Source organism: Sphingobium sp. KKT206, from assembly GCF_055640555.1.
Window position 1 is genome coordinate 1,757,687 of the sequence record NZ_CM145764.1, and the last position, 55,452, is coordinate 1,813,138.

55 protein-coding genes, 2 tRNA genes and 1 pseudogene (2 of these 58 only partly in view) are annotated in these 55,452 nt (G+C 65.2%); 36 read left to right on the forward strand and 22 right to left on the reverse strand.

Annotated elements, in window-relative coordinates; translation table 11 throughout:
• The 3 genes in view from ACZ2HM_RS08275 to ACZ2HM_RS08285 are tightly spaced (at most 13 nt apart) and all read right to left on the reverse strand, a layout consistent with a single transcriptional unit that may run on beyond the window.
• On the reverse strand, positions 1–151 hold the start of the coding sequence (locus tag ACZ2HM_RS08275) for an agmatinase family protein (protein WP_470426735.1). 1,322 nt of this gene lie to the left of the window's left edge; 151 of the gene's 1,473 nt are visible here — the first part of the coding sequence; its start codon is at positions 149–151; its stop codon lies beyond the left edge, outside the window.
• Positions 152–164: 13 nt separating this feature from the next.
• A complete protein-coding gene (locus tag ACZ2HM_RS08280) occupies positions 165–1,514 on the reverse strand; it encodes an agmatinase family protein (protein ID WP_470426736.1) in 1,350 nt (449 codons plus the stop codon).
• Positions 1,514–2,992, reverse strand: a complete 1,479-nt coding sequence (locus ACZ2HM_RS08285; protein ID WP_470426737.1) for an agmatinase family protein — start codon at positions 2,990–2,992, stop codon at positions 1,514–1,516. Before ACZ2HM_RS08285 ends, ACZ2HM_RS08280 begins: the two co-directional genes overlap by 1 nt.
• 344 nt (positions 2,993–3,336) lie before the next feature.
• Here ACZ2HM_RS08285 and ACZ2HM_RS08290 point away from each other — a divergent pair, with 344 nt between their 5' ends.
• Positions 3,337–5,778 (forward strand): TonB-dependent receptor, encoded by a 2,442-nt coding sequence (locus tag ACZ2HM_RS08290; protein ID WP_470426738.1) that lies wholly within the window; start codon positions 3,337–3,339, stop codon positions 5,776–5,778.
• Positions 5,779–5,863: 85 nt separating this feature from the next.
• Here ACZ2HM_RS08290 and ACZ2HM_RS08295 read toward each other — a convergent pair whose 3' ends face one another.
• Positions 5,864–6,823, reverse strand: coding sequence for a bile acid:sodium symporter family protein (locus tag ACZ2HM_RS08295; RefSeq protein ID WP_037478860.1), 960 nt, complete (start codon positions 6,821–6,823; stop codon positions 5,864–5,866).
• Between the two features lie 242 nt (positions 6,824–7,065).
• Here ACZ2HM_RS08295 and ACZ2HM_RS08300 point away from each other — a divergent pair, with 242 nt between their 5' ends.
• Entirely contained in the window at positions 7,066–7,827 is a 762-nt protein-coding gene (locus ACZ2HM_RS08300; protein WP_037476734.1) for an enoyl-CoA hydratase-related protein, read from the forward strand.
• Here ACZ2HM_RS08300 and ACZ2HM_RS08305 read toward each other — a convergent pair.
• From ACZ2HM_RS08305 to ACZ2HM_RS08315, 3 genes are all read right to left on the reverse strand, one after another.
• Positions 7,824–8,729: a DMT family transporter gene (locus ACZ2HM_RS08305; protein ID WP_470426819.1), complete on the reverse strand. Its 906-nt coding sequence runs from the start codon at positions 8,727–8,729 to the stop codon at positions 7,824–7,826. The two genes, ACZ2HM_RS08300 and ACZ2HM_RS08305, sit on opposite strands and share 4 nt — an antisense overlap.
• A gap of 85 nt (positions 8,730–8,814) precedes the next feature.
• Positions 8,815–9,129: a hypothetical protein gene (locus ACZ2HM_RS08310; RefSeq protein WP_470426739.1), complete on the reverse strand. Its 315-nt coding sequence runs from the start codon at positions 9,127–9,129 to the stop codon at positions 8,815–8,817.
• Positions 9,130–9,198: 69 nt separating this feature from the next.
• Positions 9,199–9,711: a MarR family winged helix-turn-helix transcriptional regulator gene (locus ACZ2HM_RS08315; RefSeq protein WP_470426740.1), complete on the reverse strand. Its 513-nt coding sequence runs from the start codon at positions 9,709–9,711 to the stop codon at positions 9,199–9,201.
• 124 nt (positions 9,712–9,835) lie between these two features.
• Here ACZ2HM_RS08315 and ACZ2HM_RS08320 point away from each other — a divergent pair.
• The 11 genes from ACZ2HM_RS08320 to ACZ2HM_RS08370 all read left to right on the forward strand — a co-directional run bounded on the left by ACZ2HM_RS08320 (position 9,836) and on the right by ACZ2HM_RS08370 (position 19,906).
• Positions 9,836–9,910: transfer RNA gene (locus tag ACZ2HM_RS08320), tRNA-Gln, on the forward strand.
• 72 nt (positions 9,911–9,982) lie between these two features.
• Positions 9,983–10,978 carry an aspartate carbamoyltransferase catalytic subunit gene (locus ACZ2HM_RS08325; protein WP_470426741.1) on the forward strand — a complete coding sequence of 332 codons (996 nt, stop codon included), beginning with the start codon at positions 9,983–9,985 and terminating at the stop codon, positions 10,976–10,978.
• A gap of 133 nt (positions 10,979–11,111) precedes the next feature.
• A complete protein-coding gene (locus ACZ2HM_RS08330) occupies positions 11,112–12,335 on the forward strand; it encodes a dihydroorotase (RefSeq protein WP_470426742.1) in 1,224 nt (407 codons plus the stop codon).
• Between the two features lie 327 nt (positions 12,336–12,662).
• The gene (locus tag ACZ2HM_RS08335; RefSeq protein ID WP_470426743.1) at positions 12,663–13,580 is read left to right on the forward strand and encodes a YihY/virulence factor BrkB family protein; all 918 of its coding nucleotides are present in this window, start codon (positions 12,663–12,665) and stop codon (positions 13,578–13,580) included.
• 53 nt (positions 13,581–13,633) lie between these two features.
• Positions 13,634–13,709 (forward strand) — tRNA-Trp (locus tag ACZ2HM_RS08340).
• Between the two features lie 170 nt (positions 13,710–13,879).
• Positions 13,880–14,086, forward strand: coding sequence for a preprotein translocase subunit SecE (gene secE, locus ACZ2HM_RS08345; RefSeq protein WP_037472331.1), 207 nt, complete (start codon positions 13,880–13,882; stop codon positions 14,084–14,086).
• Positions 14,087–14,125: 39 nt separating this feature from the next.
• A complete protein-coding gene (nusG, locus tag ACZ2HM_RS08350; RefSeq protein ID WP_037472329.1) occupies positions 14,126–14,662 on the forward strand; it encodes a transcription termination/antitermination protein NusG in 537 nt (178 codons plus the stop codon).
• 265 nt (positions 14,663–14,927) lie between these two features.
• Positions 14,928–15,359 (forward strand): 50S ribosomal protein L11, encoded by a 432-nt coding sequence (rplK, locus tag ACZ2HM_RS08355; RefSeq protein ID WP_037472327.1) that lies wholly within the window; start codon positions 14,928–14,930, stop codon positions 15,357–15,359.
• A 5-nt stretch (positions 15,360–15,364) separates the two neighbouring features.
• A complete protein-coding gene (gene rplA / locus ACZ2HM_RS08360) occupies positions 15,365–16,063 on the forward strand; it encodes a 50S ribosomal protein L1 (protein ID WP_037472325.1) in 699 nt (232 codons plus the stop codon).
• A gap of 313 nt (positions 16,064–16,376) precedes the next feature.
• Positions 16,377–18,167, forward strand: a complete 1,791-nt coding sequence (locus tag ACZ2HM_RS08365) for a DEAD/DEAH box helicase (protein WP_470426744.1) — start codon at positions 16,377–16,379, stop codon at positions 18,165–18,167.
• Between the two features lie 200 nt (positions 18,168–18,367).
• Positions 18,368–19,906, forward strand: a complete 1,539-nt coding sequence (locus tag ACZ2HM_RS08370) for a cryptochrome/photolyase family protein (RefSeq protein WP_470426745.1) — start codon at positions 18,368–18,370, stop codon at positions 19,904–19,906.
• Here ACZ2HM_RS08370 and ybaL read toward each other — a convergent pair.
• From ybaL to ACZ2HM_RS08385, 3 genes are read right to left on the reverse strand one after another with little or no spacing between them, the layout of a single operon-like run.
• A complete protein-coding gene (ybaL, locus tag ACZ2HM_RS08375) occupies positions 19,903–21,546 on the reverse strand; it encodes a YbaL family putative K(+) efflux transporter (protein WP_037472322.1) in 1,644 nt (547 codons plus the stop codon). The two genes, ACZ2HM_RS08370 and ybaL, sit on opposite strands and share 4 nt — an antisense overlap.
• Before the next feature lie 29 nt (positions 21,547–21,575).
• A complete protein-coding gene (locus ACZ2HM_RS08380; RefSeq protein ID WP_255245714.1) occupies positions 21,576–21,704 on the reverse strand; it encodes a hypothetical protein in 129 nt (42 codons plus the stop codon).
• A gap of 51 nt (positions 21,705–21,755) precedes the next feature.
• The gene (locus tag ACZ2HM_RS08385) at positions 21,756–22,151 is read right to left on the reverse strand and encodes a hypothetical protein (protein WP_037472319.1); all 396 of its coding nucleotides are present in this window, start codon (positions 22,149–22,151) and stop codon (positions 21,756–21,758) included.
• Between the two features lie 187 nt (positions 22,152–22,338).
• On the opposite strand from ACZ2HM_RS08385, the gene rplU reads away from it, so the two are divergent.
• From rplU to ACZ2HM_RS08400, 3 genes are all read left to right on the forward strand, one after another.
• Positions 22,339–22,704, forward strand: a complete 366-nt coding sequence (gene rplU, locus ACZ2HM_RS08390) for a 50S ribosomal protein L21 (protein WP_037472318.1) — start codon at positions 22,339–22,341, stop codon at positions 22,702–22,704.
• A 34-nt stretch (positions 22,705–22,738) separates the two neighbouring features.
• Positions 22,739–23,008, forward strand: a complete 270-nt coding sequence (gene rpmA, locus ACZ2HM_RS08395) for a 50S ribosomal protein L27 (RefSeq protein ID WP_037472317.1) — start codon at positions 22,739–22,741, stop codon at positions 23,006–23,008.
• A gap of 274 nt (positions 23,009–23,282) precedes the next feature.
• Positions 23,283–23,858 (forward strand): GNAT family N-acetyltransferase, encoded by a 576-nt coding sequence (locus tag ACZ2HM_RS08400; protein WP_037472316.1) that lies wholly within the window; start codon positions 23,283–23,285, stop codon positions 23,856–23,858.
• Between the two features lie 32 nt (positions 23,859–23,890).
• Here ACZ2HM_RS08400 and ACZ2HM_RS08405 read toward each other — a convergent pair whose 3' ends face one another.
• Together ACZ2HM_RS08405 and ACZ2HM_RS08410 are read right to left on the reverse strand one after the other, a co-directional pair.
• Entirely contained in the window at positions 23,891–24,418 is a 528-nt protein-coding gene (locus ACZ2HM_RS08405) for a GNAT family N-acetyltransferase (protein WP_470426746.1), read from the reverse strand.
• Positions 24,419–24,475: 57 nt separating this feature from the next.
• Positions 24,476–25,308, reverse strand: a pseudogene (locus tag ACZ2HM_RS08410) (metal-dependent hydrolase).
• 47 nt (positions 25,309–25,355) lie between these two features.
• Here ACZ2HM_RS08410 and ACZ2HM_RS08415 point away from each other — a divergent pair.
• The 4 genes from ACZ2HM_RS08415 (at position 25,356) to ACZ2HM_RS08430 (ending at position 29,246) form a co-directional block, all read left to right on the forward strand.
• Complete coding sequence (locus ACZ2HM_RS08415; RefSeq protein ID WP_052027499.1) at positions 25,356–25,973, forward strand: TetR/AcrR family transcriptional regulator; 618 nt, start codon at positions 25,356–25,358, stop codon at positions 25,971–25,973.
• Positions 25,974–26,003: 30 nt separating this feature from the next.
• On the forward strand, positions 26,004–27,101 hold the full coding sequence (gene obgE, locus ACZ2HM_RS08420) for a GTPase ObgE (protein ID WP_037472313.1): 1,098 nt from the start codon (positions 26,004–26,006) through the stop codon (positions 27,099–27,101).
• A 94-nt stretch (positions 27,102–27,195) separates the two neighbouring features.
• Positions 27,196–28,326, forward strand: a complete 1,131-nt coding sequence (proB, locus tag ACZ2HM_RS08425) for a glutamate 5-kinase (protein WP_470426747.1) — start codon at positions 27,196–27,198, stop codon at positions 28,324–28,326.
• A 5-nt stretch (positions 28,327–28,331) separates the two neighbouring features.
• Entirely contained in the window at positions 28,332–29,246 is a 915-nt protein-coding gene (locus tag ACZ2HM_RS08430; protein WP_470426748.1) for an SDR family oxidoreductase, read from the forward strand.
• An 81-nt stretch (positions 29,247–29,327) separates the two neighbouring features.
• Here the strand turns inward: ACZ2HM_RS08430 and ACZ2HM_RS08435 are convergent, their stop codons facing one another.
• Together ACZ2HM_RS08435 and radA are read right to left on the reverse strand one after the other, a co-directional pair.
• Positions 29,328–29,843: a CvpA family protein gene (locus tag ACZ2HM_RS08435; RefSeq protein WP_470426749.1), complete on the reverse strand. Its 516-nt coding sequence runs from the start codon at positions 29,841–29,843 to the stop codon at positions 29,328–29,330.
• Positions 29,844–29,854: 11 nt separating this feature from the next.
• On the reverse strand, positions 29,855–31,222 hold the full coding sequence (gene radA / locus ACZ2HM_RS08440) for a DNA repair protein RadA (RefSeq protein WP_037472307.1): 1,368 nt from the start codon (positions 31,220–31,222) through the stop codon (positions 29,855–29,857).
• A gap of 87 nt (positions 31,223–31,309) precedes the next feature.
• Here radA and ACZ2HM_RS08445 point away from each other — a divergent pair, with 87 nt between their 5' ends.
• Genes ACZ2HM_RS08445 through ACZ2HM_RS08455 form a run of 3 tightly spaced genes read left to right on the forward strand, consistent with a single transcriptional unit; the run spans position 31,310 to position 34,924 of the window.
• Positions 31,310–32,005: an endonuclease/exonuclease/phosphatase family protein gene (locus tag ACZ2HM_RS08445; RefSeq protein ID WP_052027498.1), complete on the forward strand. Its 696-nt coding sequence runs from the start codon at positions 31,310–31,312 to the stop codon at positions 32,003–32,005.
• Between the two features lie 43 nt (positions 32,006–32,048).
• Positions 32,049–34,394, forward strand: a complete 2,346-nt coding sequence (locus ACZ2HM_RS08450) for a patatin-like protein (protein ID WP_470426750.1) — start codon at positions 32,049–32,051, stop codon at positions 34,392–34,394.
• Between the two features lie 29 nt (positions 34,395–34,423).
• On the forward strand, positions 34,424–34,924 hold the full coding sequence (locus ACZ2HM_RS08455) for a hypothetical protein (protein WP_037472564.1): 501 nt from the start codon (positions 34,424–34,426) through the stop codon (positions 34,922–34,924).
• Here the strand turns inward: ACZ2HM_RS08455 and ACZ2HM_RS08460 are convergent.
• Positions 34,916–35,206, reverse strand: coding sequence for a 4a-hydroxytetrahydrobiopterin dehydratase (locus ACZ2HM_RS08460; RefSeq protein WP_037472453.1), 291 nt, complete (start codon positions 35,204–35,206; stop codon positions 34,916–34,918). The two genes, ACZ2HM_RS08455 and ACZ2HM_RS08460, sit on opposite strands and share 9 nt — an antisense overlap.
• A 40-nt stretch (positions 35,207–35,246) precedes the next feature.
• On the opposite strand from ACZ2HM_RS08460, the gene ACZ2HM_RS08465 reads away from it, so the two are divergent.
• From ACZ2HM_RS08465 to ACZ2HM_RS08490, 6 genes are all read left to right on the forward strand, one after another.
• A complete protein-coding gene (locus tag ACZ2HM_RS08465; RefSeq protein ID WP_037472566.1) occupies positions 35,247–35,654 on the forward strand; it encodes a metallopeptidase family protein in 408 nt (135 codons plus the stop codon).
• Entirely contained in the window at positions 35,651–36,262 is a 612-nt protein-coding gene (ccmA, locus tag ACZ2HM_RS08470; RefSeq protein ID WP_470426751.1) for a heme ABC exporter ATP-binding protein CcmA, read from the forward strand. Before ACZ2HM_RS08465 ends, ccmA begins: the two co-directional genes overlap by 4 nt.
• Positions 36,259–36,906 (forward strand): heme exporter protein CcmB, encoded by a 648-nt coding sequence (locus ACZ2HM_RS08475; protein WP_037476293.1) that lies wholly within the window; start codon positions 36,259–36,261, stop codon positions 36,904–36,906. Before ccmA ends, ACZ2HM_RS08475 begins: the two co-directional genes overlap by 4 nt.
• Before the next feature lie 90 nt (positions 36,907–36,996).
• A complete protein-coding gene (locus ACZ2HM_RS08480) occupies positions 36,997–38,397 on the forward strand; it encodes a BNR repeat-containing protein (RefSeq protein ID WP_470426752.1) in 1,401 nt (466 codons plus the stop codon).
• Positions 38,398–38,503: 106 nt separating this feature from the next.
• On the forward strand, positions 38,504–39,406 hold the full coding sequence (locus ACZ2HM_RS08485) for a DMT family transporter (RefSeq protein ID WP_470426753.1): 903 nt from the start codon (positions 38,504–38,506) through the stop codon (positions 39,404–39,406).
• Positions 39,407–39,455: 49 nt separating this feature from the next.
• The gene (locus ACZ2HM_RS08490) at positions 39,456–40,394 is read left to right on the forward strand and encodes a cupin-like domain-containing protein (protein WP_470426754.1); all 939 of its coding nucleotides are present in this window, start codon (positions 39,456–39,458) and stop codon (positions 40,392–40,394) included.
• 15 nt (positions 40,395–40,409) lie between these two features.
• Here ACZ2HM_RS08490 and ACZ2HM_RS08495 read toward each other — a convergent pair whose 3' ends face one another.
• Positions 40,410–40,679 (reverse strand): chorismate mutase, encoded by a 270-nt coding sequence (locus ACZ2HM_RS08495; protein ID WP_443019533.1) that lies wholly within the window; start codon positions 40,677–40,679, stop codon positions 40,410–40,412.
• A 115-nt stretch (positions 40,680–40,794) separates the two neighbouring features.
• Here ACZ2HM_RS08495 and ACZ2HM_RS08500 point away from each other — a divergent pair, with 115 nt between their 5' ends.
• The 7 genes from ACZ2HM_RS08500 (at position 40,795) to ACZ2HM_RS08530 (ending at position 49,352) form a co-directional block, all read left to right on the forward strand.
• Entirely contained in the window at positions 40,795–41,823 is a 1,029-nt protein-coding gene (locus tag ACZ2HM_RS08500) for a polyprenyl synthetase family protein (protein ID WP_037478643.1), read from the forward strand.
• A gap of 134 nt (positions 41,824–41,957) precedes the next feature.
• A complete protein-coding gene (locus tag ACZ2HM_RS08505) occupies positions 41,958–42,737 on the forward strand; it encodes a TSUP family transporter (RefSeq protein ID WP_470426755.1) in 780 nt (259 codons plus the stop codon).
• Between the two features lie 73 nt (positions 42,738–42,810).
• On the forward strand, positions 42,811–45,276 hold the full coding sequence (gene hrpB, locus ACZ2HM_RS08510) for an ATP-dependent helicase HrpB (protein ID WP_470426756.1): 2,466 nt from the start codon (positions 42,811–42,813) through the stop codon (positions 45,274–45,276).
• 55 nt (positions 45,277–45,331) lie between these two features.
• Positions 45,332–45,610, forward strand: coding sequence for an ETC complex I subunit (locus ACZ2HM_RS08515; protein ID WP_470426757.1), 279 nt, complete (start codon positions 45,332–45,334; stop codon positions 45,608–45,610).
• A 117-nt stretch (positions 45,611–45,727) separates the two neighbouring features.
• Entirely contained in the window at positions 45,728–45,970 is a 243-nt protein-coding gene (locus tag ACZ2HM_RS08520; protein WP_037479671.1) for an acyl carrier protein, read from the forward strand.
• A gap of 104 nt (positions 45,971–46,074) precedes the next feature.
• On the forward strand, positions 46,075–47,307 hold the full coding sequence (gene spt, locus ACZ2HM_RS08525) for a serine palmitoyltransferase (RefSeq protein WP_037479669.1): 1,233 nt from the start codon (positions 46,075–46,077) through the stop codon (positions 47,305–47,307).
• Between the two features lie 53 nt (positions 47,308–47,360).
• Positions 47,361–49,352 carry an ATP-binding protein gene (locus ACZ2HM_RS08530; protein ID WP_037479667.1) on the forward strand — a complete coding sequence of 664 codons (1,992 nt, stop codon included), beginning with the start codon at positions 47,361–47,363 and terminating at the stop codon, positions 49,350–49,352.
• On the opposite strand, the gene ACZ2HM_RS08535 is transcribed toward ACZ2HM_RS08530, so the two are convergent.
• The 6 genes from ACZ2HM_RS08535 to gcvH all read right to left on the reverse strand — a co-directional run.
• The gene (locus ACZ2HM_RS08535; protein ID WP_470426758.1) at positions 49,309–50,187 is read right to left on the reverse strand and encodes a hypothetical protein; all 879 of its coding nucleotides are present in this window, start codon (positions 50,185–50,187) and stop codon (positions 49,309–49,311) included. The genes ACZ2HM_RS08530 and ACZ2HM_RS08535 overlap by 44 nt on opposite strands.
• A gap of 45 nt (positions 50,188–50,232) precedes the next feature.
• A complete protein-coding gene (locus tag ACZ2HM_RS08540; protein ID WP_470426759.1) occupies positions 50,233–51,441 on the reverse strand; it encodes a cytochrome P450 in 1,209 nt (402 codons plus the stop codon).
• A gap of 82 nt (positions 51,442–51,523) precedes the next feature.
• Positions 51,524–52,153 (reverse strand): DUF938 domain-containing protein, encoded by a 630-nt coding sequence (locus tag ACZ2HM_RS08545; RefSeq protein ID WP_037472801.1) that lies wholly within the window; start codon positions 52,151–52,153, stop codon positions 51,524–51,526.
• Positions 52,150–53,718, reverse strand: coding sequence for an aminomethyl-transferring glycine dehydrogenase subunit GcvPB (gene gcvPB, locus ACZ2HM_RS08550; RefSeq protein WP_470426760.1), 1,569 nt, complete (start codon positions 53,716–53,718; stop codon positions 52,150–52,152). Before gcvPB ends, ACZ2HM_RS08545 begins: the two co-directional genes overlap by 4 nt.
• A 118-nt stretch (positions 53,719–53,836) precedes the next feature.
• Positions 53,837–55,195, reverse strand: coding sequence for an aminomethyl-transferring glycine dehydrogenase subunit GcvPA (gene gcvPA, locus ACZ2HM_RS08555; protein WP_470426761.1), 1,359 nt, complete (start codon positions 55,193–55,195; stop codon positions 53,837–53,839).
• A gap of 114 nt (positions 55,196–55,309) precedes the next feature.
• Positions 55,310–55,452 carry the 3' portion of a glycine cleavage system protein GcvH gene (gene gcvH / locus ACZ2HM_RS08560; protein WP_037480119.1) on the reverse strand. Its footprint extends 229 nt past the window's final position, so 143 of the gene's 372 nt are visible here — the last part of the coding sequence; its start codon lies beyond the right edge, outside the window — the gene reads right to left on this strand; the stop codon is at positions 55,310–55,312.

The following is a 55,452-nucleotide window of genomic DNA, read 5'->3' on the forward strand; positions in this document are numbered from 1 at the left end:
GAAGCTCCACGGGCTTGGGTTCGCCCATGATATCTTCCTGCGGGATGGGCGGCGGCGGGTTGGGCGTGTCGAACGCATCCCCCGCCAGCACGGAGGTCGCGGCGGCGGCTGCTGCCATGCTCCATCCGGTTATGGCGTTGATCGACGGCATCGCTTCTTCTCCCTCAACGCTTGGCGGTCTTGACCGGCATGCCCGTCTTGCGCATCGCGATGCCCGACAGGCAGGCATGCAAGATGTAATTGGCGCTCATCCGGCTGACATAGGTCGGGTCCAGAATGGGTGCGGCGTCGAGCAGGTCGAAGCCGACCACCTTTGTCTGGGCGCACAGTTGCCGGACCATGGGAATCGCTTCGCGCATGGAGATGCCGCCCGGCACCGGTCGCCCGGAAGCGGGCGCATCGCCTGGATCAAGCACGCTCATGTCGAACGAGATGAAGATATTGTCCGGCCCGCCTTTGAGGCCGGAGAGAATATCGTTGGTCACCGCCTGCCAGCCGCGCTCCGTCACAGCCGCGGTGGACAGGATGCGCACGCCGCTGTCGGTCAGCCGCTTTTGCGTGGCGACGTCCGCGCCGCGCCCGCGCAAGCCCACCAGCGTCACGTCGCTGCCGCGCAACAGATTCTGTTCCATCAGCCGGGTCAGCGTCTGCGTGTCGGAAATCATATGCGCGTCGTTCAGGTCGGCATCGGCATGGGCATCGAACTGCACCAGCGCCACCTTGCCCGCGCCATAGGTATCGACCATCGCCGCGACGTCGGGGAACATGACCGTATGGTCGCCGCCGACGATGAAGGGGATCGTGCCTACGCTTGCCATCTCAGCGATCATCGCGCGGATATGATCCAGCCCCCGATCAGGCGCCATATAGTCGGGCGTCAGGTCGCCATAGTCCGCGATCGACAGGATGAGGCCCGGATCGATCCCGCCATCGGCATCCGCCCCGACCAATCCGTCCATGCCACGCAGCGCCATCGGCGCATGTTTGGCGTCGCGCCAGCCCGACGAGAAATCGAGCGGCACGCCAACGAAGGCGACCTCGACCTTGCCCGCGATCAGATCCTCCTTGCGGATCGCGACCGGCGCGTCGGCAAAGGTCGGGATGCCGCCCTTCTGGAACTGATAGCGTTTCAGGCTGAACGGCCCGTCGTCGCGCTTCAACTTGTCGAACAATTTGGGGCGCAGCGTCGTGCCCGCATTCCACCCGCGCGCCTGCGGGTTGAGGGCGATTTCCGACGGGTCGCGCCCGGCCTTGAACTTGCTGTCCTCGACCACCGCCATCAGCGCGGTGGCATAGGCATCGACATCGGCGGCGCTGCGCCCGGCGAGCGCGACCTGGAGCTTCTCCGCCGTCAGGCCAAAGCGCGTCAACATCACGGGGTCGGACAGAAAGGCCTTCTTTTCCGGCGACAGGGTGGCGAGCGGGTCGCTGACCTGCGCATGGGCGGGGCCGCTCAGGGTTGCGATCGCCAGGGCAGCGGCGGCGCACCGCGCCAGCAAGGGGGTGCGTGCCATCAATTCTTCTTCCCATAATAGCTGTCGAGGCCGTGATCGACCGAGACGGGGTTAAGATAGCCGGGCTTCAAGCCCTTCTTGCGCATGGCGATCCCCGCCAGGCAGGCGTTCAGCAGGAAATTGCTGTTGAGCGCGGTCTTGTAGCTGGTGTCGAGATAGGGCGCGACTTCGACGATATCGATGCCGGCAATGTCATTTTCCGCGCACAGGTTGCGCATGATCGGCTGCGCTTCCCGCATGGTGAGGCCGCCGGGAACCGGTGTGCCGGTGCCGGGCATGAAGGCGGGGTCCAGCACGTCCACATCGAAGCTGATCCACAATTTCTTGGTGCTGCCGCGTGCTTCCTTGAGCGCACGGGCCATCACCTTGTCCCAGCCCCATTTCTCGACTTCGACCATCGTGTGGTATTTCATGCCCTTGTTGCGCATCCAGCCGAACGTCTCCAGATCCGGCCCGCGCGCGCGCAAGCCCACCTGGATATAGTCGCTGGCGCGGACATGGCCTTCGTTGATGACGCGATAGACCGGCTGGCCATGGTCGAGCAGATGGACGCGGCCGCGACCGATGTCATAATGGCTGTCGAAATGGATGACGCCGACATTGCCCTTGCCATGCACGTCGGCGGCAGCGGCGACATTGGGATATTCGAGGCTATGGTCGCCGCCGATCACGATCGGGATCGCGCCGGTGCGGGCGATCTCCGCCACCATTTCCCGCACATGATCGACGCTGCGCTCGGTGCTGTTCTGGTCGATGGCGATATCGCCATAATCGACGATCTTGAGCGCGGCATTGGGGTTGATCATCGAATACATGTCGTTGCCGGCCGCGCCGCCGGTCATCCGCATCGCGCGCGGCCCGTCGATCGCATTGCGCCAGCCTGACCCCATGTCGAGCGGCGCGCCGACGATCGCGACATCGACCTTGCCCGCCTTCAAATCCTCCGGCGTCATCGCCACCGGCGCGCCCGCAAAGGTCGCAAAGCCGCCACCCCAGCCGCCGACATAGCGGGTTAGTTCGATCGGCCCAACATCCCGCTTGGGGTCCATACTGTTCGGCCGCCGGGCCTTCCAGGCGTTGAACCAGGGGGAGCGGGTGTCGAGCGGGATCGCCGCGACATCGCGCCCGGCCTTGAACTCGACTTGAGCGTGGAGCGCCTGCATCGCGTCGATATAGGCGCTGATTTCTTCGGGCTTGCCGGTGCGGATGCGGGCGAAGAGCGCGTCCTTTTCGACATAGCGCCCGGTCACGCCGCTCTTGAGGAAATCGACCTTCGCCTTGTCGACGCCTGCCAGTTTGGCCTCGACATCCTTGGGCAGTTCGAGCGGCTTGGGCCGTCCCATATCATCCTCGGCCGGCATTTGCGGCGCGGGTGTTCCTGCATTGGGCATTTGCAGCGGCAGGTCGCCCGCGACCGCAGCCCCGATGGCCGCGATCCCGGCCATGCTCCATCCTGTGACGGCGCTCAAAGACGGCATGTCATTCTCCGGCCCGGTCCACCGCAATCGCGCGATGCGGGCATAGGCAACAGATATGGAGCAGGTTTTCCCGCCCCTCGCCCAAGGGGTAGGCGGGGACGGTGCCCAAGCCCAATGGGGCATTTGACGTAGGATAGGCCCATGGTGAGCTGGACGAACAGGCTACGTCAAATGCCCCATGTCTGACTGCCTGCGCACTCCATAGCCTCTACCCCAGATCAGAAGAAAAGGAGGCGGCAGTCCGTGCCGTCCGATGCCAGCCGCTGCCGCCGCACAAAGCGCGGAGCGGCCGATCCGGGAGGGGATCGAAAGCAGGGAAGACAATGGACAAAAAGGGGAAGACCATGTCGTATCGCGCAAAACTCAAAATGGGGCTGCTGTCCGCCACCATCATATCGGGCGCCGCCTTCGCCACGCCGGTCCTGGCACAGGAGCCGCAGGCTGCCGCCGACGCAGAAAGCGACGTCATCGTCGTCACTGGCACCCGCCGCTCCACCACGCTGATGGAAACGCCGATCAATATTTCGGCGATCGGCGGCGCTGAACTGGCGGCCGAACGGCTGGACGATGTGCGTGACCTGGGCGCGTTCACGCCCGGCATCACCGTCACCGACACCGGCCCGCGCGGCGCGGCCACCATCATCATGCGCGGCCTGTCGGCCGATGACAGCGGCGCGACCGGCGCGAATTACGACAATGCGATCGGCACCTATCTCGGTGAAATTCCGCTCTATCTGGACTTCAAGTTCATCGATATCGAACGGATCGAAACGCTGCTGGGGCCGCAGGGTACGCTTTATGGCCTGGGCACGCTGGCGGGCGCGATCCGTTATATTCCCAACCGGCCCGATCCGACGCAGTTCAGCGGCGAAGTCCATGGCCGCGTCTATGATGTCGCGCACAGCAAGGGCGTGGGCTATGTCGGCGATGCCACGATCAACATCCCGATCGTCAAGGATGTCTTGGCTTTCCGCTCGGCCACCGGCTATTATTATGACCCCGGCTTCATCGATTATCCCTATCTGGTCGCGACGCCGGGCGTGTCGATCGCCCAGCCGGGTCCGGCCAGCAACCCGCTCGGCACACAGGCGCAGCAGGACGCTAATTTCGCGGGCCGCAAGGATCTGAACTTCGAAAAGACGTTCACGACCCGCAATCAGCTTGGCCTCTCGGTGCCCGACTTCAACGCCTATCTGACCTACGCCTATCAGAAGACCAAGACCGATGGCGCGCAGGCCACGACCGATGGCATCGTCGGCGAAGGCAAATATGAAGCGGCCAAGCGTTTCGCCGAACCTTCCACCCGCCGGTCGACGCTGATCAGCCTGGAAATGGAAGCGCAGTTGGGCGACGTGTTCCAGGCAGTCTGGGCATCGGCCTATACCAAGACGAAGAACAACACCGTCGGGGACGTCACCGATCTGTTGCTCGACCTCGACTATGATTATGAACTCTTCCCGGCATTCGCTGGCTTCACCACCAACGATCAGAGCCGCACGCAGTTCAACCAAGAAATCCGCCTGGTTTCTACCCATGGCGGGCCGTTCAGCTGGGTTGTAGGCGGCTTCTACAACAGTATGAAGTTCCAGTCCGACAGCGTCGAGCGACTGCCCGGTTTCGCCGAGTTCGCCGCATCACCGACCGGCAGCGAAATCTATGGGGGCTATTATGACGGCCTGATCCGCCCGGACGGTGCCGAATATATCTCCTTCACCCGGTCCAAGACCGAGGAACAGGCTGTTTTCGGGGAACTGAGCTTCAAGCCTATCGAGCAGTGGCAGATCACCGGCGGCGCACGCTATTTCAAATATGAAACATCCATCACCGGCGCGACGGAATCGCCGATGACGCCTGGTGGCCGCCGCCGGACGCCCTATCCCAGCCTGACGATCAATCCTTCGCGGGCGCGCAGCGGCCAGGCCAGCGACGATGGCTTCGTCTACAAGTTCAACACCTCGTTCAACTTCACGCCCGACCTCATGGCCTATGCGACCTACAGCACGGGATACCGGATAGGCGGCGTGAACCGTGTCGCGCCCTGCATCCAGCCGCTGCCGCCCGGCCAGAATCTATGCGCCCTGCCCAACGAACTTGCCTTTGGTCCTGATAAGGTGAAGAATCTGGAACTGGGCGTGCGCGCGCAGTTGTTCGATCGCCGCCTCAGCACCAGCGTGTCGGTCTTCCAGGTCAAGTGGGACGGCATTCAATTGGCCAGCCAGACGGTCAATGGGGCCATCGGCATCACGGCCAATGGCGGCAAGGCCAAATCGAAGGGCGTCGATTTCAGCTTCAATGCGCGCATCACGGACCAGTTCACCGTTCGCGGCAACTATTCCTATCTGGATGCCAAGCTGACCGAGGACGTGCCTGACCTGCTGTCGACGGCGAACGGCTTCGCCAGCCTGGAATCGGGCGATCGCCTCCCCGGCTCGGCCAAGCATTCGGGCGCCGCATCGGCGGTCTATACCGTCCCTATGGGTGATAATAATCTGCGCCTGAACTGGACCGCGACCTATACCGGCAGCATCCTGACCCGTCCTGGCGCACGGGGCGGCGGCGAACGCCTGCCTGACTATATGATGCACCGGGCGGCCGCGACCTACAGCACGGACGTGTGGGAAATCAGCCTGTTCGCCAATAACATCTTCGACAAATATGCGATCACCGGCGTTTCCAACGACCTGACCCGCCGTGGCCAGATCAATGACGGGATCATCTATCGCGGCTATGCCCAATCGGTCGCGCAGCCGCGCACGATCGGCATCGAAAGCCGCGTGAAGTTCTAACGGGACGATCCTTCCTACACGTCAGAGCGTAGGGACGGACAGGCAAAGGGGCGGAAGGCGCAATATCGCGCTTTCCGCCCCTTTGTCATTCAGCGACCTGCGCGCCGTATCGCCGTGCCAGGACGGCGCAGACCATCAGCTGGATCTGGTGGAACAGCATCAGCGGCAGCAGGATCGGCCCGACGGCCGCCGCGGGAAACAACACGCCCGCGATCGGAACGCCGGTCGCCAGGCTTTTCTTCGACCCGCAAAATTGCAGCACGATCGCATCTTCGCGGCTTAGTCCGATCAGCCGCCCCAGTCCGAACGTAAGAACCAGTACGGTTGCCAGCATGAGGCAGCAGACACCCGCCAGCAGCGCCAGTTCGCCGCCCGACACGCTCTGCCACAGCCCCTCTACGACGGCCGCCGAGAAAGCGGCATAGACGACCAGCAGGATCGAGCCACGATCCACCCATCCGATCTTCGCCTTGTGCCGCGCCACGAACCCGCCAATCCAAGGTCGCGCCAAATGGCCGACCAGAAAGGGCAGCAGCAGTTGCAGCACGATCCCTTCGATCGACGCCAGCGACACGCTCGCCCCGCCCTGCCGCATCAGCAGCGCGACCAGCAGCGGCGTCGCGACGATGCCGAGCAGATTGGAGAAGGACGCGCTGACCACAGCGGCGGCGACATTGCCCCGTGCGATCGCGGTAAAGGCGATCGACGACTGCACGGTCGAGGGCAGCAGCGTCAGGAACAGCAGGCCCACGCGCATGTCATCGGGGATGATACCGATCTGCTGGGTCGCGAGGCCGATCAGTGGGAACAGGAGGAAGCTCGTCCCCAGCACCGCCAGATGCAACTTCCACGCCCGCGTCCCGTCCCAGATCGCCGCACGCGACAATTTCGCCCCATGCAGAAAAAAAAGCAGCACGATGCCGGCGTCCGCCACCATGTCCGCAATCCGCGCACCCTCGCCGCGTGCGGGCAGGATCGACGCTAGGGCAACGGTTGCCAGCAGCAGCAACAAGAAAGGGTCGAGGGCGTGGCGCAGTCGGTTCATCATGGGGCTAGGCCTTGGGCTGACAGACGGCGGGGGGATAGACGCGGCCCGTCGCTTGCGCCAACAGTTTCGCCAGAGACATGCAGGCGTGGTCAGTGATCTGGATGGTAGCTGTTCCCCGGCGAAGGCCGGGGTCCAGTTCAGAGCGTGGGACTGGACCCCGGCCTTCGCCGGGGAACAATAGTCTCCATCGTCCGATCAATGCCCATCGGTAGTGACAGAGACATAAGGGAGAGCGCATCGTGAGCGAGTCCATCGCGATCATCGAAGATATCGCTGGCGTCATCGAAATCCATATCGACCGCCCCGACAAGAAGAACGCCCTGACCGTCCCCATGTATCATGCGATGACCGCTGCGCTGGCCGATGCATCGGCGCGCGCGGACATTGCGGTGGTGCTGTTCACCGCCAATGGCGACGCCTTCTGCGCGGGCAATGACCTCAAGGATTTCATGGCCGGGCCGGAGGGCGGCGCTGCGGCGTTCGCCTTCATCCGCGCCATCGCCGCCTTCGACAAGCCGATCGTCGCCGCCGTGCAGGGATTGGCCGTGGGCGTCGGCACGACGATGCTGTTCCATTGCGACCTCATCTATGCCGCGCCCGACGCCCGCTTCATCATGCCCTTCGTCAATCTGGGGCTGGTCCCCGAAGCCGGGTCGAGCCTGCTCGCGCCTGCGACGCTGGGCCATGCGAAGGCCGCGGCGATGCTGATGCTGGGCGAACCGATGGATGCCGAGGCAGCCGATCGCGCGGGGCTGGTCACGGCGGTCGTGCCTGCTGACGGGCTGCTGGCGCATGCGCGTGCCAAGGCCAGAATATTGGTGGCCAAGCCGCCCCAGGCGCTCGCCACCACCCGCCGCCTGATGAAAGGCGATCCGGCGGCACTCACCGCCCGGATCGAGGAAGAAGCGGGGCTGTTCCGCGACACGCTGCGATCCGCCGAGGCGCAGGAAGCCTTTGCCGCCTTCTTCGAAAAGCGCGCGCCGGTGTTTCGGCGGGACTAGGTCGGGGCACGGTCGCGGTTGCCGAACCGCATTTCGCTCACGATCATCGCCGCGACGATCAGCAAGCCGCCTGCGAGCGCCATGGGCGGCAAGCGATCACCCGCGATCCGCCCGATGATCCCCGCCCAGACCGGCTCGCCCGCATAGATCAGCGTGGCGCGGGTCGGCGACACGCTGCGCTGCGCCCAGTTCATCACGAACTGGATGAGCGCCGTGATCAGCCCCAACCCGCAGGCCGACAGGATGACCGTCCAAGACAAGGGCGGCACCGCTTCACCGGCCGGGACCATGCAGGCGAAGGCCAGCAGCGCGGTCACGGCCAATTGCACCAGCGTCACCCGCGCGACGTTGACCTGTCCTGCCCACAGGCTGATGAAGATGATCTCCAGCGCGATGGCGAGCGTGCTGATCAGCGTCAGCACCTCTCCCGTGCCCATCGCCATCCCCTCCTGCGGCGCGGCGATCAGCATGAGGCCAGCGAACGCCAGGGCGACCCCGACCCAGCTGGCGATTCGCGGTCGCCTGCGCAGGATGATCCATTGAAGGATCGGCACCAACGGGACATAGGCAGCGGTGATGAAGGCGGACGTGCTGCTCGATATGGTTTGCAGGCCCCAGCTTTGGAGCGAATAGCCCGCAAAAATGCCAAGGCCAATCACTAGGCCAGCACCAAGTTCCTGCCGCGTGAGGCCGCGCAACAGCGGCCAGGCGAGCGGCAAGGTGACGAGCGTCGCCGTCCCGAAACGCAACCCTACGAAGAAGAATGGCCCCGATTCGCGCATCGCATGATGGACGATCAGGAAAGTGCCACCCCACAGGATGGTAATGCCGATCAGCGCCAGTTCGGGGCGACCGATCATCAGGTAGCTGGTGGGAGGTGGGGCGGGCGCAGCGGACGACATATCCCTGCGCTGTCCGCAATACAGCGCGCCGTCAAGCGCGCGCATGGGCCACACATAACGCAATGGTCATGCGTGGCCCATCGGATCATTCGTTCTTGAGGTCGCTGCCCGCTTCCTGCAGCGTATCGCCGACATCGCGCTTGGCTTCATCGGCGGTGCGATCCGCATCTTCGGCCGCTTCGTCGGTCGCAGCACCGATCCGCGCCGCGCCATTGTCGATCGCGCGGCCCGCATCATCCAGCCCGTTGTCGATCGTGTCGCCCGCGCGGTCCATCGCGCTGCTCATGTCGTTGCCGATCGCCGACCCGGCATTTTCGATGCTGTCCTCGGTCTTTTCCGAACAGGCGGACAGGCTGACTGCCGAAACGACCGCCAGTGTGGCGAGAAATTTGTGACGCATGATGGCTCCTCTTGCCAATGAATGGAGTCCGATAAGCGCAGGAAGTCCGATTAGGTTGCGTCCCGTGCGCTATCGCCCGCGCAGGCCGAACACCATCGACCGGTCCGATTCGGGGATCAACCCTTCCAGCACGCGCCAGAATCCGGTGACCGACCCCTGCCCCGCCTGCGCATAGGCCGCCGCCATTTTTTCCCGCAGCGCCCGGAACAACTCGGCCTCCAGCGCCGCCCCTTCCGCGCTCAATCGCAGCAATTTCTGCCGCCGGTCGCTGGCACCTGGCCGCGTCTCGATATAGCCGCGCTCGATCAGGTCGTTCAGCACCCGGCCCAGCGATTGCTTGGTGATGGACAGCAGCCGCAGCAGATCCTTGACGGTGAGGTCCGGCTGGCGCGAGATGAAATAGAGCGCGCGATGATGCGCCCGCCCCAGCCCCTGCGCCGCCAGCCCCTCGTCGATCGAGCGGGTCAGCGCGGAATAGCCGAAATAGAGCATTTCGATGCCGCGCCGGATTTCATCCTCACGCAGGAAGAGCGGCGATGCAGGCGCCATCTGCGCGAATGTGGGGGAAGAGGAAGCGGACATGGTTGTGGTAATCCGGTACGAAGCCAAGAAGCGTCATAGTGCCGTCGCGAAACTGTGATGACTAGGCTTTCCTTTCGCGCCCGACGCGCTATATGGCGACCCGCGCCGACGATGGTCGGCCTGCTGGGGCGTCGCCAAGCGGTAAGGCAGCGGCTTTTGATGCCGCCATGCGCAGGTTCGAATCCTGCCGCCCCAGCCAGTCTTTCTTCTCCACACCATCCCCGCCGCGCGCCAGCTTGCCCTTCGCGTCCTGCTGTCCTAAAGCGCGGCCATGCCCGACATAACCGCCGCGCCGCTTTCGTCTGACCTAACCGGTCGGGCGCTGTTTCCGCATCGGCATTTGCTGTCGATCGCTGACTTGAAGCCCTGGGAAATCCGCTTCCTGCTGGACGAAGCGGAGCAATGGGCGACGGCCAATCGCGGCAAGGCGCGCAAGCATGACGACCGGCTGGCGGGCATGACCCAGATCAACGCTTTCTTCGAAAACAGCACGCGCACTTTGTTGTCGTTCGAGATTGCGGGCAAGCGGCTGGGGGCGGATGTCGTCAACATGCATGCGGGCCAGTCGAGCGTGAAGAAGGGCGAAACGCTGATCGACACGGCGATGACGCTCAACGCCATGGCCGCCGATGTGTTGGTCATCCGCCACGCCAGTTCGGGTGCGGTCGCGCTGATCGCGGACAAGGTGGACTGCGCGGTGCTGAACGCTGGCGATGGCTGGCACCAGCATCCGACGCAAGCGCTGCTCGACGCGCTCACCATCCGGCGGCGCAAGGGCGGGTTCGAGGGGCTGATCGTCGCCATTTGCGGCGATGTGCTGCACAGCCGCGTGGCGCGATCGAACATGCTGTGTTTGGCAGCACTCGGCGCGCAGGTGCGCGCGGTCGCGCCGCCGACGCTGATGCCGCCTGAAGTCGAGATGCTGGGCGCGACCCCCTACACCCGGCTGGACGAAGGGCTGGAGGGCGCGGACGTGGTGATGATGCTGCGGCTCCAGAATGAGCGGATGGACGGCGCGTTCATTCCCTCGGCGCGCGAATATCATATGCTCTACGGGCTGACACCCGAACGGCTGGCGATCGCCAAACCCGACGCGATCGTCATGCATCCAGGGCCGATGAACCGGGGCGTGGAGATCACCAGTAACGTTGCCGACGATCCCGATCGGTCGGCCATCACCGAGCAGGTGGAAATGGGCGTCGCCATCCGCATGGCCTGCCTGGACGTACTGACCCGCCGGGCGCGCGGCGTGGAGGGATGGGCATGATGGTTAGCCTTTTTCTGTCTGTCATCCCCGCGCAGGCGGGGATCCATCTCCCGGCCTTGCGTCAGGGGAAAGCGTGGGAGATGGATTCCCGCCTGCGCGGGAATGACGAACTTTTATGTTGGATGCGCCGCGCATGACCAAGATCGCCATCATCAACGGCCGCCTCGCCGATCCGGCGGGGGATACGCTTACGCCCGGCACGATTCTGATCGAGGGCGACCGCATCGTCGCGTCTGGCGATGTCGCCCTGCCCGACGACGCGCAACGGGTCGACGCGGCGGGGCTGGTCGTCGCGCCGGGCCTCGTCGACCTCGGCGTCTTTGCCACCGACAAGCCTGCCTTCCATTTCGGCGGCATCACTCGCGCGGCGCTGATGCCCGACCAATCCTCACTGCTCGATGATGCCGCGCTGATCCGGCAGGCGACGCGTGCGGGCAAGCCCGATTTCTGGGTCCACCCCATCGCCGCCGCCACGCGTGGCCTCAAAGGCACCGAACTGGCCGAGATCGGCATGATGCAGGCGGCGGGTGCCAAGGCGGTCGGCACGGGTCGCCAGTGGATCGCCGATTCGGGCGTGATGCTGCGCGTCCTGTCCTATGCGTCGGGCCTTGGCCTCACCGTCATATCCCATGCCGAAGATAGCGGGCTGACCGCGCGCGCAGTCGCGACCAGTGGCGAAACCGCCACGCGCCTCGGCCTGCCCCACGCGCCCGCCTGCGCCGAAGCGATGGCGATCGCGCGGGACGTGCTGCTCGCGCGCCACACGGGCGCGGCGATCCATTTCCGGTTGGTGACGACCAAGGCGGGCTTCGACCTGATCCGCGCAGCCAAGGCGGAAGGGCTGCGCGTCACTTGCGGCATCAGCCCCGCCTATCTTTTCCTGGCCGACAATGCCGTCACCGATTTCCGCACCTTCGCCCGCCTCTCCCCCCCGCTCCGCTCGGAGGATGACCGCAAGGCATCGATCGCGGCGGTGGCGGACGGCACGGTGGACGTCATCACCTCCAGCCACGATCCGCGCGGGGCGGAGGACAAACGCCTGCCCTTCGCCGACGCCGCACCAGGCATGGCCGGGGCTGAGACACTGCTCGCGCTCTCGCTCAACCTGGTGCGGGAGGGGCATGTGAGCATCAACCGGCTGATGACCCTGCTCTGCGCCAATCCCGCGCGGATATTGGGCGTCGATGCCGGGCACTTCGCGCCGGGCAGCGCCGCCGATCTGATCTTCATCGACCCCGATGCGCCGTGGATCGTGGATTCGGCCAGGATGGCGGCGGCGGCGGGCAACACCCCGTTCGATCGCATGCCGGTACAGGGCCGCGCGCGCCGGATCATGAAGGGCGGGGTATTTCTGTAGGGGATGGGATTGAAGGGTGGCAGTTTGGGGCCAGAAAGACGGCCCTTCTCCCCGACGGGGAGAAGGATACGCAGCCTTGGTGCCAAAGGCACCTAGGCTAAGTTGGATGAGGGGGCTCAACGCTGATGTCGCGCGATCCCTTGATGCCTCGACACCCTCACCCAGCTCCGACTAAGCAGCAAGCTGCCAAGTCTTCGCAGCCCTCTCCCTCAAGGGAGAGGGGTAAGCAGGCCGTCAAGTGACACCCCGCGCTCGAAACGCCCCATGCTAACGCGGAACCCCCTCCCCCTTCATGCGCTTGCCCCTGTGGAGCAGTAGGGGACGTCCATGACCGAGAAGATCGCGCAGCAGGTGCATGTCGATGCGCCGTGGAAAATTCCGCCACGGGCCTGGTGGGAAATATTGAAGCGCGTCTATGCGTCGCTCGGATCCAATAATGTCGGTCTGCTGGCCGCTGGCGTTGCCTATTATGCCTTTCTCTCGATCGCGCCGATGTTCGCCGCCGTCGTGCTGACCTATGGCCTGTTCGGCGATCCGGCGATGGTCGGGCGGCATATGCAGGCGATAATCGCCGTCGTGCCCACCGACGCCGCCCAGCTCATCAATGACCAGTTGCTGGGGGTGGTCAGCACCGCCAAGCCCGCGATCGGTTTTGGCCTGCTGACCGCGCTCGCCATCGCCGTCTATGGCGCGACGCGCGCGGCGTCGGCGGTAATGCAATCGCTCAACATCGTCTATGGCCAGCTTGAGCGGCGCAATATTTTTGCCTTTTACCGCGTATCGCTCGGAATCACCTGCTCCGCCGTGCTGGTGGTGGTGGCGGGCGTGTTCACGGCAACGGTGATCGGCCTGATCCAGAAATTCCTGACCGATTGGGGACCGGGCGTGCTGTTCGCGATCAAGGCCGCGACCTGGATCTGCGCGGGATTGCTCGCCAGCGTCATCTTCGGCCTCATCTACCGCTTCGGTCCCAATCGCCAGCAAGCGCAGTGGCAATGGCTGACGGTCGGGTCAGTCACGGCGACCCTGTTCTGGCTGCTTGTGACGCTGGGCGTGTCCTTCTATGTCTCGACCTTCGGCAATTATAACGAGACCTATGGATCATTGGGCGCGGTCGTCGTGCTGCAGCTATGGCTGTTCGTTTCCGCTTACGTCGTCCTGCTCGGCGCGCAGATCAATGCGGAAGCGGAGCGGCAGACCAGCGTCGATACCAGCGTTGCCGCGCCCGTAACGGATGCTGCATAATCCTGCTTGCCCTACCACCCATGCCACGCTAAAGCGCCCTCCTTCGCCGGCACAGGAGTGTAGCTCAGTTGGTAGAGCGTCGGTCTCCAAAACCGAATGCCGTGGGTTCGAGTCCCTCCACTCCTGCCAAGCGCCAAGTCCGGGAAACCTTGTAGTATCAGGGTTTCGCGACTAGGTGCGCAGGCGAACATGTGTCGCGAAGCATGCGGCCGCTTCCCCCGGACGTCCCATAGGACGGGAACGGGAGGGCGGACTGTTGCTTCGCGAATTGGCGTTGGTTTTGAAGATAGAGGCAGGCGATGGCGAAGGTATCCCCCGGCGAATTCGTCAATCAGGTGAAGACCGAAGCGTCGAAGATCGTGTGGCCCACCGGCCGCGAAACGATGATGACCGGCGTGATGGTCGTCATCATGACGACGCTGCTCGGCCTGTTCTTCTTTGGCATCGACACCTTCTTCGGCGCGATCGTCCAGTGGCTGCTGGGCCTTGCGGCGGGTCAGGCTTGAGCATGACAGCCTTGGTTTTTGGGAGTTTGACACGGTAACATGGCGCGCTGGTACATCATCCACGCCTATTCGGGCTTCGAGAACAAGGTCAAGGAATCGATCCTGTCCGAAGCCGAGCGCATGGGCCTCACCCAATTGGTCGAACAGGTCGAAGTGCCCGTCGAAACCGTCACCGAAGTCAAGCGCGGCAAGAAGGTCCAGGTCGAACGCAAGTTCATGCCGGGCTATGTCCTCGCCAAGCTGGCGATGAACGACGATATTTATCACCTGGTCAAGAACACGCCCAAGGTCACCGGTTTCCTGGGGTCGATGGGCAAGCCGCAGGCGATCAGCGAGACCGAGGCTGCGCGCTATTTCGGCGCCCGCAAGGAAGCCGAAGCCGCACCCAAGCACAAGGTCAGCGTCGATTACGAAATCGGCGACAGCGTCAAGGTGCTCGACGGTCCCTTCGCCAGCTTCAACGGCGTGGTCGAGGAACTGGATTTCGAAAAGAACCGGGTCAAGGTGTCGGTGTCGATCTTCGGTCGCGCAACGCCCGTGGAACTGGATTTCGAGCAGGTCGAACTGTCGAAGTAAGGATGTTTCCGTCACCCCGGACTTGATCCGGGGTCCATGCGCCTCAGCGCGGCAGGAACAAGCCAGCGTAGAGCAAATGGATCCTGACTTCCGTCAGGATGACGGGGAAGAAGATTTTTCGTTTCGTCAGCTTTTGCTGGCATGACGCTCAAAGAGATTTCCGGGCAACCGGGAATAGATGCGGGAGAAGGCCTGGCCTTCGTTTGGACCGCTAAACTTGAACCGGGCGCGCTTTGCGGCGCGCCCAGCAACAGAGTGAGTGACAATGGCCAAGAAGATTACGGGCTACATCAAGCTCCAGGTGCCCGCTGGAGACGCCAAACCTGCACCGCCGATCGGCCCAGCACTGGGTCAGCGCGGCGTGAACATCATGGAATTCTGCAAGGCGTTCAACGCCCAGACCGCTGGCGTCGAAAAGGGCACCCCCCTGCCGACGATCATCACCGTCTATGCCGATCGCAGCTTCACCTTCACGATGAAGCAGCCGCCTGCAACCTTCCTCATCAAGAAGGCGATGAACCTCAAGTCGGGTTCCAAGGAACCCGGCAAGATCGTCGCTGGCAAGATCACCCGTGCGCAGTTGGCTGAAATCGCCCAGGCCAAGATGGTTGACCTGAACGCGAACGACATCGACGCTGCAACGAAGATCATCGAAGGCTCCGCTCGCGCGATGGGCCTCGACGTGGTGGAGGGCTGATTATCATGGCAAAGCTGACCAAGAAGGCGAAGGCCCTGGCCACCGCGGTTGACCGCGAAAAGCTGCACGGTGTTGACGAGGCGCTGGGCCTGATCAAGACCCATGCGACCGCCAAGTTCGACGAAAGCGTCGAAATCGCGATCAACCTGGGCGTTGACCCCCGTCATGCCGACCAGATGGTCCGTGGCGTCGTCACCCTGCCCGCAGGCACCGGCAAGGACGTTCGCGTCGCCGTGTTCGCCCGCAACGAAAAGGCACAAGCGGCGCTCGACGCCGGTGCCGACATCGTGGGTGCCGAAGACCTGCTGGAATCGATCCAGGCTGGCAACATCGATTTCCAGCGCGTCATCGCGACGCCGGACATGATGGGCCTGGTCGGTCGTCTGGGTAAGATCCTCGGTCCCAAGGGCCTGATGCCGAACCCCAAGCTCGGCACCGTGACCCCGAACGTCGCAGAAGCCGTGAAGGCCGCCAAGGGTGGCCAGATCGAATTCCGCGTCGAAAAGGCAGGCATCATCCATGCGGGCCTGGGCAAGTCGAGCTTCACCGCCGAAGACCTGCGCAAGAATTTCGACGCCTTCGTCGACGCGATCGTCAAGGCCAAGCCGACCGGTTCGAAGGGCAAATATGTCCGCAAGATCGCCCTGTCGTCTTCGATGGGTCCGGGCGTGAAGGTCGACGTGGCAGAAGTCGCCGCCGTCTGATTTTCATGCTATAGACTAAGGACAAGCCTCTTTCCTCGAAATGGGGAAGGAGGCTTTCCTGTTTTCAATTGATCCTCCCCTGACCGGGGAGGCGGCTGGCGGAAAGCCGGACGGAGAGATGCAACGCGAACGAAAGGGGCAAACCCCTTCGCTGCCAGTCATGCTGGCGGCTCCTGCCCTTGCCGGGTGGGAATGTGAAAATCAGGGTGTGTGGCCTATCACTCTGAACGTCTGCTTTGGCAGGCGTAAGGCACAGGTCTTATGAGTATCCGTCGGAAGAGGCGGGTCGCTTAACCGACGAGAAAAACTAGACATGGCATTTGATACCCTCCCCCCCATCCTCGCCCAGGCGCTGACGACCAAGGGTTACGAAACCCTGACCGAAGTGCAGGCATCCGTTATCGAACCCGAAGCGATTGGCCGCGACATGATCGTGTCGGCCAAGACCGGATCGGGCAAGACCGTCGCCTTCGGCCTCGCCATGGCGGGCGAATTGCTGAACGAAGAAGGCCGCTTGCCCCCCGCTGCCTGGCCGCTGGCGCTGGTGATCGCGCCGACGCGCGAACTGGCGCTGCAGGTCAGCCGCGAGCTGGAATGGCTCTATGCCGGTGCCCGTGCGCGCATCGCGACTTGCGTCGGTGGCATGGACGCGGCGCGCGAGCGCAAGGCGCTGGCCCAGGGCGCACATATTGTTGTCGGCACGCCCGGCCGTCTGCGCGACCATCTCGAACGCGGCGCGCTCGACCTCTCGGCGCTCAAGACCGCCGTGCTGGATGAAGCCGATGAAATGCTCGACATGGGCTTTCGCGAAGATCTGGAAGGCATCCTTGATGCCACCCCCGATGGCCGCCGCACCCTGCTGTTTTCGGCGACGATGCCCAAGCCGATCGTGGCGCTGGCCCGTCGCTATCAGAAGGACGCGCTGCAGATCGCGACCACCTCGACCGAGCGTGGCCATGGCGACATCAGCTATCAGGCGATGACCGTTGCCCCGTCGGACATTGAAAATGCCGTGGTCAATCTGCTGCGCTTCCATGAGGCGGAAACCGCGATGCTGTTCTGCGCCACGCGCGACAATGTCCGCCACCTGCACGCCAGCCTGACCGAGCGGGGCTTTGCCGCCGTCGCGCTGTCGGGCGAGCATAGCCAGAATGAACGCAACCATGCGTTGCAAGCGCTGCGTGATCGCCGCGCTCGCGTCTGCGTCGCCACCGACGTCGCCGCACGCGGCATCGATCTGCCCACGCTGACGCTCGTCGTCCATGTCGAAATCCCGCGCGACGCCGAAACCATGCAGCATCGGTCGGGCCGCACCGGCCGCGCCGGCAAGAAGGGCACCGCCGTCCTGATCGTCCCCTATCCGCGCCGTCGCCGGGTGGAAGGGATGCTCAAGGGCGCCAAGATCCCCGTCGAATGGACGTCCGCGCCTAGCAAGGAAGCCATTGCGGCGCAGGATGCCGAACGTCTGCGCGCGCGCCTGCTCGAACCCATGGAACTGGAAGAGTCCGATTGGGCGCTGGGCGGCGAACTGCTCGAAGCCAAGAGCGCCAAGGAAATCGCGGCCATGCTGGTGCGTTCGGCGCGCGCTGCCCTGCCTGCGCCCGAAGAACTGCTCGACGGCAGCGATGCCCCGGCCCGCCGTGAAGGACCGCGTCCCGGTTTCGAGGATACCCAGTGGTTCCGCATGAATATCGGCCGCACGCAAAATGCCGATCCGCGCTGGATCCTGCCGCTGATCTGCCGTCGCGGCCATGTGTCGCGTGGCGACATCGGCGCGATCCGCATCACCGCCACCGACACGATGTTCGAAATTCCCAAGGCGATCTCGGCCAAATTCCTGGCCGCCGTCCGCCGCACGGGTGAAGCGGGTGACGAGGGCGCGGATGTGATGTTCGATCCCATCGACGGCGCACCGCGCGAGGAAGCCCGTGGCAACCGCAAGCAGTTGCGCCCCGCCAATGGCGATCGTCCCAACCGCAGCGGCCCGCCCCGTGGCGGCCCCGGTGCCGGGTCGCGCGGCGGCGCATCGCCGCACAGCCCACGCCCCTTCAAGGGCGCTGGCGCCGGTGGCCCACGCAAGGGCCCGCCGCGCAGCTGGGGCTAAATGTAGGATATTTCAACACCCGTTCGTGCTGAGTAGGGGCTGAGCGAAGTCGAAGTCCCGTATCGAAGCATCGCGCGCAATCCTTCGATACGCCGCTTCGACTGGCTCAGCGGCTACTCAGGACGAACGGTGTGGATGAAGGGCTGACGCCCCTTAAAGACAGGTGGGAGCCATCGGGGCCGTCGGTCATTGCAGCACGCATGACCGACGGCCCTTTTCTTATTCCCGTGCTGGGCGACCAGCTCGACCCCGACATCGCCGCGCTGCGCCACGCTGATAAAGCGCGCAGCGTCGTGCTGATGATGGAGGTGGCCGACGAAACCACTTATGTCCGCCATCATAAGGCGAAGATTGCCTTCATCCTGTCGGCCATGCGCCATCATGCCGATCGGCTGCGCGCACTGGGCTGGACGGTCGATTATGTGACGCTGGATGACCCGGCCAATAGCGGCAGCTTCACCGGTGAAGTCGCCCGTGCCATCGACCGGCACAAGCCCGCCGCCATCCATGTGACCGAAGCCGGGGAATGGCGCGTCCGGGCGATGCTCGATAGCTGGGCGCTACGCTTCGGGCTGCCCGTCACCATTCATGAGGATGAACGCTTCCTCTGTACCCATGCCGCATTCGATAGCTGGGCCGCCGCGCGCAAGCAGTTGCGGATGGAATTTTTCTATCGTGACATGCGGCGCAAGACCGGCCTGCTGCTGACCGAGGATGGCCAGCCCGAAGGCGGCCAGTGGAATTACGACGCCGACAATCGCAAGCCGCCACCAGCCCGCGACCTGCTGATGCCCCGCCCCATCCGCTTCCTGCCCGATGCGATCACGCAGGATGTGCTGGCAATGGTCGCTGTGCGCTTTGCCGACCATATCGGCAGCCTCGACCATTTCCAGTTCGCGGTGATGCATGAGGAAGCGATGCGCCAGCAGCGCCATTTCCTCGATGAAGCGCTACCCCGCTTCGGCGATTATCAGGACGCGATGCTGACCGGCGAACCCTTCCTGTGGCACTCGATCCTCTCGCCCTATATCAACGCCGGGCTGCTCGATCCGCTGGCGCTGTGCCGCGCCGTCGAGGAACGCTATCGCGCGGGCAAGGTGCCGCTCAACGCCGCCGAAGGCTTCATCCGCCAGATTATCGGCTGGCGCGAATATGTGTGCGGTATCTACTGGCATGAGGGACCGGACTATGCGCAGCGCAATGCGCTGGGGGCGACCCGCGCCCTGCCCGGCTTCTATTGGACCGGGGACACGGACATGCATTGCCTGTCCCAGGCGATCGGCCAGACGATCGACCATGCCTATGCCCATCATATCCAGCGGCTGATGATCACCGGCAATTTCGCCCTGCTCGCCGGTGTCGATCCGCATCAGGTGCATGTCTGGTATCTGGAAGTCTATGCCGACGCCTATGAATGGGTCGAGCTGCCCAACACGCTCGGCATGAGCCAGTTCGCCGATGGCGGCCTGCTCGGTTCCAAACCCTATGCGTCGAGCGGCGCCTATATCAACCGCATGTCCAACTATTGCGGATCATGCCGCTATGATGTGAAGCAGCGCGTCGGCCAAGATGCCTGCCCCTTCAACGCGCTCTATTGGGATTTTATCGCCCGCAACCAGCGCAAGCTGGCGTCCAATCCCCGCATGGCCCTGCCCTATCGCAACTGGGACAAGATGCCGGAAGATGACCGTACCGCCATCCGGGAACAGGCGGCACGGTTCCTCGACTCAATGGACTAGCTCGCACCACACAGCGTCAACATCCGCCCGGCCAGTTCCCGCTCGCCCATGACGATATACCGCACGCCCAGCGTTTCGAGATGCGCGACTTCCGCATCCGAATGGGCGCGGGCGATCACCTCCAACTTGGGGTTGAGGTGGCGGGCATGTTCGTGGATCGCCCCGCCCTCAAACCCTTCGGGCACCGCGATCAGCAGGTGATGGGCCTCGGTAATCCCGGCGCTGCGCAGCGCCTTGTCCTCCAGCGCATTGCCGCGCACGACGGATAGCCCGGCCTCCTGTGCTTCTTCGACCTTCTCGGCATCATCCTCGATCACCGTGAAGGGCATCTGCCGCTCGGTCAGCCGATCGGCGATCAGCTTGCCGACCCGGCCATAGCCGACCAGGATGATATGCCCGATCGCGGGCCGCGCGGCCGCGACGCGCGCGGCCTCCGCCACGACTTCCTCCTGCTTGCGGCCGCGCACGGCCAGCGAGAAGAGGATGGGGTTGAGGAAGATCGACACGATCGCGCCCGCCAGGATCAGGTCGCGCGCATCGGCCGGAAGCACGCCAAGCCCTGTCCCAAGCGTCGCAAGGATGAAGGAAAATTCCCCGATCTGCGCCAGGCTGACCGCGATGGTCATCGCCGTGTCGCCCGGCTTGCCGAACAGGCGGACGATGGCATAGGCGGCGATCGACTTGCCCACGATGATGATCGCGACCGTCGCCAGCAATGGCAAAGGCTGTTCCCACAGCACAGCCGGATTGAACAACATGCCGACCGACACGAAGAACAGCACCGCAAACGCATCGCGCAGCGGCAGCGTCTCTTCGGTCGCTCGCCTGCTGAGCGGCGTTTCGCCCAAGATCATGCCCGCGAAGAAGGCACCCAGCGCGAAGGATACGTCGAACGCATAAGCCGCGCCGAACGCGACACCCAATGCGATCGCCAGAACCGCCAGCCGGAACAGCTCACGCGATCCGGTATGCACGACCCAATGCAGCGTCCAGGGAATGACCCGCCGCCCCACGATCATCATCAGCGCGACGAAGCCCGCCACCTTGAGCAGCGTGCCCACCAGCGGCGCGATCAGCGCGCCCGCCCCGGCCCCGGCCCCAGAGTCCGCGTCGCTTATGACGGCGGCAAGCGCCGGCAGCAGGACGAGCGCCAGCACCATCACCAGATCTTCGACGATCAGCCAGCCGACCGCGATCCGCCCGCGCCGCGTTTCGACCAGGTCAGCCCCTTGCAAGGCCCGCAGCAGCACCACCGTACTGGCGACCGACAGGGCAAGGCCAAAGACGATGCCGCCCATCAGAGGCCATCCCATGAGGGTGGACAGCCCCATGCCAAGGCCGGTCGCCACCGCAATCTGCACCAAAGCACCCGGAACGGCGATATGTTTGACCGACATCAGATCCTTGAACGAGAAATGCAGCCCCACGCCGAACATCAGCAGGATGACGCCGATTTCGGCGAGTTCATTGGCAAGGCCGCTATCCGCGACGAAACCGGGCGTGAAAGGGCCTACCATGATCCCGGCGACGAGATAGCCCACAAGGGGCGACATACGGAGCCTGTGGGCGATCGCGCCCATGATGAAGGCGACGACGAGGCCGGCGACGATGGTGCCGATCAGGGGCGTGTGATGGGGCATGCAAGCCTTTCGATGCGAATCATTCTATATCAGAAAGTCAAAGGATGGAGCAGGACCGCCAGCAGCAGGGCGGCCGCAGCCAGACCTGTCATGATAGCGGGCATGAACCACCAGGGCGGACGGCGACGCTTGCCGCCGGGCTCAGGCTTATCGGACATCTTCATGGTCCTCCTTTCGACGACGCCCGTCGAAACGGGCCATTCAAATCGTCAGAAGGCGGCAGGCGGGCCGCGCGCCCGGTGGGCGCTGGACAAGTAGAGTGAAGTCGCAGCAACCTGGTGCCATGAAAAGACAATTCGCTCGCGGCCTACGAAGACGATGAACGCCAGCGTAGCGAGAACGCAGAACAGAAGCACAGGCGGCGCGTCATCGCCATCCATGCGCGCGGCCTGCGCGACCTGTGGCGGCGTCGGTGCGCGCGCCTTGATCACCACATCGGTCGTTGCAGGGTTGAAGGCGGAGCCGGTCGGGCGACTGAGCGGCGGGCCGATGGGGGCCAGCGCAGAGAGGAGCGTCACCACGATCAGCATCCACAAGGCGACGGATAGGCTATAGCGGCTAAGCTGCCGATCGCCCTTTCCTGTCTCGCCTGTTATATGCCGCATCGCTCGCTTCGGTCCTTTCGCGGACAAGATAGGGCCTGTGCGAACCGAAAACCACCCCGGTTCCGCGCCGCCATCGGTTGACACCCGCGAGTCATTCCACTAACGGGCCACATTCCCGCGCGGGTCGGCAAGGCGTCATGTCTTTGGTGATTTGCGTAAAGCAGATTTGAACGAGAAGAGACAAGCCATGTTCGCTATCGTGCGCACAGGCGGCAAGCAGTATCGCGTCGCCGCCGGAGACAAGATCGTCGTCGAAAAGATGGCCGGTGAAGCCGGTGACAAGATTACGCTGGACGACGTCCTGCTGGCCGGTGAAGGCGGCGACCTCAAGGATGTGGCCGGTCTGACCGTCGCAGCCGAGATCATCGCGCAGGCGAAGGGCGAAAAGGTCATCGTCTTCAAGAAACGTCGCCGCCACAATTATCGCCGCAAGAACGGCCATCGTCAGCGCCACACGATCCTGCGCATCGTCGCAATCGGTGCCGAGGACAAGAAGGCCGCCAAGGCCGAGGCAAAGACCCAAGACGCAGCCCCGGCTGCTGCCGAAGCCTGATCGCTTCGCGCCTGATATTCTAGGAGTTTAGACAATGGCACATAAGAAAGCTGGCGGTTCGTCGCGCAACGGTCGTGATTCGGAATCGAAGCGCCTTGGCGTCAAGAAGTTCGGCGGTCAGGAAGTGATCGGCGGCAACATTATTATTCGTCAGCGCGGCACGCGCGTCTATCCCGGCCGTAATGTCGGCATGGGCAAGGACCACACGCTGTTCGCGCTGGGTGAAGGCCGCGTGGTATTCCACGCTGGCAAGCTCGGCCGCAAATATGTGTCGGTCGACGCGATGGCCGAAGCGGCAGAATAACGGACGACGAATGACGGGTCGTCCTTTTGAGGGGCGATCCTTTCGTGACGCGAACCTTTAGGTTCAAGTGACGATGTTCGAGGGATAAAGGGGCGCTCCTTCCATCAGAGGGGCGCCCTTTTTCCGTTGGGCGAAACCTCCTCTTAAATTCCCTCAACCCACTGGAACTCCACGCCTTCTCACGCGTCATGCAGGCGGGGAACATGCCAGACATCGACCGTCGTCAAGCCGTCATCATTGGCGGCTATGGGCACGCCCAAGAGGAGAGAGAAGAATGTTCGCCCGCACCCCCCGCCTGCTGCTGCGTCCAGGCTGGATGGAAGACGCGCCCGCGCTGGCTGATGCGATCAGTGATCCTGCCATCCTGCGCAACCTGACCCACGCGCCCGCTCCCTATGCTCTGGACGATGCGCAGGCCTTCCTGTCATTGCCCCATGATTCGCGCCTGCCGCGCCTGCTCGCCTTCACCCGCACGCGCGGCGCACCACGCCTGGTCGGCGGGTGCGATATTCATCTGGACGAGCATGGTACGCCGGAACTGGGCTATTGGATCGCGCGGCCCTATTGGGGACTTGGCTTTGCGACCGAAGCCGCCCGCGCCGTACTCAGCATGGCGCGCGCCCACGGCGTCCACGGCATCCGCGCGGCGCATTTCCTCGACAATCCCGCTTCGGGCAATGTCCTGCGCAAGATCGGCTTCCGCTTCACCGACCGGGTCGAGCAACGCTACAGCCTCGCCCGCCGGACGATGGTCGATTCGCTGCTGTTCGAAAAAGGCGAAACCCACGGCATGCACCCGGACCCAGCCATGGATCTCTATCGCGACGCCACGCAGGCGATGGCGGCCTGACAATGCGGGCGGGGGGAGGTTTTCCCCGCCCGTCATGCCGAGTGCGGCCGGTCGAACACCCGCGTCGGCATGTCACCTAGAAACGTATCGGCCAGCGCCACGAAACCCAGTTTCTCTGCGACCCTGATCGACGCGCCATGGTCCGGCGCGATGATGCAGCGAAGCGTAGGCGCATCGAGATGGGCGTCGGCCCAGCGCACCACCGCATCCATCGCTTCGCTGGCCACGCCCCTGCCCCACGCCTGCGGCTCCAGCACCCAGCCTGCCTCCGGCACGCCCTCCAATTCGGGCAGGCCGCGCTCGGCGCTCAGCAGCCCGCTCTCGCCCAGAAACGCGCCTGTCGCCCGATCCTCGATCACCCACATGCCATAACCCAGCAGCGACCACATGCCGGCATAGCGGAGCAGGCGAAACCACACCGTCTGAGCGTCCAGCGGCACGCCACCGACATGGCGCACGACCTGCGCGTCCGCCCACAGGGCGCGGCACGCCGCATAATCGGCGATGCCGTGCGGGCGTAGGATCAGGCGGTCGGTGTGGAGCGTGGGCGCATCGGTCATCGCCTGATAAGATCGCGCCCCACCCCGCCCGTCAAGCCGCGGACGGCAGCGGCCCGGTCATCCGCGCATCCGCGCATCCGCATAGTCGCTGTCCACCAGCGCGATCAGGGCCCGGTCATCGACCGACCAGGGATGAAAGCCCGGCTTGAAATAGCTGAGCCACGGCCCCGCCACCCGGCGCAAGATGCCCGGCCGCACCAGCGCATAGCGCAACAACCCGCCCCAGGCGCGCACGCCCGTCACGCCATCCTGCCGCAACAGGTCCATCATCCCGCGCGCGCGATGATGCAGGAAATGTTTGGTGGCGATCAGCATCATCAGCGACCGCAGCCGCCAGCGCGCAAAGCCGCTCCATTCCCGCGTCGCATGGACCCATGTGTCATGCGCCACGCCCTTATGCTCGATCTCCTCGACCGCATGCCAGCGCCACAGCGCCGCAATCTCCGGGTCCGCGCCGTCGAGCAGGCGCGGGTCGCGCAACAGTTCATGCGCCAGGATCGCGGTGAAATGCTCCAGCGCCATGGTCGCCGCCAGGCTGACGATCGGCGGACGCCGCTTGCCAGGTCCAGCACCCGCACCACATCGGCGTCGAGCCGCGACAGTTCATAGCCATGATCGGCCACCTGCCGGTTGAAGGCCAGATGTTCGCGGCTATGCACCACCTCCTGCTTGATGAAGGCCGCAATCTCGCCCGCCAGCCGGTCCGGCGCGCCATCGCGAAAGGCGCGGACACTCTCGATGAAATAGGCTTCGCCGCGCGGAAAGGTCACGGATAGGGCGTTGAAGAAAGCCGTGGCGATCGGATCGCCATTCAGCCAATGTCGGGCCGCAGCGCGGTCCCGGCCGAAACGGCGGTCGCGCGGCGTGATAGTGAGGTCGGTCGGGGTCATCTCGCACTCCTTACTTACATTGATGTAAATAAGAGTTACTGACACCTATGTCAATAAAACGTGTCCGCCTCAGCCCGGATGAAAGCCGCCTCGCCGCGCTGGAGGCCGCGCGCATCCTGCTGATCGAAGCTGGCCCCCAGGCCGTGACCCTGAAAGCCGTTGCCGCACAGATCGGCCGCACCCACGCCAATCTGCTCCACCATTTCGGATCGGCCGCTGGCCTGCACAAAGCGCTCGCCGCTTATCTTGGCGACACCATCACCGCCACCATCGGCGAGGCAGTAGACGCGGCCCGGCGCGGCAAGGTCAGCCCGCGCACCATCGTCGACATGACCTTCGACGCCTTCGACCGCGAAGGCGCAGGCGCGCTGGCCAGCTGGATGCTGGCGCTCGGCAATGAAGACGCGCTCGACCCGGTGGTGGAGGCGATCCACCGGCTGGTCGACAAGCTGACCGCCACCGCGCTGACCCCGCATCTCGCCGACCTCATCCGCGACAATACCCTGATGCTCGTGCTTCTGGCGCTGGGTGATTCGCAAATGGGTGGGCCGATGGCGGGTGCGCTGGGGCTTCCCCGTGAAAAGGCGCGCGAAATGGCCACGCGCAGCCTCACCTTTGCCCTGATGCAGGAGGCCGCGACGCTTGCCGCGCAGGCCGAGGTTTAACTTTTCGCGCGATGGCGCTATGGGCCGCCCATGCATTTTCTCGATCAAGCCAAAATCTTCATCAAATCCGGCTGGGGCGGCCCCGGCGCGGTCAGTTTCCGACGCGAAAAATATGAGGAATATGGCGGCCCCGACGGCGGCAACGGCGGCAAGGGTGGCGACATTATTTTCGAAGCGGTTCAGGGCCTCAACACCCTGATCGATTTTCGTTACACCCAGCACTTTAAGGCGCAGCGCGGCACGCCCGGCATGGGCAAGAATCGCTATGGCGCGGGCGGCAAGGATCTGATCATCCAGGTGCCGGTCGGCACCCAGATCCTGTCCGATCCCAAGCCGATCGAAGGCAGCGAAGACGAAGACGGCATCCCCGATTATGAGGATCAGGACATCCTCGCCGATTTCACCGAAGTCGGGCAGCGCGTCACTTTCCTGCGCGGCGGCGATGGCGGCCGTGGCAACATGTCCTACAAGACCAGCACCAACCGCGCCCCGCGTCAGCATGGCACGGGCTGGCCAGGCCAGGAAATGTGGGTGTGGCTGCGGCTCAAACTGCTGGCCGATGTCGGACTGGTGGGCATGCCCAATGCGGGCAAATCGACCCTGATCAACCAGGTGACCAATACTAAGGCGAAGGTCGGCGCCTATGCCTTCACCACCACCAAGCCGCAATTGGGCGTGGTGCTGCACAAGGATCGCGAATTCGTGCTGGCCGACATTCCCGGCCTGATCGCGGGTGCGGCCGAAGGCGTCGGCATTGGCGATCGGTTCCTGGGCCATATCGAACGCTGCCGCGTCTTGCTCCACCTGATCGACGCCACGGTCGATGATCCGGTCGAAGCGTTCCAGATCGTCAGCGACGAACTCGCTGCCTATGGCGAGGGGCTGGACGAAAAGCCGCAGATCGTCGCGCTTAACAAGGGTGACCTGTTGGGGCCGGAACTGATGGAAGACATTGCCGAGCAACTGCGCGATCAGGTCGGCGTGGAGGATGTGTTCATCATCTCCGGCGCGACCGGCGATGGCGTGGGCAAATTGCTCGACGCCATCCTGCCGATCCTGGGCGAAGCCCGCGCCGCCGCGCGGCAGGAGGCACAGGACGACGAAGACGGGACATGGTCGCCGCTATAAGCGACCTGCATGACACCCGTTCGCTTCGAGCGAAGTCGAGAAGCGGGTGCATGGCGGTTCTCGACTTCGCTCGAACCGAACGGACCATTTGCCAGTGACTCCCTCCCTCTCCGGCTTCCCCCCCGCCCTGATCCGCCGCCTGGTTATCAAGATCGGCTCGGCCCTGCTCGTCGATCCGGCGGGTAATGTGCGGATCGACTGGTTGCGCACGCTGGTCGCCGATGTCGCGGCGCGGACGCAGGCGGGGCAACAGATCATCATCGTGTCGTCCGGCGCGATCGCGCTGGGCGCGCGCCGCCTCAAATTGCCCAAGGGCGGGCGCGGCAGCCTGGAGGACGCGCAGGCTGCGGCTGCCACCGGGCAGATCGCCCTGTCGCAATGCTGGGCGAGCCTGCTCGACGAGCGCGGCATCACGGCCGCGCAAATGCTGGTGACGCTCGACGACCTCGAAAATCGCCGCCGCTATTTGAACGCCTCGGCAACGCTCGAACGGCTGATGGCCTTGCATGTCGTGCCGGTGGTCAATGAGAATGACAGCGTCGCCACCGCCGAAATCCGCTTTGGCGATAATGACCGGCTGGCGGCGCGTATCGGACAGGCGGCACGGGCTGACGCGGTTGTGCTGCTTTCCGATGTCGATGGGCTTTACACCGCCAACCCGCACGTCGATGCGAGCGCGATGTTGATCGAAACAATAGACCGCATCGACGCGCGAATCGCGGCCATGGCGACAAGCGGCTCCGCCTCCGGCATGGGATCAGGCGGCATGACGTCCAAGATCGAGGCCGCCCGCATCGCCACCGGCGCGGGCGCGCATCTCGCCATTATCTCCGGCAAGGTCGATGCGCCGCTGTCGCGCTGGACCCAGGGCGGCAAGGGCTCGATCTTCCTGGCGGCCCAAGGCAAAGGCGCACGCAAGGGCTGGCTCGCCGGCCGCCTCACCGTGCGCGGCCGCATCATCGTGGACGCGGGCGCGGAAACCGCGCTGTCGAAGGGCAACAGCCTGCTCCCCGCCGGTGTCGCCGGTGTCGAAGGCGTCTTTGCGCGCGGCGATGTGATCGATATCGTGGCGCAGGATGGCCGGGTGATTGCGCGCGGGCTGATCGAATATGATAGCGATGCGGCTGCCAAGATTGCGGGCCGCCGAAGCGAGGATATCGCCGCGCTGCTGGGCGAAATGCCGCGATCGGTGCTGGTCCACCGCGACCATATGGCGATGGTCTGACACCCATGTCCCTCCGCATTGCCATGACCGGCGCGACGGGTTTCGTCGGCGCTGAAACATTGGATCAGGCGCTGAGCGTCGGCCACCATGTTACCGCGCTGACCCGCCGGGCGCAGCCGCCCCGCGCGCGCCTCAAATGGGTGCCGGGCTCGCTCGACCAGGCGGCAGGCCTCGATACGCTGGTGCGCGACGCCGATGTCGTGATCCATATTGCAGGCGTGGTGAACGCACCCGATCGCGACAGCTTCGAAATGGGCAATGCGCGCGGCACGATGGCGGTGGTGGACGCCATGCGCAAACGCGGCGTCCGGCGGCTGATCCACATCTCCTCGCTCGCCGCGCGCGAGCCGGGCCTGTCCGATTATGGCTGGTCGAAGGATCTGGCCGAACGCCATGTGAGGGCCAGCGGCCTCGACTGGACCATCGTCCGTCCGCCCGCCATCTACGGCCCCAATGATCGCGAAATGCTCGAACTCTTCCGCATGGCCAAACGCGGCATCATGCTGCTGCCACCGGGCGGACGGCTGTCGGTGATCCATGTTGCCGATCTCGCCCAGCTATTGCTGGCGCTGGCCGACGATCGCGACCTCAGCCTTGCCCAGACCTACGAGCCGGATGACGGCACGCCTACCGGCTGGGACCATAAGGATTTCGGTGCCGCCATCGGTCGCGCGGTGGGCCGGTCGGTGCGGATCTTGGCGACTCCGGCCTGGCTGCTCGGCGTCGCCGCGCGCACGGATCGCCTGTTTCGCGGCAATGGGGCCAAGCTGACCCCCGACCGTGTCGATTATTTCTGTCACCCCGACTGGGTCGCCGCAGCTGACGCGCATGTTCCCAAGCAGCTATGGATGCCGCAAATCCCGACCAAAGAGGGATTGAAGGCGACGGCGCAGGCCTATCGCACCAAGGGCTGGCTCTAGGCGGCGCACATCGCCTCATTCCGTTCGGTTCGAGCGTGTCGAGAACGATGTTGTTCTCGACACGCTCGAACCGAACGGAATTTATGTGTTTTCAGCTGGCTTCTTCGCCCGCTGCTCCGCCAGAAATTCGCTGACCGCCTGCCCGCTGGCATTGAGCAGCGGGAAGGTCCGCGCATCCGATAGCCAGTCGGGACGCCGCGCGCCGCTGCCATACATGGTGTCGTAGACCAGACTGAACGCCAGGAAGGCCAGCGTCGCGCCGATCAGTCCCTTGACCGCGCCAAAGCCCCCGCCCAGCACCCGGTCGACCGGCCCCAGCACGGATTGCCGGGTGCGGCGGCCGATCGCATGGGCCACCATCTTGCCGACGCCGAAGGTGACGCCGAATACCAGCACCAGCGCTAATATGGCTGCGCCACTCGCCGTGCCGACAAAGGGTGTCAGCAGATCGGCCACAGAGGCATGGAACAGCCGGATGCAGAAGATCGCCAGCACCCACGCCATCAGCGACAGGGTTTCCAGCACGAACCCGCGCAGCAGGCCCAATATGGCGCTGCCACCAATCGCGAGCAGGACGATGATATCGACGGCGTTCATCGCCCGCGTGGCTATCCCCTGCCCAGCATCTGGTCAACCAGTTGCGCAAGCGTGCGAAAGCCGCTGACCGCTATCCCCTTCACCCCGTCGGTCGCCGACGCCGGGATGAAAGCGCGGTTGAACCCCAGCTTCGCCGCCTCGCGCAGCCGCAGCGGCGCATGCGCCACGGGGCGGATCTCGCTCGACAGCGCGATCTCGCCGAACAGCACGACGTCGGAGGGCAAGGGCTTTTCCGACAGCGCCGACACCAGGGCCGCTGCCACCGCCAGGTCCGCCGCCGGGTCCGACAGCCGATATCCGCCCGCGACGTTCAGATAAACTTCGCAGGTCGAGAAACTGAGACCACAGCGCGCCTCCAGCACCGCCAGCACCATCGCCAGTCGCCCATTATCCCATCCGACCACTGCGCGGCGCGGCGTCGCGCCGCTCGACAGCCGCACCACCAGCGCCTGGATCTCCACCAGAACCGGCCGCGTTCCTTCCAGTGCGGGGAACACCGTCGCGCCCGTCACCGTCTCGTCGCGATGCGTCAGGAACAACGCCGACGGGTTGGCGACTTCCTCCAGACCTTCGGACACCATCGCAAACACGCCGATTTCGTCAGTGCCGCCAAAGCGATTCTTGATCGCGCGCAGGATGCGATATTGGTGGCTGCGCTCGCCTTCGAACGCCAGCACCGTATCGACCATATGCTCCAGCACGCGCGGCCCGGCGATGCTGCCATCCTTGGTTACATGCCCGACCAAGATCAGCGCGGTGCCCCGCTGCTTGGCGAATTTGATCAATTCCTGCGACGAGGCGCGTACCTGGCTGACCGTCCCCGGCGCGCCTTCGATCAGGTCGCTGTGCATCGTCTGGATCGAATCGATCACCAGCAAGGCGGGCGGCTCGCCCTGGCTCAGCGTCGTCAAAATGTCGCGCACCGACGTCGCGCTCGCCAGCATCACCGGCGCATTGCCCAGCCCTAGCCGCTGCGCGCGCAAACGCACTTGGTCGGCCGCTTCCTCGCCGCTGATATAGGCCACCGACAGCCCGCGCGCCGCGACCCGCGCCGCCGCCTGCAGCAATAAGGTTGATTTGCCGATGCCCGGATCGCCGCCGATCAGCGTTGCCGATCCCGCCACGATGCCCCCGCCCAGCGCCCGGTCGAACTCGGCAATGCCGGTGCTGGTGCGCGGCGGCAATTCGACCTGCGTATCCAGCCCGACGAGCGTGATCGCCCGCCCGCCCGTGTGCAGGTCATGCCGCGCGGAAAAGGCGGTCTGTGGCGCTTCTTCGACGATGCTGTTCCATTCGCCGCAATCCTCGCACTGCCCCTGCCACCGGGCCGCGACGGTGCCGCATTGCTGACAGACGAATTTGCGCTTTGTCTTGGCCATGGCCCGGATATGCCGTCGAGGCGCGAACATTGCAAGAACATCCGTTCGCCACTGGAAACATGCCTGCGCCTTGGGCATTGGTGCGCCATGAAGACATTGCGCGTTGCCAGCTATAATATCCACAAGGCCGTCGGCACCGACCGCCGTCGTATGCCGGAGCGGGTGCTGGAGGTGCTGGGCGAGATCGACGCCGACATCGTCGCCTTGCAGGAGGCCGACATGCGCTTCGGCGTCCGCTCCGCCGCCATTCCACCCCGACTGCTTGATAGCCATAGCGACTATAAGCCCGTGCCGCTCGATGTGCAGGCCGATTCGATGGGCTGGCATGGCAATGCCATCCTCGTGCGCAAGACGGCGCAGATCAGCGCGCACGACGTCCTCCACATCCCCTATCTGGAACCGCGCGGCGCAACCATGGCGCAAGTCACCATGGACGGCACCACGGTCCGGGTGTTCGGCATGCATCTCGACCTGTCGGGCCTGTGGCGCAGGCGGCAGGCGGCAGCCGTCATCAACGCCGCGGCGCAGGGCGAGGCCATGCCCACCATCTTGATGGGCGACCTCAACGAATGGAGTGCGGGTCGCGGCTGCCTCGCCGACTTTGCCCGCCATTACAGCTTCGCGCCGTGCGGACGCAGCTTCCATGCCCGTGCGCCTGTTGCCCAGCTCGACCGGATCATGCATTGCGATCGCCTGACCCTGGTCGAGTGCGGCGTCCATATGAGCGCGGCGGCGCGCAAAGCGTCCGACCATCTGCCGATCTGGGCCGAATTCCGCCTTTGATCGGCCCCTCGACAATATCCTCTCCCTCTGCGATCCATGCAGCATGAAGGAGCGGGAACTCAGGCTAGCGCTGGTCTGCTATGGCGGCATCAGCCTGGCGATCTACATGCATGGCATCACCAAGGAAGTGTGGCGGCTCGCCCGCGCCAGCCGCGCTTTTCACGACGGCGCGCCTGCCTCCACCGGCAGCGAAGCCATCTATCGGCAGATGTTGGAAGAGATAGAGGCCAAGGCCAGCATCCGCCTGCGCGTCATGCCCGACATCATCGCGGGGGCCAGCGCGGGGGGCATCAACGGTATCTTCCTTGCTCAGGCGATCGAGACCGGCCAGTCGCTCGATCCGCTGACCGACATGTGGCTCGACAATGCCGATGTCGATCGGCTGCTTGACCCCGACGCCCGCCCCGCCCGCGCGCTCACCAAATTCTGGGCCACCCCGCTCGTTTGGATGGCCGCCCGCCGCCCCGGCGACGCGATCGAACGCACCGTCGCCCCCGACACGCGCGAGGAAGTGCGCCACAAACTCTCCCGCTTCATCCGCTCGCGCTGGTTCGAACCGCCCTTTGGCGGGGAGATTTTCTCTGGAATGCTGATGGATGCCTTCGACGCGATGGCGGCGGCGGAGCGCGGCCCGCCTTTGCTCCCGGCCGGGCATCCGCTCGACCTGTTCGTCACAGTCACCGATTTCGAGGGCCATCCGCAAAGCCTCAACCTCAACAGCCCGCCCCAGGTGATCGAGACCGAACATCGCCTGTCGATCGGCTTTCGCGCGCGCGGCCGGGCACCCAATGGCGACCCGCGGGCCTTCGCCGATGCCGCCGAGCTGGTCTTCGCCGCGCGGGCCACCGCCAGCTTTCCCGGTGCCTTCCCGCCCTTCACCGTGCGCGAACTCGACCGGGTGCTCAAACGCCGCCATCGCGCCTGGCCGACGCGCGACGCCTTCCTCCACCGCGCCTTGCCCCGCCATGCAGCGCGCGGGACGGCGGAGGACGCCGTGCTGATCGACGGATCGGTGCTGGCCAACGCCCCCTTCGCCCAGGCGATCGGCGCGCTGCGCAACCGCCCCTCCCGCCGGGAAGTCGATCGCCGCTTCGTCTATATCGATCCCAAGCCCGGTCACCGCTCGATCCGGCTCAACCGCCATGGCGACGCGGAAGATACGCCGACCGGTGCTGACGCCCCCCTGCCCGGCTTTTTCCGCACCATTTTCGGCGCGCTGTCCGACATTCCGCGCGAACAGCCGATTCGCGACAATCTGGAAGTGATCGACCGCCATTCGGCGCATATCCGCCGTATGCGCCGCATTCTCGACACGCTGCGTCCCGGCATGGAGGCGGAGGTCGAAAGCGCGATCGGGCGCATGCTCTTCCTCGATCGCCCCACGCCCGCCCGCCTCTCCGCCTGGCGCGCCAAGGCGCAACAGCGCGCCGCCGGATCGGCGGGCTTCGCCTTCCCCGCCTATGGCCATCTCAAATTGTCGGGTATCGTCGAGGCGCTTTCGACCCTGTTGTTCCGCCTGTCGGGCGAAGACAGCGCAATGATGCGCGAAACCTATCGCCGGGCGATCTGGGCGCAGGTGCGCGCGAACGGGGCGGACCAATTGACCGACCATGGCGGTTCCGCCTCCGCCCCGGTCACCTTCTTTCGCACCCACGACCTTGCCTTCCGCATCCGCCGCCTCCGCTTCCTCGCGCGGCGTCTCGCCGAAACGCTGGAGCGCGAGAGCGCGGTGGAAGCGGTCGAGGTGCAGGCCATGCACGACGCCATCTACGCCGCCCTCGCCCTTTATGCCGAATGCGAGGACGCCGATTTCCACGGCCCCGCCGTCATCGCCGCCGCGCGCCAGGTGTCGACCGACGCCGCCGCTGCGCTGGAGGCCGTAGCGCAGGCCCGCAACCTTCAGGCCCGCGATGATTCGGCCGACGCACTGCTCGCCGAAGCCTTCGCCGCGCTCCCCAAGGCAGCACGGCGCACCATGTTGCTCGCCTATCTCGGCTTTCCCTTCACCGATATCGCCACCTTACCGTTGCTCCAGGGTGACACTCTGGACGAATATGATCCGGTCAAGGTCGATCGGATTTCGCCCGAGGACTGTTCCGCCATCCGCGCAGGCGGCGCGCAGGCGACGCTGAAAGGCATAGAATTCAACAATTTCGGCGCTTTTTTCAGCCGCGCCTATCGGGAGAATGACTATCTCTGGGGTCGCCTCCACGGGGTCGAGCGGCTGCTGGACATCGTGAATTCGGCCATACCCACCGCAAGCCGCCTTTCGCCCGACAGGGTCCACGCCTATAGGCGATCTGCGTTTCTGGCGATCCTGGACGAGGAAGAATCGCGCTTGCCGCATGTCGCGGAATTGATCGCCAGCTTGCTGGAGGAAATCGGGTGAGCAGGCCTGTTGTGCTGGTGCCGATTATCATGTTGCTGGCGCTGGTCGCTGGCTGCCGCGCGTCGGATGATACGGCGCAGGCGGACAATGGCGTTGTCCCGACCGCCGTGGCGCAAATCGCCGACAATGCGACCCCGCCGCCACCCGAACCCGTGGCCGCGCCGACGCCGCCACCCGCCACACCGGCGCGGGTTTCCCCGACCGTCACGGTCCGCGCCCAGCCCGCGCCCTATTTCCCGCTCGACCTGCCCCCTTCGGACGTCGCCGCCAGCGCCGCGCCCTTCCCGCGCGAAGTCACCGAGTTCATGGTGTCGCGCGACAGTTGCGACCATTTCCGGGGCGAAGAGCCCTATGACGCCGAACGCCGCGCCTATATCGCGGAAAATATCGCCGCTTTGTGTCGCGGCACCGATACGAAACTGGCGCTGCTGCGCCAGCGCTACGCCGCCGATCCGTCCGTCACCGCCGCCCTGCGCAGCTATGAGGATCAGATCGAAAAGCGCATGCCGAAACAGGCTGGGCTATACTAACAACCCGTCGATCGCCCGCGCCAGGTCGATGTCGCGCTGCGACAGGCCACCGGCGTCATGCGTGGTCAGAACAATGTCCACCCGGTTATAGACGTTCGACCATTCGGGATGATGATCGGCCTTCTCCGCCAGTATCGCCACCCGCGTCATGAAACCGAACGCCGCGACGAAATCGCGGAATACGAAGCGGCGGCTGATGCCGTCCGGCTCGGCCACCACCGTCCATTCGGGCAGTTCGGCCAGGGCTGCGGCGCGCTGTTCTTGCGTCAATGTGGCAATCATGTCCCTATCCTCTTAATATGCTTTGGCTTATGTGGCAGCCATGTCGCATCATGGTCAACCGCCCCGCTTTGCCCCCACGATCCAGGAGATCGAGACGCTGGCGCTTGGCGCGCTGGCGCGCCTGCCTGAAACCTTCCGCGATCATTTGTCCGACGTCGTGCTGTTCGTCGAGGAATTTGCCGATCCGGCGATCCTGAAGGAGATGGAGATCGGCGATCCCTATGGCCTGACCGGCCTCTATACCGGCCGCCCCGTGGGGCATGAGCCGCAGACCGGCGACACCCCGCCGACCGTCCATCTTTATCGCCGCCCCCTGCTCGACGAATGGGTCGAAACCGGCGTCCCGCTCGATGCCCTCATCACCCATGTCGTGGTGCATGAAATCGGCCATCATTTCGGCCTGTCGGACCTCGACATGCATGTGCTGGAGGATATGGTCGGGTCATGAGTGACGCGGCCTTGCGGCTGACCGATGTCGCCTGCCTGCGCGGCGGACGGATGCTGTTTCGCGGCGTCAGCCTGACGCTGGGACCAGGCGAGAGCGCGTTGTTGACCGGCCCCAATGGCATCGGCAAATCCAGCCTCCTGCGCCTGTGCGCCGGGCTGCTCCCCGCCTTTGCCGGCACGGTCGATCGGCGCGGTGGCATTGCGCTCACCGACGAGCGGCTGGCGCTGGACATGGACCTGCCCCTCGCCACGGCGCTCGCCTTCTGGGCGCAACTAGACCGGGCCGGGCCGGACGCGGTGTCGGCCGCACTTGACGCGCTTGCGCTGACCCGCCTCGCCGATGTGCCCGTCCGTATGCTGTCCACCGGGCAGCGCAAGCGCGCGATGCTGGCGCGAGTGATCGCCAGCAATACTCCCATCTGGCTGCTCGACGAGCCGGGCAACGGGCTGGACAGCGCCTCGACCGACCTGCTCGGCGCAGCGGTGGCCACGCATCTGGCGACCGGCGGCATCGTCGTCGCCGCCTCGCACCAGCCGCTGCCGATGACCGCCCCGCTGACGTTAGCGCTTGCCGACTATCTGCCCGGCGCCCTGGAAGACACGCTGTGAGGCTGCTTTGGCTCCTCGCGCGGCGCGATCTGGCGCAAGCCTGGGCATCGGGTGGCTTGTGGCTCCCCGTCGCCTTCCTCCTGCTCGTCGCCAGCCTCTATCCCTTCGCGGTCGGCCCGGACGCCGCGCTGCTGGCGCGCACCGGCGGCGGCATGCTGTGGATCGCCGCGCTGCTCGCCAGCCTGTTGCCCGTCGATCGCCTGATCGCGCCGGACCGGGACGCCGGGATATTGGACCAGATCGCGCTGCGCGGCATCGGCGAGGAGATGGTCGTCCTCGCCCGACTGATCGCCCATTGGCTGGGCTTCGGCCCGGCCCTGATGATCGCGACCCTGCCCGCCGCTGCGCTGCTGAAGCTCGACGGCGGCACCATCTGGATGCTGGAACTCGGCCTGCTGGTCGGCACCCCCGCGCTCGCCGCGCTCGGCCTGCTGGTCGCCACGCTGACCGCTGGCCTCCGATCGAGCGGCGCGCTGGCCGGCCTGCTCGCCTTGCCGCTCGCCGTGCCGCTGCTGATCTTCGGCGCAGGCACGCTCGGCGACGGCAGCGGCGCAGCCCTCAAATTCCTCGCCGCCGCCTCGCTCCTGCTGGTCGCCCTCACCCCCTTCGCAGGCGGCGCAGCGATCCGCGCGGGGCGGGAATAGGGGCAGTCGCTAAAGTGCCGATGCAACCCTTTGCCCGTCGGCCGGGTTTGCCTGACGATACCGACATGACGACACGAAGGACATGACAGCATGATGCGCCAGCTCCGCCCCCTTTCCGTTGCTGTCGCCTTTGCGATCGCCGCCTGTGGCTCCGGCGCGCAGTCGGCGTCCAACTGCGCCGTGATCAGCCCGCAATCCGGTTCCAACACCGTAACCGTGGGTGAAACCTGGGCGGGCGTCAGTACAGGCGCCGGGTCAGCCACGACTCGCGATGGCCGCCTCGTCGTCGCTTATTATGATCCCGAACGCTATCTGACGGTCGCGACCTATGATCCACGCTCCGGCAAACGGTGCAGCCAAAGGCTGGAATCGCGCTTCGCTGGCTGGGACGCGCATAATGCGCTGGTCGTGGCCATCGACCGCAACGACCAGATCCATGTGTCGGGCAACATGCATGATAGCGCGCTCGTCTATGCGCGCGGGCCGGTCAACGACCTTGGCAAGCTGCGGCTTCTGCCCATGACCGGCCGGAACGAAAAGGCGGTCACCTATCCGCGTTTCATGCAGGATAATCGGGGCAATCTCCTCTTTCTCTATCGCGACGGCAGTTCGGGCAACGGCATATGGCGCTTGAACCGATGGCAGGACGGCCAATGGCAACATATCGGCGCGCTCTTTGCCAACCGGGACGAAAAAGGCCCGGTAAGCGCCTATCCCAGCGATTTCGTCCAGGATTCGAACGGCCGGTTCCATGTCGCGGTGGTCTGGCGCCGCACGTCGGACGTCGCCACCAACTTTGCGGTGACCTACGCCTCTACCGCCGATTTCCGGTCCTGGTGGGTCGGCAGCGGGGGCAAAAGCGCGACTGGGCCGTTGGCACCTGCCACTATGCAGCGCGTCGATGCCCCAGGTGAAGGCAAAGGCCTGGTCAACAACGCCAAGATCGCGATTGCGCCATCGGGCGAGCCCCTCATCCTCTACACCAAATATGGCGAGGGTGGCCGCAACGCCACTTTCGCCGCCCGTTATGACGGTCGCGGCTGGGTGTCGAAATCGATTGCGACGGCCAGCAAGCGAAACGAGATCAAAGGTGGAGGGTCCATCCCCGACCTGCCGACGGCCACCTTCGTCGATGAGGAAGTCCCTGGCGGCGCTATGCGGGTATGGGCGCTGCCTTCGCGACAGGATCGCAAAGACCTGATCCTCGACCCCGCCAGCCTGAAGACGGCCCCGTGGCGTTCTGCCGCCAAGGACACGGTCTATACGCCAGCCAGGCCGCCAGCGATCACCATCCCGACGGGTCTGGATGATGCCGCGAGGGTCTCGACCGTCGTGCGCCGCAACGGCGTAAGCGGCCCCGCGCAGGGGCAACTCCACTGGTATGCGCAAAAATCGAACCGGGATCGCGCCCGCACCTGCACGCCCAAGGCGCCGCGTGCCTGCAACCCGCCGCCATCGCCCCTGATCTGGATGCCCCAGACCGGCCGATAGTCCCCGTCACCATTATCGCGTTGGAGGAAAATGGACGACTTAGGGCGCGCCCGTTTCCGGCCTGCCCTCGCTCGACATTATCCTGCCGTTGCGCCAAAGGCGCGTGATGTTCGCGCTCGCCGCCTCGATCCTGTTCGTCCTCATCTGGTCCACCGGCTTCATCGTCGCGCGTGCCGTCGTGCCCCATGGTGCGCCCGAACTGGTGCTGGCGATCCGCCTCACCCTCACGACACTGCTGCTCGGAGGCGCAGCGCTCTACGCTCGGCAGGCGTTGCCGCGCGGGCGGCGGCTCGCCCTGCATCTGGGCGCGGGCGCGATGTTGCATGGCGTTTATCTGACGGTCAGTTGGTGGGCGGTCAGCCATGGCATGCCCGCAGGCGTCATGTCGCTGCTCGGTTCGCTCCAGCCGCTGATGGTCGCGGTCGCCAGCGTCGCACTGCTGGGCGATCGGTTGCCAGCCCGCACTTGGACCGGCCTCGCCATCGCCATCGCAGGCGTCGCCTGCGTCCTCCTGCCCATCATCCTGCGCAGTGGCGCAGGGTCGATCAGCCTGATCCCGGCGGTCGCGGGCATCGTCGCCGTCATCGGCATGACCGGCGGCACGCTCATCCAGCGCGGCGCGATCGCGGGCGACCCGATCCTGATTTCGGGCACAGTCCAGAATGCGGGCGGCGCGCTGGTCGCCATCGCCGCGACGCTGATCGTGGGCGAATGGCGTTGGGACAATGACCCGGTCCTGTGGCTCGGCCTTGGCTGGTCGATCTTCGGCCTGTCCGCCGCCGGCCTCAGCCTGCTCGTCTGGCTGGTGCGGCATCAGGGACCGACCGCCATGTCGATGCTGCTGCTGCTCGTGCCCCCGCTCGCCGCGATCGAAGCCTGGCTGCTGTTCAACGAACGGCTCGGCCCAATCCAGCTGATCGGCTTTGCCCTGGCGCTAGGCGGCGTGCTGCTTGGCCGTTCGCGCGGCAAGCGGCCGCCCGTTGCCGACCCCGCCGAAACCGTCACCTGATTGTCATCGTCTGCAACAGGCCCGTCATGATCGGGCGATAAGGGACAATATGGCCAAACCTCCCCCCTCCCGCCCCTTCCCGCCGGTCGACATGCGGATGCAGATGGCCTTGCGACAGACCGGCTTCGACGCGATCAAGGATCCGCCCAAGACCGCGCCACCCGCGCCCGATCTCACCCGCACGCTGCGCCGCCGCGAATGGCTGCTCGACGTGATGGAGCGGCAACGCGCCCTGTCTCCCTACGCCTCCGGCCTGCTGACGGCGGAAAATCTGTCGAGTGAGGATTTCCTGCACAGCTTCTACGCGACCGGACGCCCGGTGCTGATCAAGGGTGCGCTGGCAGACTGGCCTGCCCTCACCCGCTGGACGCCCGACTATCTGGCCGATGCGGTGGGCGACGCGACCGTGGAATATCAGGGCGGCCGCACCGCCGCTGGCGACTATGAACTGATGAAGGACCGCCACCGCCAGCGCGGCCCGTTCCGTGCCTTTATCGACCTGGTGCGCGATGGCGGCAACGACGCCTATCTCACCGCTTATAATAGCGCGGCGAACGGCCCCGCGCTTGCCCCGCTACAATCCGATCTCGGCACGATCGATGCTTATCTGACCCCAGCACCCGGCATGTTGTGGATCGGCGGCGAGGGCGCCTTCACCCCGCTCCATTTCGACCTCACCAACAATCTGCTGGCGCAACTGACCGGCACCAAGCGCATCGTCCTGATCCCGCCATCGCAGACCAGGCACCTTGCCCATCGCCGCCATGTGTTCAGCGACGTGCATGACGTGACCGACCCCGCGCGACTGGCCGCCCATCCCGCGGCACGCGACATCTTGCGCTATGATCTGGTGCTGACGCCCGGCGACCTGCTCTTCATTCCCATCGGCTGGTGGCATCAGATCCGGTCGGAGAGTTTCTCCACCATGCTGACCTACACCAATTTCCTCTGGCCCAATGCCGGGCATGAAAGCTACCCGGCGGATTGACCGCCGCGCAGGGGATCAGCCGTCCCGCAACTGCTCATGATGGCGGATCACTTCATCAATGATGAAGCGCAGGAATTTCTCGGTGAAATCCGGGTCCAGCTTCGCGTCGAGCGCCAATTGCCGCAGCCGGGCAACCTGCCGCTCCTCCCGCCCCGGATCGGCGGGGGGCAGCGCATGGGTCGCCTTATATTCGCCCACCGCCTGGGTCACCTTGAACCGTTCGGCCAGCATGAACACCAGCGCCGCGTCGATATTGTCGATGCTTTCGCGATAGCGTTGCAGCATGTCGGTCACGGGATGCTCCTTTGGTTCCACTCGCAGGCTTTTTGCGCCATATGGCCCTACAGGCAAGCTATTCCCGCTTGCCTTTAGCTTTTTGCACCGCCACATGGCGCTTGTCATGACAGCACCCGCCCCCGGTAACGTCCACCCGATCGGCCGCGCCAAGAGCGCGCCATCGCTGGCCCCCATCATGAATCTGGTTGCCGACGGCATGAACCAGGTCAACGCCGTGATTCTGGACCGGATGCAATCGCGCATTCCGCTGATCCCGGAATTGGCAGGGCATCTGATCGCTGGCGGCGGCAAGCGGCTGCGACCGATGCTGACGCTCGCCTGCGCCGACCTGGTCGGCTATGCGGGCAGCCGCCATTACAAGCTCGCCGCCGCCGTCGAATTCATCCACACCGCCACGCTGCTGCACGACGATGTCGTCGATGGCTCTGGCCTGCGTCGGGGCCGCAAGACCGCCAACATCATCTGGGGCAACAGCGCCAGCGTGCTGGTCGGCGACTTCCTCTTCTCCCGCTCCTTCGAATTGATGGTCGAGGCAGAATCGCTCAAGGTGTTGAAGATCCTGGCCAATGCCTCGGCCGTAATCGCGGAGGGCGAAGTCAACCAACTGACCGCCCAGCGCAATATCGACACCAGCGAAGACCATTATCTCGACATTATCGGCGCCAAGACCGCCGCGCTCTTTGCCGCCGCCTGCCGCATCTCCGCCGTGGTCGCCGACCGCGATGACAAGGAGGAGCATGCGCTCGACGTCTATGGCCGCAACTTAGGGATAGCCTTCCAGTTGATCGACGACGCGATCGATTATGAATCGGACGGCGCGACCATGGGCAAGGATGCGGGCGACGATTTCCGCGATGGCAAGGTGACGCTGCCCGTCATCCTCGCTTATGCGCGCGGCGGCGACGAGGATCGTGCTTTCTGGAAGGCGGCGATCGCTGGCCACAAGATCAGCGACGACGATCTCGCCCACGCCACCGGCCTGCTGCGCCGCACCGGCGCGATCGCCGACACGCTCGCCCGTGCGCGCCACTATGGCCAGCGCGCGATCGACGCGCTCGGCATGTTCGACAATGGCAAGGCCAAAGCCGCGCTGACCGAAGCGGTGGAGTTCGCCACCCTGCGCGCCTATTGAGGGTTCGGGCCAGTATTTCGTCCAACCCAACACACCCCGTTCGCCCTGAGCTTGTCGAAGGGCCTTCCTTGAGAAAGTACAGGGCTTCGACAGGCTCAGCCCGAACGGGATGAGGCTGGCAGGCCAAGCAGCCCATGATCCTGACCCCCGAAACCATCGCTTTCCTCATGGCCGCCGCGCTGATGGCGGGCTGTATCGACGCGATGGCGGGGGGCGGGGGCCTCATCACCCTGCCCGCGCTGATGGCGGCGGGCATCCCCCCGGTGCAGGCGGTCGCGACCAACAAGCTGCAAAGCTGTTTCGGCACCTTCGGCGCGTGCCTTGCCTATGCCCGGCGCGGCCATATGGACCTCAAAACCTATAAAGGGCCGGTGATCGCCGCCTTCATCGGTTCGGTCGGTGGCGCATGGCTGCTGCAACGAGTCGATCCCTCGATCCTCGCAGGCTTGATGCCCGCGCTGCTGATCATCATCGCCGCCTATTTCACCTTCTCGCCCAAGCTCGGCGATGCAGACCGGCACGCCCGCGTCGGCATCTGGGCGCTCAGCGGCCTGGTCGGCGTCATCGGCTTTTATGACGGCTTCTTCGGGCCGGGTGCGGGCGCTTTCTACACCACTATCTTCCTGGCCTTGGGCGGCCTGTCGATCCTGCGCGCCACCGCGCAGACGAAAGCCGCCAATTTCGCCAGCAATGTCGCGGGCCTGCTCACCATGGTCGCGGGCGGCCATGTGCTATGGATCGCGGGCCTGACCATGGCGATCGGCAGCATCATCGGCGGCCAGATCGGCTCGCACCTGACGATGCGCTTTGGCTCGACGCTCATCAAGCCGTTGCTGATCATCATGTCGCTGGCGCTGACCACCAAGATGCTGATCGACCCCAAAAACCCGATCCACATCTACCTGTTCGGCTAGACGGCACCTGTTCCAATGGAAACAATGTTCTCCGGGCTTGCGAAGACGGTCAATTGACGCAACAGCACAGTCCATGACCGCCCTGCCGATCCACGACGTCCTGCCCGACCTGCTGGCTGCGCTACGCACCGGCAGCAACGCCGTGCTGGTCGCCCCGCCTGGCGCGGGCAAGACGACGGCGGTGGCCCCAGCCCTGCTCGACCAGCCCTGGTGCAGCGGACAGATACTCTTGCTCTCCCCCCGCCGCCTCGCCGCCCGCGCCGCGGCCGAGCGGATTGCCGAAATGCTGGGCGAACAGCCCGGCAGCACGGTCGGCTATGCGACGCGGATGGACAGCAAGCAATCGGCCCGCACCCGCCTGCTCGTGTTGACCGAGGGCATCTTCGTCCGGCGCATTCAGGACGACCCCGAACTGGCGGGCATATCCGCAGTCCTGTTCGACGAGGTCCATGAACGCAGCCTCGACAGCGATTTCGGCCTCGCCCTCGCGCTCGACGCGCAGGAAGCCTTGCGCCCCGATCTGCGCATCCTGCCCATGTCCGCCACGCTCGACGGCGCGCGCTTCGCCGCCCTGCTGGGCGACGCGCCAGTGATCGAGAGCGAGGGCCGCATCCAGCCGCTGGACCTGCGCCATATCGGTCGCAACGCCGAAAAGCGGATCGAGGATGAAATGGCCGCCGCCATCCGCCGCGCGATCAGCGAGGAAGCCGAAGGCGACCTGCTCGCCTTCCTGCCCGGCGTGCGCGAAATCGAACGGACCGCGGAGCGGATCGACGGCGGCCCGTTCGACGTCCATCTGCTGCACGGCTCGCTCGATCCGACCGCCCAGCGCGCCGCGATTCGCCCGTCCCGCTCCGGCGTGCGCAAGGTCATTCTCGCCACCTCCATCGCCGAAACCAGCCTGACCATCGACGGCGTGCGGATCGTGGTCGACAGCGGCCTCGCCCGCCGCCCCCGCTACGACCGGGCCGCCGGCGTAACCCGCCTCGTCACCGAACGCGCGAGCCAAGCGTCGGCCACCCAGCGCGCCGGTCGCGCCGCGCGCCAGCGGCCCGGCGTCGCCTATCGCCTGTGGGAAGCCGCCGCAAACGCGGGGATGCCCCCCTTCGACCCGCCGGAAATATTGGAAAGCGACCTCTCCAGCCTATTGCTCGACTGCGCGCTCTGGGGCGTAAACGATCCCGCGACGCTACGCTGGCTCGATCCCCCGCCGCCCGCCGCCCTGTCCGAAGCCCGCACCCGCCTGACCGCCCTCGAAGCGCTCGACATCGACGGCCGCATCACCCCCCATGGCAAGGCGCTGGCGAAACTGCCGCTCAGCCCGCGCATCGCCCATATGCTGGTGCGCGCGGGAGAAATGGGTCTCGCCCAGACCGCCGCTGAAATCGCCGTCCTGCTCGGCGAACGCGGCATCGGCGGCCAGGACACTGACCTCACCCAGCGCCTCCAGCGCTGGCGCCGCGAAACCGGCAAACGCGCGGACGCGGGACGCGCCTTGGCAAAGAGATGGGCGAACCTTCTTAAGCCCCTCCCTTCAAAGGGAGGGGTTGGGGTGGGTGCTACTTCTATCGACCACCATGTCGGCCTCTGCCTCGCCCTCGCCTTCCCCGATCGTGTATCGAAACGCCGCTCCGCCGACGGCGCGGACTGGACCAGCGTTGGCGGACGCGGCTTCCGGCTCGACCCGCTCTCGCCCCTCGCCCGCGAACCATGGCTGGCCGTGGGCGAAGTGCAGGGCAGCGCGGCGGGCGCGCGCATCCTGTCCGCCGCGCCGATCAGCGAAGAAGCGGTGCTGGCCCTCTTCCCAGACCGGATCGCGACGACCCGTACCGTCCGCTTTCGTGCCGCCAATGGTGGGATCGAAGCGTTGCGCGAGCGCCGCCTGGGTGCCGTGCGTCTCTCCTCCGGCTCCGACGACAGCCCCGATCCCGACGCCGTCGTCGCCGCGCTGATCGATGGCGTGCGGCAGGGCGGCCTTGCCCTCCTCCCCTGGTCGGAGGCCGCCCGGTCGCTGCGGATGCGCGCCGATTTCGCCGGGATCGCAGAACTATCCGACGAAGCGCTGCTCGCCAGCCTCGACGACTGGCTCCCCCCACTCCTGTCGGGCAGGCGCCGCCTGCCCGATATCGACCGCGCGCATCTGTCCGCCATACTGGAAGGCCTTATCGGCTGGGATGGCAAGCAACAGCTCGACCGCCTCGCCCCACCCGATTTCCGTTCCCCCGCAGGCAGCACCCACGCGATCGACTATGCGGCCGAAGGCGGCCCGCGCGTCGAATTGCGGGTCCAGGCGCTCTATGGCCTCGCCGATCATCCCACCGTCGGCAATCAACGCATTCCCTTGGTCCTCTCGCTTACCTCGCCCGCCGGCCGCCCGATCCAGACCACCCGCGACCTGCCGGGCTTCTGGGCGGGCAACTGGCGCGATGTCGCCAAGGAAATGCGCGGCCGCTACCCGCGTCACCCCTGGCCCGATGATCCCACCGCCGCCAGCGCCACATTGCGCACCAAAAATGCAGATGCCCGCCGCAAGTCTTGACTTGCGCGCGCTCCGTGGTGCAACGCAGCAGGACGATTTACCGGAGTCCTTCGCGATGAACGCGCGCATCTATCAGATCCAGAAAAATGCCATGCAGTCGGGCAAGGCGCTGACCCATAAATGGGTGCTGGACTATGCGCCCGCGCAAGCCAAGACGCCCGATCCGCTGACCGGATGGGCAGGATCAGGCGACACGCAGCAGCAATTGAAGCTCAGCTTCCCGTCGCAGGAAGCGGCCATTGCCTATGCCCAAAGGCAAGGGATCGCCTACACCGTCATCCCCACCCCACCCAAGACACTGAAATTGCAGGCTTACGCGGACAATTTCCGCTAAGCGCCGCGCCCCTCGCGCAATTTCCGGGCGCGATGCTGCCCGATTGCCGCCTTATTCCCTTGCCAAAGAGCGGTCACGGGCGGCAAAAGCCGTGCTTTCACGGAAAGAATGACCAGAATGACGGATCGCACCGAAATTTTCGACAGCGTCGCGGCGCAGATCGCTCCCTTCAACAAAAAGGGGGTCGACCTCACCGAAACCACCAGCTTTGCAGGCGACCTGGAATGGGACAGCCTGACCGTGATGGATTTCGTCGCCGCCATCGAGGATGAATTCGACATCCTCATCACCATGAACATGCAGGCGGAGATCGAAACGGTCGGCCAGCTGGTGGACGCGGTAGCGAAGCTGAAGGGCTAAGCGCCCTCCCCTCCCTCCGTTCGGTTCGAGCGTGTCGAGAACAAGGCACCTCGTTCTCGACACGCTCGAACCGAACGGAGGTTTGACCAAGACGGATTTTAATCATGACCGACGCCGCAACGCTCACCCCCACGCGCGACCTGTTTTCCAAATTCGATCCCCTGATCGCGGAGCGCGAAGCGCTGCTCGCGACCGGCGTGCGCGATCCCTTCTCGATCGTGATGGACCAGGTGCTCTCGCCCACCCGCGCGATCATCAAGGGCAAGGAAACCATCCTGCTCGGCACCTATAATTATATGGGCATGACGTTCGATCCCGATGTGGTCGCCGCCGGCAAGAAGGCGCTGGACGAATTTGGCGCTGGCACGACCGGCAGCCGCGTCCTCAACGGCACTTATCAGGGCCATGCGGAAGTCGAGAAGGCGCTCAAGGAATTTTACGGCACATCGTCGGCGATGGTGTTTTCGACCGGCTATCAGGCCAATCTCGGCATTATTTCGACGCTGGCGGGCAAGGGCGACTATGTCATCCTCGATGCCGACAGCCATGCCTCCATCTATGACGGCTGCTTCCTGGGCGATGCCGAAATCGTCCGTTTCCGCCACAACAGCGTCGAGGATCTGGCCAAGCGCCTCGCCCGCCTGCCCGCCGACGCCTTGAAGCTCGTGGTGCTGGAGGGCGTCTATTCGATGCTCGGCGACATCGCCCCGCTGCCTGAGATGGTCGCCGCGATCCGCCAGCACCCCAATTGCATGATCCTGGTCGATGAAGCCCATGGCATGGGCTTTTTCGGTCCCAACGGCCGGGGCGTCTATGAAGAACAGGGCGTTGAGGACGATATCGATTTCGTTGTCGGCACCTTCTCCAAGTCGGTCGGCACGGTCGGCGGCTTCTGTGTCTCCAACCATCCCAAGTTCGAGATCATGCGCCTCGTCTGCCGCCCCTATGTCTTCACCGCCTCGCTGCCACCCAGCGTCGTCGCCACCGCCGCCACCAGCATCCGCAAGCTGATGCATGCGAGCGACAAGCGCGCGCATCTGTGGAAGAACAGCAAGCGGCTGCACCAGGGGCTGACTGACCTAGGCTTCACGCTGGGTACCAAGACCCCGCAATCGGCGATCATCGCGGTCATCCTGACCGATCAGGCGCAGGCCGTCGCCATCTGGCAGTCGCTGCTGGAACTCGGCCTCTACGTCAATATGGCGCGCCCTCCGGCGACCCCGACCGGCACCTTCCTGCTGCGCTGTTCGCTGTGCGCCGAGCATAGCGACGAACAGGTCGAACAGATCATCACAATGTTCGAAGCCGCTGGCAAGGCGACGGGGGCCATCGCCTGACCATTGCGCTAGGTTGTTTCGCTGGCGGTGCGGTTGGGCTAGTGTGAAAATCGATGGCACAGGGCGACTTCACGGACACAGAGCGCAGCGGCGCGCGCGGCATGGCCCGCCGCGCCCTGCCGCTGCTGCTCGTCCTGCTGCTGATCGGCTCACTCGGCGCGCTCATCTATAGCGCCAGCAACGCCACCCGCGATCATCAGCAGGCGTTGGTGGAGCAGCGGCGCAGCTTCGACATCATCGCCCTCGCCCGCGCGTTCGAAGCGCGCACCGCCCGCGCCGAAGTGACGCTGGCCCGCTATGTCATCAGCCTCGACACCGACACCGGCCGCCTGTTTCAGGACCAGTGGCGCGGTGCGGCCAGCCAGCTCAAGGCGCTGAACTATGCCACGCGCCATAGCGGCTGGCAGCGCGGCAATGTGCAGGCGCTGCAACGGGCCTTTGACGACCGCACCAAGACGCTGAACGAAATCGCCCTGCGCACGACCTATGGTCAGAAGATCGGCGCGCTCGGCCGCTTTCATCAGGCCGGCAGTTCGCGTGACCTCAAGCGCATCACCGCCCTGCTCGACATCGTCATCAAGGCCGAAAATGCGCGCCTGCGCGAACGCAGCCTGGCGGTAACGCTGGCGGGGGATCGCACTGAAACCATGGGCCGCACGTCCGGCCTGCTGGGCCTCGCCCTGCTCGTCTGCGTCCTCTTTGCCGCCTGGTTTGCCAATAATGCGCTGACCGACCGGCGTAATGCCCGGCGGCTTGCCGAAGCGGAAAGCGAGCGCGCCGACCGGCTCGACACCGCCGTCCGCGCGCGTACCGCCGAACTGACCGAAGCCTATGAGCGGTTGAAGCAGGAATCGACCGAGCGCGAGGCGGCCGAAGACCATCTGCGGCAAATGCAGAAAATGGATGCGGTGGGCCAGCTGACCGGCGGCATTGCCCATGACTTCAACAATATGCTGGCGGTCGTCGTCGGCGGACTGGAACTCGCCAAGCGCAAGATGCGGGTACAGCCGGAGGAAGCCGGTCGCCATCTCGACAATGCGATGGAGGGCGCGAGCCGCGCCTCCGCGCTCACCCGTCGCCTGCTCGCCTTCGCCCGCGCCGAACCGCTGCTGCCCAGCGCCGTCGACCCCGATGCGTTGCTATCGGGGATGGCAGACCTGATCGACCGCACCATCGGCGATCAGATCCGCGTCAGCTTCACGCAAAATGCGCAGGGGTGGCGCATCTTCGTCGATCAGCATCAGATGGAAAATGCGATCCTCAACCTGTGCGTCAATGCGCGCGACGCGATGGACGGGCGCGGCCAGCTGACCCTGTCCACCGGCCGCGCGACGCTGGCGGCGGACGAGATTGGCGAGTGCCAAGCGGGCGATTATGTCACGCTGACCGTCACCGACGACGGCTGCGGCATGAGCGCCGACGTGCTGACGCGGGTGTTCGAACCCTTCTTCACCACCAAGCCGGTAGGCAAGGGCACCGGCCTTGGCCTCAGCCAGATTTTCGGTTTCGTGCGCCAGTGCGAGGGCGAAATCCGCATCGACTCGCATCCGGGCGAAGGCACCAGCGTCCATCTCTACATGCCCCGCCGCACCGGCGACGCCGCCGATGCGCTCGGCCAACAGGCACAAACCGCCCAAACCGCCGTCGAACATCCACCGACCCGCATTCTGGTGGTAGAGGACGACCCGCGCGTCCTCAATCAGACGATGGCGGCGCTCGGCGAACTTGGCCATCTGCCGATCGCCTGCGATCATCCGTCGAAGGCCGCCCGGCTGCTATCCCATAATAGCGACATCGGCCTCATCATCAGCGACGTGCTGATGCCCGACCTGACCGGGCCGGAAATGGTCAAGGCGCTGCCCGCCGCCTATGCCCATATCCCTGTGCTGTTCGTGACCGGCTATGCCGGCGACATGACCGAAAGCGCCGATTTCGCGGGCCATGCCGTGCTGCGCAAACCCTATACGCTGATGGCGCTGGGCCAAGCGCTGGGCCAAGCGCTCAGCGGATCGCCCCGGAACGGAACAGCGCAGGCAGCAGAGTGACCGCGCCCAGCAGCGGCCAGCGTCGCTGCCACGGCTTGATGGTGATCGCCGTCCCGGCATGGCGATTGATTTTCCAGGCGAGATAATCGATTCCGCCCGCATAGGTGAAGCTCGCCTTGGCGAGGCGCACCACCGAAAGCCGTTTGCCGCGCCGCTGCAACGCGCGCCAGCGTCCCGGCGCATCGGCGGGCGACGGCGGCAAGCCCTGCGCCAGCGCCGCCTCCCCCAACCGCCGGTAGCGATCAGGATCGGCATCGACAATCGAAAGCGACCGCCCTTTCCGCTCCGCGCGCAATTCGGCCGCATAGGTCAGGGTGAAGCCGCAGCGCCACAAGTCTAGCACGTCGTCGTTCCCATCGGCCATCGGCCGAGCCAGCGACAACAGAGTCGGCGCGGCCTGCGCCACCGCGACGATCGCACGCTGCCGCGCCAGATCGTCGGCGGCCCACAACAGCCGCGCAGGCTGGGCAAAGCGCGCCCAGACCGAGACATTGTCCGCCGCCACACTGTTCAACCGCGCAAAGTCCGCTTCCGACAGGACGGCATATTTGGCGATCAATCCCTGATGTTCGAACGGAAAGACATTGGGCGGGATCAGCGCATTGGCGCGCGCCAGCCAGCTTTTGCCATAGGCCGCCGGATAGTCCGACACGATCAGGTAGAAATCGAGCATCAGCCCGTCGAGATTGGCTTCGCGCAGGCAAGAGCCATAGAAGAGCACCGCCCGCGACGCCTGCGGGTAGCGCGCCGCGATCGCGCCCGCCATCGCCGCCGCGCGCGGATCGGCAGGCTGGAGCAATTCGGCACGGACAAGATCGACAAGAGAACTGGGCATCGGCCCGCCCTTAGAGCGGATCGCGCGCGAAATGAAGAGGGGCAATCAGTCCCAGCGCAACGGCAGCGCGGTGCAGGCACCGACATTGCCGCCCTTCATCGTCACCGGACGGTCGGGGTCGAGCCGAACGGTCGGCATCCGCCCAAGCCATTCGCGCAGGAACACGATCACCTCCATCCGCGCAAGTCCCGCCCCCACGCAGCGATGCGCGCCCACGCCCATCGTCGTATGCCGCGTCGCATTGAGCTTGCGGTCGAACCGCACGGCTTCAGGCGCATCAAAACTCGCCGGGTCCAGATTATGCAGGACGCTCGGCAAATAGATGATGTCCCCCGCCTTCAGCGTCACACCATCGACCTCGACATCGGTGACGAGGTTGCGGCTGACCGAGACGGTGGGATAGCGACGCATCAATTCGTCGGCGGCATCGGGGATCAGTTCCGGCCGCGCGCGCAGCAACGCCTGGTCCTGCGGATGCCGTGCCAGATGCAGCGCGACCATGCCGACCATCGCCACCACCGTATCCAGTCCGCCGAACAGCAGGTTGCGGCACATGCGCCGTGCCTCATCCTCGCTCCATGCCCGGCCCTCGACCGGTTCGGACAGGATGCGGCTGAACAGGTCGGTCCCCGGATTGGCCATGCGCGCGGCGATATAGGGGGCGAGATAATCATCGGCCGCATCGCGCAGTTGCTCGACGGTCATCGACCCATCGGGTCGCGTGAGTTGCGAGCCCAACGCCCGCAAGCGCGGCCGGTCGGACAAAGGCACATCGATCAGCGTCAGGAAGATATGCAGCGGCAATATTTCGGCGAAATCCGCCACGAAGTCGCACGACCCCCGGTCGATCAACCCGTCGATCAATTCGCGCGCGACCTGCGTCACCTGCGGCTCCATCGCGACGACGAAGCGCGAAGCAAAGCCTTTCATCACCGCCATGCGAAAGGGCTGATGCTCCGGCGGGTCTTGTTGCAACGGAATGAACCGCATCACCTCGCCAAGCCCCGGCGTCACCGCCAGCACTTCGCTCGACAGCCGGACATTGTCCGCCCACAGCGCGCGGACAATCTCGCCGCGCGTCGCGATCCAATGGCCGCCATTGGCGCTGGTCCACACGACGCCGGGACCATCCTCGCGCACCAGCGATTGCCACGCCGCGAAATAATCCTGTTCGACACCGGGCGGCGCAAAAATGTCGAAGTCGACGATCCGATCCGCCGGAACATGGGCAGGCCGCGCCATCATGCTCTGCATTATCCGTGCCTCCCCTTGCCCTGTTTATCGGGCGGGAAGCTATCGCAGGGCCACGCTCTGGCAAGCTGTGACTAGCGGCAGGTCAGGCGCGGCGAAAGATCAGCGTCAGATTGTTCGCGGGCATCGCCTCAACGCGATCGAGCGCAAAGCCCTGCGTCGTCGCCAGCGCAGCCACATCCTCCAACGCCCTTATCCCCCAACGCGGATCGGCCGCGCGCAAGCTGGCATCGAACTCCACATTGCTGGGCGCTGGCGCGACATCGGCCTGAAAATAGGGACCGTAGAGGATCAGCGGCGCGCCCGTCTGAAGCAGCCTGGCGCCATGCGTGAACAATCCCACCGTCGCTGCCCATGGGCTGATATGGGTCATATTGATGCACACCATCGCATCCGCCCGGTCGATCGGCCAGTCCGCCGCTGCATCCAGCAGCATCGGCGCACGCAGATTGGGCAGACGCGCTTCCGCGCGCCACGCCTCGATCGACGCCAGCGCGGCCGGATCGGGATCGCTCGGCTGCCAGTCGAGCGCAGGCAGCGCAGCGGCGAAATGCACCGCATGTTCGCCGCTCCCGCTCGCCACTTCCAGCACCAACCCGGACGATGGCAATGCCGCACGCAGCACCGCCAATATCGCATCCCGGTTCCGCAGCGTCGCGGGGGCGTGGCGCTTATACGCTTCGCCGTCCGCTTCGCCCGGAATCCAGGCCGTCATTCCGCCGCCTGCGCCATCACCGGCGCTTCCCAAGTCAGCACCGGCTTGCGCGCCGCCAGCGTCTCGTCCAGGCGACGACGTGGCGCATGATAGGGCGCGCCCTTCAACGCCTCGTCTCCGGCCTTGGCCCGTTCCGCCAACGACCGCAGAGCCATAATGAACTGGTCGAGCGCCGCCTTGCTCTCCGTCTCGGTCGGCTCGATCAACATCGCGCCATGGACGACCAGCGGGAAATACATGGTCATCGGGTGGAAGCCCTCGTCGATCAGCCCCTTGGCGATGTCGAGCGTCGTGAAGCCCTCGGCCAGCCCCTTGTCGCTGAACAGCGCCTCATGCATGCACGGCCCGCTGGTGCCGAATGGCGCGTCCAGCACATCGTCCAGGCTGCGCAGGATATAATTGGCGTTGAGGACCGCATCCTCCGCCACTTGCCGCAACCCGTCCGCGCCATGGCTCATGATATAGGCGAGCGCGCGGGTGAACATGCCCATCTGCCCGTGGAAAGCCACCATCCGGCCAAAGGTGCCGCCATGATGATCCTGCGCGGATTCCTCCTCGATCAGAACGAACTGGTCGCCCTGCTTCTCAACAAAGGGCAGCGGCGCATAGGGCGCCAGTGCCGCCGACAGCACGACCGGCCCGGAGCCGGGACCGCCGCCGCCATGCGGTGTCGAGAAGGTCTTGTGCAGATTGATATGCATCGCATCGACGCCCAGATCGCCCGGCCGCACCCGCCCGACGATGGCGTTGAAATTCGCCCCATCGCAGTAGACGAACGCCCCCGCCGCATGGACGGCATCGGAAATCGTCTTGAGGTCGCGCTCGAACAGCCCGCATGTATTGGGGTTGGTGATCATCACCGCCGCCACATCGGGCCCAAGCCGCGCCGTCAGCGCCGCCAGATCGACGCGGCCTTCGGGCGTCGCGGGAATATCCTCGACCTGATAGCCGCAAAAGGCCGCCGTGGCCGGATTGGTGCCATGGGCGCTTTCGGGCACCAGCACCACCGAGCGCGCATCGCCCCGCGCCTCCAGCGCTGCGCGGATCGCGAGCAGCCCGCACAACTCCCCATGCGCGCCCGCCTTGGGGCTCATCGCCACGCTATGCATCCCCGTCAGCGTCACCAGCCATTGTGCCAGTTCATGAATCACCGCCAACGCGCCCTGCACCGTCGATTGCGGGGCCAGCGGGTGCAGGTCCGCAAAACCGGGCATCCGCGCGACCTTTTCATTCAGGCGCGGATTATGCTTCATCGTGCAGGAGCCGAGCGGAAACAGGCCCAGGTCGATGGCATAATTCTGCCGCGATAGCCGCGTATAGTGGCGCACCGTTTCCTGTTCCGACAGGCCCGGCAGGCCGATCGCCTTGCGCTCCAACCCGCCAAGCCGGCTCGCAACCTTCGGCGCGGGCGCGAAATCGACGCCGGTCGTTTCGGTCGATCCAATCTCGAAGATCAGCGCCTCTTCCAGCATCAGCGCGCGATTTCCCGTCACCGTCGCCGGAGCCATATGCGCGTGTGCAACCGCGACCGGCGTGGTGGGACGGCCTTCCTTGAGCATGGTCATACGAACAAACCTTTCACCACAAACCGTTCGCCCTGAGCTTGTCGAAGGGCTGCACTTTTCTTCGGAGAGAAGGACGGGGCTTCGACAAGCTCAGCCCGAACGGAATAAGGAGAGATCGTCATACCAGTTCCTCCTCAAGCGCCGTGGCCAGCGCCTCTATATCCTCTGCCGTCACCGTTTCGGTCACTGCGACCACCAGCCCCTTGCCGATCGCGGGTGCATCGGGGAACAGCCGCCCCAGCGACACGCCACCCAGCACGCCCTTGTCGGCCAGGCTGCGCACGACATCGCGCGCATCCCTGGTCAGGACCAGGGTGAACTCATTGAAAAAACTGTCGTTGAGCAAGGTCACGCCCGGCACCTGCGCCAGCCGATCGGCGGCCTGCACAGCCAGGCCGTGATTGAGGCTCGCCATGTCCCGCAGGCCCCGTTCCCCCAGCAAGGTCATATGAATGCTGAACGCCAGCGCGCAGAGCCCTGAATTGGTGCAGATGTTCGACGTCGCCTTCTCGCGGCGGATATGCTGCTCGCGGGTCGACAGCGTCAGCACGAAGCCGCGCTTGCCCGCCGCATCCACCGTCTCGCCGCACAGGCGCCCCGGCATCTGCCGCACATATTTCTGCTTGCATGCGAACAGGCCGAGATACGGCCCGCCAAATTGCAGGCCGACGCCGATCGACTGGCCCTCGCCCACGACGATATCCGCGCCCATCTCGCCCGGCGGCACCAGCGCGCCCAGCGCCACCGGCTCCGTCACCACCGCCACCAGCAACGCGCCCGCCGCATGCGCCGCATCGGCGAGCGGCGTCAGATCGGCAATGCGGCCCAAAATGTCGGGATATTGCACCACGACGCAGCTCACATCCTTGTCGATCGCCGCGATCAGCGCGTCAATGTCCGTCTGCGCCGTCAGCGTGGGTGCCTCATGCGCCAGCACGTCGCCGGTGAACTTCGCCATCGTCCGCGCGACCGACACATAATGGGGGTGCAGGCCAGACGACAGGATCGCCTTGCCCCGCTTGGTGATGCGCCGCGCCATGCCGATCGCCTCCCAGCAGGCAGTCGACCCATCATACATGGACGCATTGGCGACGTCGCAGCCGAGCAGGCGCGCGACCTGCGTCTGGAACTCGAACAAGACCTGCAACGTCCCCTGCGCGATTTCCGGCTGATAGGGGGTGTAGGCGGTTAGGAACTCGCCGCGCTGGATCAGATGATCGACGCTGGCGGGCACATGATGCTTGTACGCGCCTGCGCCCAGGAAAAAGGGCGCTTCCCCCGCCGACAGATTCTGCCGCGCCAGCTTGCTCATATGCCGCTCGACCGCCAATTCGCTGGCATGATCGGGCAGGCCTTCGATCTGGCCGGAAAGCCGGGCCTCGGCAGGCACATCCACGAACAGATCATCGATCGACGCCGCGCCAATGGTCGCAAGCATCGCCTGCCGGTCAGTGTCGGTAAGGGGTAGGTAGCGCATGATATTTTCCTGCGGCGTCATTCCCGCGTAGGCGGGAACCCATCTCCCAACGGTGCGCCAAGACGAACGTGGCGGAGATGGATCCCCGCTTCCGCGGGGATGACGGTGATAAGATTACAAAGCAGCGACGAACGTCTTATACGCCGCTTCGGTCATCAGCCCTTCCAGCTCGCTCATGTCGGTGATGCGCAGCTTGAAGAACCAGCCATCCTCTTCGGCATCGCTGTTCACCAGCGCGGGCTCATCCTCCAGCGCGC

Bases quoted from the DNA above. Each gene is read 5' to 3' on its own strand.
- ACZ2HM_RS08315 (WP_470426740.1), bottom strand. From the start codon at position 9,711: ATGTCCGCTTCCTCTTCCCCCACATTCGCGCAGATGGCGCCTGCATCG.
- ACZ2HM_RS08535 (WP_470426758.1), bottom strand. From the start codon at position 50,187: ATGCCCAGTTCTCTTGTCGATCTTGTCCGTGCCGAATTGCTCCAGCCT.
- obgE (WP_037472313.1), top strand. From the start codon at position 26,004: ATGCATTTTCTCGATCAAGCCAAAATCTTCATCAAATCCGGCTGGGGC.
- hrpB (WP_470426756.1), top strand. From the start codon at position 42,811: ATGACCGCCCTGCCGATCCACGACGTCCTGCCCGACCTGCTGGCTGCG.
- ACZ2HM_RS08310 (WP_470426739.1), bottom strand. From the start codon at position 9,129: ATGCGTCACAAATTTCTCGCCACACTGGCGGTCGTTTCGGCAGTCAGC.
- rplU (WP_037472318.1), top strand. From the start codon at position 22,339: ATGTTCGCTATCGTGCGCACAGGCGGCAAGCAGTATCGCGTCGCCGCC.
- nusG (WP_037472329.1), top strand. From the start codon at position 14,126: ATGGCGCGCTGGTACATCATCCACGCCTATTCGGGCTTCGAGAACAAG.
- ACZ2HM_RS08545 (WP_037472801.1), bottom strand. From the start codon at position 52,153: ATGACGGCCTGGATTCCGGGCGAAGCGGACGGCGAAGCGTATAAGCGC.
- ACZ2HM_RS08435 (WP_470426749.1), bottom strand. From the start codon at position 29,843: ATGAACGCCGTCGATATCATCGTCCTGCTCGCGATTGGTGGCAGCGCC.
- ACZ2HM_RS08400 (WP_037472316.1), top strand. From the start codon at position 23,283: ATGTTCGCCCGCACCCCCCGCCTGCTGCTGCGTCCAGGCTGGATGGAA.
- ACZ2HM_RS08495 (WP_443019533.1), bottom strand. From the start codon at position 40,679: ATGCTGCAACGCTATCGCGAAAGCATCGACAATATCGACGCGGCGCTG.
- ACZ2HM_RS08450 (WP_470426750.1), top strand. From the start codon at position 32,049: ATGAAGGAGCGGGAACTCAGGCTAGCGCTGGTCTGCTATGGCGGCATC.
- ACZ2HM_RS08455 (WP_037472564.1), top strand. From the start codon at position 34,424: ATGTTGCTGGCGCTGGTCGCTGGCTGCCGCGCGTCGGATGATACGGCG.
- ACZ2HM_RS08280 (WP_470426736.1), bottom strand. From the start codon at position 1,514: ATGGCACGCACCCCCTTGCTGGCGCGGTGCGCCGCCGCTGCCCTGGCG.
- ACZ2HM_RS08370 (WP_470426745.1), top strand. From the start codon at position 18,368: ATGACCGACGGCCCTTTTCTTATTCCCGTGCTGGGCGACCAGCTCGAC.
- ACZ2HM_RS08540 (WP_470426759.1), bottom strand. From the start codon at position 51,441: ATGCAGAGCATGATGGCGCGGCCTGCCCATGTTCCGGCGGATCGGATC.
- spt (WP_037479669.1), top strand. From the start codon at position 46,075: ATGACCGACGCCGCAACGCTCACCCCCACGCGCGACCTGTTTTCCAAA.
- ACZ2HM_RS08515 (WP_470426757.1), top strand. From the start codon at position 45,332: ATGAACGCGCGCATCTATCAGATCCAGAAAAATGCCATGCAGTCGGGC.
- ACZ2HM_RS08460 (WP_037472453.1), bottom strand. From the start codon at position 35,206: ATGATTGCCACATTGACGCAAGAACAGCGCGCCGCAGCCCTGGCCGAA.
- ACZ2HM_RS08500 (WP_037478643.1), top strand. From the start codon at position 40,795: ATGACAGCACCCGCCCCCGGTAACGTCCACCCGATCGGCCGCGCCAAG.
- radA (WP_037472307.1), bottom strand. From the start codon at position 31,222: ATGGCCAAGACAAAGCGCAAATTCGTCTGTCAGCAATGCGGCACCGTC.
- ACZ2HM_RS08445 (WP_052027498.1), top strand. From the start codon at position 31,310: ATGAAGACATTGCGCGTTGCCAGCTATAATATCCACAAGGCCGTCGGC.
- ACZ2HM_RS08530 (WP_037479667.1), top strand. From the start codon at position 47,361: ATGGCACAGGGCGACTTCACGGACACAGAGCGCAGCGGCGCGCGCGGC.
- rplK (WP_037472327.1), top strand. From the start codon at position 14,928: ATGGCCAAGAAGATTACGGGCTACATCAAGCTCCAGGTGCCCGCTGGA.
- ACZ2HM_RS08505 (WP_470426755.1), top strand. From the start codon at position 41,958: ATGATCCTGACCCCCGAAACCATCGCTTTCCTCATGGCCGCCGCGCTG.
- ACZ2HM_RS08285 (WP_470426737.1), bottom strand. From the start codon at position 2,992: ATGCCGTCTTTGAGCGCCGTCACAGGATGGAGCATGGCCGGGATCGCG.
- ACZ2HM_RS08290 (WP_470426738.1), top strand. From the start codon at position 3,337: ATGTCGTATCGCGCAAAACTCAAAATGGGGCTGCTGTCCGCCACCATC.
- ACZ2HM_RS08295 (WP_037478860.1), bottom strand. From the start codon at position 6,823: ATGAACCGACTGCGCCACGCCCTCGACCCTTTCTTGTTGCTGCTGCTG.
- ACZ2HM_RS08430 (WP_470426748.1), top strand. From the start codon at position 28,332: ATGTCCCTCCGCATTGCCATGACCGGCGCGACGGGTTTCGTCGGCGCT.
- secE (WP_037472331.1), top strand. From the start codon at position 13,880: ATGGCGAAGGTATCCCCCGGCGAATTCGTCAATCAGGTGAAGACCGAA.
- rpmA (WP_037472317.1), top strand. From the start codon at position 22,739: ATGGCACATAAGAAAGCTGGCGGTTCGTCGCGCAACGGTCGTGATTCG.
- ACZ2HM_RS08325 (WP_470426741.1), top strand. From the start codon at position 9,983: ATGCCCGACATAACCGCCGCGCCGCTTTCGTCTGACCTAACCGGTCGG.
- ACZ2HM_RS08480 (WP_470426752.1), top strand. From the start codon at position 36,997: ATGATGCGCCAGCTCCGCCCCCTTTCCGTTGCTGTCGCCTTTGCGATC.
- ccmA (WP_470426751.1), top strand. From the start codon at position 35,651: ATGAGTGACGCGGCCTTGCGGCTGACCGATGTCGCCTGCCTGCGCGGC.
- gcvPA (WP_470426761.1), bottom strand. From the start codon at position 55,195: ATGCGCTACCTACCCCTTACCGACACTGACCGGCAGGCGATGCTTGCG.
- ACZ2HM_RS08335 (WP_470426743.1), top strand. From the start codon at position 12,663: ATGACCGAGAAGATCGCGCAGCAGGTGCATGTCGATGCGCCGTGGAAA.
- ACZ2HM_RS08305 (WP_470426819.1), bottom strand. From the start codon at position 8,729: ATGTCGTCCGCTGCGCCCGCCCCACCTCCCACCAGCTACCTGATGATC.
- ACZ2HM_RS08520 (WP_037479671.1), top strand. From the start codon at position 45,728: ATGACGGATCGCACCGAAATTTTCGACAGCGTCGCGGCGCAGATCGCT.
- rplA (WP_037472325.1), top strand. From the start codon at position 15,365: ATGGCAAAGCTGACCAAGAAGGCGAAGGCCCTGGCCACCGCGGTTGAC.
- ACZ2HM_RS08380 (WP_255245714.1), bottom strand. From the start codon at position 21,704: ATGTCCGATAAGCCTGAGCCCGGCGGCAAGCGTCGCCGTCCGCCCTGG.
- ACZ2HM_RS08385 (WP_037472319.1), bottom strand. From the start codon at position 22,151: ATGCGGCATATAACAGGCGAGACAGGAAAGGGCGATCGGCAGCTTAGC.
- ACZ2HM_RS08490 (WP_470426754.1), top strand. From the start codon at position 39,456: ATGGCCAAACCTCCCCCCTCCCGCCCCTTCCCGCCGGTCGACATGCGG.
- ACZ2HM_RS08365 (WP_470426744.1), top strand. From the start codon at position 16,377: ATGGCATTTGATACCCTCCCCCCCATCCTCGCCCAGGCGCTGACGACC.
- ACZ2HM_RS08415 (WP_052027499.1), top strand. From the start codon at position 25,356: ATGTCAATAAAACGTGTCCGCCTCAGCCCGGATGAAAGCCGCCTCGCC.
- ACZ2HM_RS08465 (WP_037472566.1), top strand. From the start codon at position 35,247: ATGTCGCATCATGGTCAACCGCCCCGCTTTGCCCCCACGATCCAGGAG.
- ybaL (WP_037472322.1), bottom strand. From the start codon at position 21,546: ATGCCCCATCACACGCCCCTGATCGGCACCATCGTCGCCGGCCTCGTC.
- gcvPB (WP_470426760.1), bottom strand. From the start codon at position 53,718: ATGACCATGCTCAAGGAAGGCCGTCCCACCACGCCGGTCGCGGTTGCA.
- ACZ2HM_RS08485 (WP_470426753.1), top strand. From the start codon at position 38,504: ATGTTCGCGCTCGCCGCCTCGATCCTGTTCGTCCTCATCTGGTCCACC.
- ACZ2HM_RS08330 (WP_470426742.1), top strand. From the start codon at position 11,112: ATGACCAAGATCGCCATCATCAACGGCCGCCTCGCCGATCCGGCGGGG.
- ACZ2HM_RS08405 (WP_470426746.1), bottom strand. From the start codon at position 24,418: ATGACCGATGCGCCCACGCTCCACACCGACCGCCTGATCCTACGCCCG.